Here is a 46,184-nt window from a genome sequence, read left to right on the forward strand (position 1 = left end):
CATCGAGAGTGTTGAATACGCTCGGTGCTAACTTGCGAAAGCAAGCATGGTGTCTGCATGAAGTGCTACGGCCGCAACTTGGCCACAAGCCGAATGGTACAAATGGGCGAGGCTGTGGGCGTTATCGCTGCCCAAGCCATTGGCGAGCCGGGTACGCAGCTTACACTTCGTACGTTCCACGCGGGTGGTGTGGCTGGTAACGCAGCCGCCAACGCCTCTATCGTGGCAAAGAACGACTCGCGTATCGAGTTCGACGAGTTGCGCACCGTGCCTTTCGTAGAAGATGGCGAAGACGGCGAACGCAACTGCGAGATGGTGGTTAGCCGTTTGGCCGAAATCCGTTTCGTCGACCCCAACACCTCCATCGTCCTCTCTACGCTTAACGTTCCTTACGGTGCGTCGCTCTACAACAAGCACGGCGACGTGGTTAAGAAAGGTACGCTCATTGCCAGATGGGACCCCTTCAATGCCGTTATCGTTTCCGAATATGCAGGTACGTTGAAGTTCCACGATGTGGTGGAAGGCGTTACCTTCCGTGCAGAAACTGATGAGACCACAGGACTTACCGAAAAGATTATCACCGATGCCAAAGACCGTTCGAAGGTGCCCACTTGCGACATCGTGGCGGCTAATGGCGAAGTGTTGGGCACGTACAACTTCCCCGTGGGTGGCCACGTGGTGGTTGAAGATGGTGCGAAGATAAAGACGGGTACAACCCTCGTTAAGATTCCCCGTGCCGTGGGTGGTGCAGGCGACATCACGGGTGGTCTGCCCCGTGTTACCGAACTCTTCGAGGCACGCAACCCCTCCAACCCTGCCGTTGTGTCCGAAATCGATGGCGAGGTTACTATGGGTAAGGTAAAGCGTGGTAATCGCGAAATCGTTGTCACTTCGAAAACGGGCGACCAAAAGAAGTATCTCGTCAGCCTTTCTAAGCAAATCTTGGTGCAAGAGCACGATGCCGTTCGCGCTGGCACGCCGCTTTCCGACGGTGTGATAACGCCCAACGACATTCTGGCCATCAAGGGTCCCACGGCTGTGCAAGAGTATATCGTCAACGAGGTGCAAGACGTTTACCGCCTGCAAGGTGTGAAAATCAACGACAAGCACTTCGAGATTATCGTGCGCCAGATGATGCGCAAGGTGCAAATCAACGACCCGGGCGATACCACTTTCCTCGAACAAGAGTTGGTAGACAAGCTCGACTTCTCGGAAGAGAACGACCGCATTTGGGGCAAGAAGGTGGTAACCGATGCCGGCGACAGCGAAACCATGCGCGCAGGTCAAATCGTTACGGCTCGCCGTCTGCGCGACGAGAACTCTTCGCTCAAGCGTCGCGACCTCCGTCCCGTGCAAGTTCGCGATGCCGTGCCTGCCACTTCAACGCAGATATTGCAAGGTATCACCCGTGCGGCTCTTCAAACGAAGAGTTTCATGAGTGCCGCATCGTTCCAGGAAACCACCAAGGTGCTGAACGAAGCCGCCATCCGTGGAAAGGTAGACCGCCTCGAAGGAATGAAAGAAAACGTTATCTGCGGACACCTCGTACCTGCCGGAACGGGTCTTCGTCAGTGGGAACGCATCATCGTCGGCTCGAAAGAAGAGTACGACCGCATGCAGGCCAACCGCAAGAACGTTATCGACTATTCTGATAAAGAAACGGCAACGCAAGAGTAAGCGCGCGTATATCGCCGCCCCATCTCCGCCTTTCAAGGCGAGAATATGATTAAAGGCCATCGGCAGCAATGCCGATGGCCTTTTTCAATATGTACATCAACCAGTATAGGCTTACTTATCGTGTTGGTTTACTAGGAATACGGCCTCAGCATCTTAATCGGAGGGCCAGTTGCCAAAACCCGAAACGAAATGCGGAAGGCCGCATCCCAACCTAATGGAATACGGCCTTACTCCTAACAAGCAGCGTGTTATCCTAACAATCAGCATACCTATTTTCTTTCAAATGAGTAAAAGTATCTGCAAAAAACCACCGAAGTACAGGTCTGCCATACACAACCCCGTTGGGTTGTGGCTAATGGCCTACTGCCTTCTTTTTCATTAACAACATTATCTTATCCTTATTTTGTCAGTTCTTTCGGGGTTCCAAACGGCATGTCCGGCCAACGTGTTCAGTAGGCAAACAGCCATTTGGCAAGCCCCTTTGTTTGTGTTCAGCCCGCAAGGGCCTTATGCTTGGTTACTTGTTTACGCAGAAACGCAAGCCCACATTGAGGTTGAAGTTTGTGGGACGCTCCTTATATATAGAGGAGAGTTCGCTGCCGTTGTCGAAATAGTGGCTTATGCCGGGCTCTGCAAAAACGCTAAGCCGGTCGTCTATCTTGTATTCGGCGCCGATGGCAGCGTTTACCGAGAACTGGGCGCGGTTCTCCTTAACGGATTCCGTTTGAACATCGTCGGGCATGTCCTCGTTTTGCGTAACCGTTTTGCGCTTGCCTTTCAGCAGTTTCTCGCCCGTAACGCCAGCCGCCGCATACACGTTGAAACGGCGATTGCCCACAATGCGATAGTTCACGTTCAGCGGTACGCCCAGATAATGCAGCGTTTGTTGCGTTTCGTTCACAACGTTGCCCATCTTACGCGTTATGTCCGACCGGTGGCGCGCATAGGTTAGGCCTGCATCTATGCTCCAACGGTTGTTCAGCGCATAGCGCACGGCCGCACCCACCCTAAGCGGTTGCCTGTGGTGAGCCTTTGTTTCCACTGCTGGCGATGTGTCCTCAAGCCGCACATACTCCCCGTTGCGTATCTCCTCATCGAAAGGTGCGCCATAGGTGTGCGCCGTAGCCAACATGGGGCGTTGCATCTGGCTGTTGTTTGCGCCCATAGCCCCGCCAGAAACGTATGCCTTGGCCATCCATGCGCCGCCGGCCCTTGTGGGCTTTGCCGTGTTTCGTGGAAGTTTGGCAGGCAAGCTCTCGGTTCTATTGGGCTGTGTCCTCGTGGTTTGTTGCCCCTGTGGGGCCTTGTCAGTACTGTTTTTGGAGGTGTAGTCTGTTATTGACTGTTGGGTGTCGGTCGTGGTTTCGATGTTGGCTTGCGGTTGGCCTGCCTTTTGTTGGTTGTTTGCAGGCACCGCAGCGTATAGGTTTGTTTCTTGGTTTACGATGTTCCTATTGTCGCTTGCGTAGTAGTATTGCGTGTTGTCGCTGCCGGCGGTGTTGGCAGTGCGTGTTCCTTTTTCTGCGTTGATGTTGTGTGCAACGGCGTTTGTGCCATTGTCTGCGGGTTTCGTGGTATTGTGTTGGGGTGCATAATGGCGTTCAAGGTTGGCCACTTGTTGCGCGTTTTGCCCATCGTTGAGCAGCAACAGCGTAGCGGCCACACCGCATAAGAATATCACCATTGCGGCGGCAGCCATGGCGCGACGCCCCCATGCGGCAACCTTGGCCGACTTTTCTGCCGCGGCGGCGCGGCGTTCCACCTCGTCCCACGACAACAGTGGAGCTGCTTGGCGGTGTCCGTCAAGTTTCTCTCGCATGTTCGTTCTCCATTGTTCGTTCATTGTGCAAGGTTGGTTTTGTTATATTGTTCTATCTTTTTGGCCAGCATGTTCTTTGCGCGATGCAGTTGCGAGGCCGAACTATCTCTCTTTATTCCTAGTAGTTGGGCTATTTCTTGGTGGCTCTTGTTTTCGAAAACGTAGAGGTTGAACACCGTTCGATAGCCCGTTGGCAGTTCTCTCACCATTTGGTGGATAACTTCGGGCGGTATATGGTCTATGGGTGGGTCGTCTTTTTCCGGTTCGTCGGGCAGGTCTATGTCGAGCGACACGATGGCCGCCGTGCGTTTTCGCTTGATGAACGACAGCGATTGGTTAACCACGATGCGCGTTGCCCAGGCTTGCAGCGAGCCAGGTCCGCGATAGTCGAACTGGCCGATGCCGGTGAGCATCTTCACCATGCTGTCTTGCAGCACGTCTTTTAGGTCGTCGTCGTTGTCGACATACCTGGCGCACACGCTGGTAAGATAGTCAGCGTAAAGGGTGTAGAAGTCTTGCATGGCGGATTTGTCGCCGCCATGCAATCGCTTAACGATTATCTTTTCTTTGTCTCCGATGAAAAACCGCACGTCCCTAGTTTACGCTTGTAATCTGTACTGGGGCGGTAAGAACGGCCATCTTTCCTCTGGGCGTGCCGTTGTTCTTACGTGTTGCGTACTTAAATTTCGCCATTTTCTTTCCCGAGAACGACTCCCATTCCACCGTTAGCCACACATATTTCTTCCCCGTGTCGGGCAGTCCGGCCAAGCGGAACGCAATAAGCCCGTCGCCCATTCGCCCGAAAAGGTCGTTGTATGCGTTGTGATAGAGCGTCACTTTATAAGGATTGTCCTTCGTAGGCGTTGCCACCAGGTTCAGCATGTGCTTAGCGCCTTTGCTCCATCTTGTTCTGAACCTCAGCGTAAGGTATCCGTCTTCGGCAATGCTCACCCAGTCGTTCACAATTTCCAGCGGGTCGTTGCCGTAGGTTTTCACGTTGTTGTCGCCCATGTTCTTGGCCACCGGTTTGGTGCGGATGCTGTCCAGCCAGTTAATGTTCACGTAAGTTCTTTCGTCCACGCGCCCATCTTCTTTTTTAGCCGCAGGACCTGCCACTACGTTATAGTTCACCAAGGCCCGCACTTCCTTCGACCCATAGGGCGAAGTCTTCAGATTGTGGGGTATTAGTTGTGTCGAATCGTCCAGCTGCAACGTGAACGAATTGTCCAGTGCCTTTGGTTTCACCGTCACCAAAGCCGTTGGATACGATTGCATATCCTCTTCCTTGTCGTTTTGGCAAGCAACGAATGTGAATACGGCGACAACGGCACCCACACCAGCAAGCCATGAATGTAACTGCTTCATAATCCGTCTGTTTTTTGTTTGATGTTTGCCTTTTAAACTGCAATTATATGAAAACTTGCGTGATGTTGGCTTATTTTTATCTAAAAGAATGTTAACTGCCGAGGCGTGGACTGAAACTGTTGGGCAGTGCAATGGGTGGCGCATAGGCCTGTGCCTTGTGCATAAGTGGGTTGCGGAGCTTTGTAAACGCCCCCGGCAGCGGCATCTCCATGCGGCTGTTGGCACATAAAACAACTGGCTACGCACAACCGAAATACCTTTGTTGCGGGCGTTTCTAACCTGCCATTTCCTTTGCTTGGCACATGTTTCATGTTGTATTGGCGCATCGCATGGCTGTTTTGGTGTTTTTCAGAAATATTTTGTTTACCTTTGAAGGTAAGTTCCTGCGATGTCCTTCAAAGGCGATTGTGCCACGATGGGATGTTTGCAGAACACGCTAAAACATCAATTCCATAAGTTAGCTATGGCAACAATCAATCCGTTCGGCCACCCGATGTACATCATGTTAAAGCCGGCAGGGTCGCTTTGCAACCTTCGTTGCGAGTATTGTTATTATCTCGAAAAGCAACAGCTATATGCCAATTGCCCCACCCACATCATCTCCGACCAGATGCTGGAGAAGTTCGTCCGCGAGTACATGGAGGCGCAAACCACGCCCGAAGTGCTCTTTACATGGCATGGCGGCGAAACATTGATGCGCCCCATATCCTTTTATAAGCGCGCATTGCAGTTGCAACGTGCCTACGCTCGCGGTAGGCAGGTGGACAATTGCATACAAACCAACGGCACGTTGCTTAACGACGAGTGGTGCAAATTCTTTAAGGAAAACAACTTCTTAGTGGGCGTTTCCATCGACGGACCGCAAGAGTTTCACGACGAATATCGCAAGACGGCATCGGGCAAACCCTCGTTTCATAAGGTTATGCAGGGCATAAGGCTACTTAATAAGCATGGGGTGGAGTGGAACGCACTGGCTGTGGTGAACGATTTTAATGCCGATTATCCACTGGATTTTTACCATTTCTTTAAGGAGATAAAGTGCCGTTACATCCAGTTTACACCCATTGTGGAGCGTATTGTTACGCGCAACGACGGGTTGAGGCTCGCCCCGGGCATGTACGAAGGCGGCAAGTTGGCCCCCTTTTCGGTAACGCCCGAACAGTGGGGCAACTTTCTGTGCACCATCTTCGACGAGTGGGTGCGCAACGATGTGGGGCAATATTACGTACAAATGTTCGATGCCACGCTGGCCAACTGGGTGGGTGTGGCTCCTGGTTTATGTACGATGGCTGCCGAATGTGGGCATGCGGGCGTGATGGAGTTTAACGGCGACGTGTATGCTTGCGACCATTTTGTGTACCCAGAGTATAAGCTCGGCAACCTGAAAGATAAGACCATCTACGAGATGATGACCTCGCCACGGCAGAAAGAGTTTGCCAAATTGAAGAATGCACTTTTGCCGCGGCAGTGTAAAGAGTGCCGTTTCCGCTTTGCCTGTCATGGCGAATGTCCCAAAAATCGTTTTGTTCGCGACCGCTATAACCAACCTGGCCTTAACTACCTTTGCAAGGGTTATTACCAATTTTTTGAGCATGCCGCCCCTTATTTCGAGTTTATGAAACGCGAATTGCAGGCGCAACGCCCACCGGCAAACATCATGGAAAGACTAAAAAGAGCCGACAGGTCGGACTAGTCCGGCTGGTCTGACTGGTCTGACTAGTCCGACTGGTCTGACCAGTCCGACAGGCCTGTCAGCTCTTTCCAACTTTTCTGTCAAACTGTTCGTTTTTAGGACGTTACAGTTTCTTAACACGCAAAAACAGTTCACATCCTTGCTCTTCTCGGCAGAAATACTTACCTTTGTCGCATCAGCTAAATAGAAGGATAGCCGAAAGAAATTTGAAGGATAATGAACAGATTAGAGAAACATACTAACCCACTACGTCTTTTCTTATTTGTAGGTAAAGATGAAGGCGCGATGCAGAGAAACGAAATGCTTTTCTGTAAAGGAAGGATGGGCGACAAAAAGAATCATTTATTATCTTTCGGCCAAATGCAGCCCACCCCGTGTGCAAGGGGAACCAACGTTTTCGTTAAGCCAAATAAACAATGTAGAGCTTGCTCGAACATTGTCATGGCGAGAAAACGCACTCTTAGAGGAACGAAAAACAACATATTTCTTTTTGGACGTGCGCGCGACCAGCCGCCCCCTCTCGTGAGGCCAAAGCAGAGCCTGGCTTTCATGCCCTTCTTGGCATGGTAGCCGGCCAATGCCATGTTGCGGACAGCAAAATGGGAACAAAGTACAACATGGGGCACTCCAAACACGAACACTCTCGTTAAACCAAATGCGCAATGCCGAACCTACTTGGGCATTGATATGACAAGATACCGTTATTCTCGGAGAACGAGAAGCGAAAAATAACGTTTTCGTTAAGCCAAATGAACAATGCCGAGCTTGCTCGAACATTGTCATGGCGAGAAAACGCACTTTTCGAGAAACGAAAAATAACGGTTATTACCATCAACCTATACCTTATATGTAGATATACCTGTAGAGGTACAGCAGGATATTGATTTCACAATAGAAGAAAGAGATTTACAAAATGATTAATATATAAGCTTATGAAAAGATTTTTAGACCACATAGGGACGCCGCTACGGCACCTACTGTCTGGCAGTTCCCTTATGCAGTGCTCCGTTCGAGGCGTTTGCCTATTGTTTTTGTTGATTGTTGGAAACCTGGCGGCCCATGCTTATGTTGAGGGCGAATACTTCATCCAAGGCCACATCACCTACCGTGTGATAGATGCCAGTACGTCAAGTCCCAAACTGGCCGTGTACAATGTAAGGGGCGTATCGGGCAAGGTAACCATCCCCGCAACGGTGTTCGACGGCGTAGACACCCATTTCACTGTAACCCAGATTGGCGGTGCTGGTGATAATGACCCCTTTAGATGGGATTCGGGCATTACAGAAGTAGTATTGCCCAACACCATTACTACACTTGCATGCTATTGTTTTGCCAATTCGGGCATAACCTCGTTAAGGCTTCCCGCCAGCGTAACTACTATACACTATAGAGCAAACGTTTTGCTGGGTAGGTGCATCAAGCTAAAGGAGATTCTTGTAGATGCAGGCAACCCCGCGTTTATTTCAGACGACGGCGTGCTTTATACCAAAAACCACGAAGAGTTGATATGCGTGCCTTTTAATAAGGATTTCTCTTCAAAAGGCAATTGCTTTACCATTAACAGCAACACAAAAAAGGTGCATGTAGATGCAATTCAGGAAACACCTACATTGAAAAAGTTGGTTGTCCCCGCATCGGTTGTCGACTTATATATGGGCAGGTGGCCTACATTTGCATACAGTCCTAGACAATTGGAAGAGATTGTGGTTGATGCAGGTAATCAAACATATTGCAGCATAGACGGAGTGGTGTACAGCAAAGATAAAACAAAACTGATATATTATCCTGCTGGCAAAACAAATGCTACATTCAAAGTACCCGATGAGGTTAAAACTATACCATACGGGTTTTCCATTTCTTGGAACAAATACCTTACATCGATAGACTTCAATAATGTTGATTCTGTGGGAGAATATGCCTCATCTACTTGCTATAATTTGAAAGAAATCAGAATCCCCAAGACACTTACTCGTATTGGTGAGGCCGCTTTCAGCTCGTTTATTAAACTTGAAAAATATGTGGTAGACCCCGACAATCCCAACTATTGTTCGGATGCAGACGGCGTGTTATTTAGTAAAGACAAAACGAAATTGTTGTTTTACCCGCCGGCACGGCAAGGGGAATATACCATTCCGAGCACCGTTACCTATATAGGGAAAATGGCTCTTATGTATTCGAAAATCACAAACATTACGATTCCCGCAAGAGTTACCACTATTGGTACTGAGGCTTTCAGGAATACAAAACTAACTACCGTGACGTTTGAAGAACCGTCGAAACTCGAAAACTTATATGTTAGAGCGTTTCTGTGGTGTCATGAACTAAAAACCGTAACGCTACCAAAGTCGGTTAAAATTTTAGGTGATGCTTTTGCCGGATGTGACAAATTGGAAACCGTAAATGTCCCCGACGGTTCTGAACTTAAAGCAATATGGGGAGGGGCTTTCGTTGGTTGTGATAATCTCACCAACTTCAACTTCCTGGGTAGCTGCAAACTGGAAGCTATTGGAACGCGTGTCTTTGCCGATAAGCAAAAGCTGAAAGAATTTAACTTCCCGGCTTCTGTCGCTCGCATCCATGACAACGCTTTCGGCAACACGCCCGCTATGGAAAAGGTTACCTTTGCCAACAACAGTGCAATAGTTTCTTTCGGAAAAGGCGCTTTTGCCAACAGCGGCATCAAAAGCATCAAAATACCCACAGGCGTGAAGTCTATCGACAAAGACGCATTTAGAAGATGCAACGTGCTGGAACGCGTTATCGTGCCGGCGGGCTGTACCAACATTCACCCCGAAGCGTTTAAGTTCGACTCAAAGCTGGCGGACATCGACGTCGATCCCGCCAATCCGAAATATTCAAGCGTGCAGGGCATACTGCTGAGCAAGGACAAGAGCGAGCTGCTTATCTTCCCTCCGGGCAAAGCACGCACCGACTTTACGCTGCTGCCACCCTCAATCACCAAGATTGGCGACTTCGCCTTCTACGAGGGCAATGCAAACTTCACCAACATCGTTATCCCAGCTAAGGTGAACACCATCGGCAAACGCGCCTTCGGGTTGAACCCCGCATTGAAAACGATGACGCTGCTCTGCGACGAGATGATACCTTCGTCCAAGATAGACCAAGGAACCAACACCATGGCCTTCGACGACGGCACGGTGGCCACCGACAACGCCAAGCAACACATCACGGTGTATGTGCGTAAAAACCTGTTGGCACAGTATAAGGCCGACCCCTTCTGGAAACAATTTACGCTTAAGCCTTCGTTCACCGTCAAGGCCGAGGGAACTACGGCCGCTACCGACGAATACATACCTACCTCTACAACAACGGTAGACTTCCTTTCTACCACGGCCGACGTGAAGACGTTTGTGTTGCCCAAGACCATTACCTACAACGACGGCGCAACAACCACTACCTATAAGGTGGGGCTTATCGGCGACTATGCCTTTGAGAACGCCAACGCCAACATGAAAGAAGTGGTTGTGAATGCGGATGTAGACTACATCGGCGCCATGGCCTTCGTAACAAAGACCAAACGTGTGGCCAAAAACACGATACAGCCAGTAAGCACAACCATCAGCCAGGTGGTATTTACGGGCAACACGCCTGCCACCAAGCTTTCGCGCAACTATTTCTCGTTGGGTGCACCTTTCAGCGAGTTCTTCCGTGGCGCAGCCGGTACGGGTGCATGCACACAGAAGATATATGTGAAGAAATCGAAACTGGACGGATACAAGACGGCGTGGGTCGATTATGCCTCGGCACTAGACTACCGCATTAAGGGCGACGGCACGTCTGCCTTCTCCATCACGAACGAATTCGGTACATTCAGTCGAGAGTTCGACGTAGACTTCGGCGACGTAGACAATGGCGGCAACCGCATGTTCTGGGATGGGGCTAAAAACTGCCCGAAGGTCATCGCCTTCACCTCTGGCGAGAAGGTAGGCAAGAGCGTTATCCACATGAAGAGCATCAATCTTGGTGAAGGCGCTGCCACAGACGGACTGTATGTGCCCGCCAACACGGGCGTAGTGCTCAGGGCTATAGGCGGCTCATTGCCAGCCGACTTCTATTACCGCATTGGCGAAGACGACAAGTGGAGCTATTCGGGAACGAACATCCTGAAACCGGTGACGGTGAACGCAAAGGACATTACGCCTAACGAGGGCGGCAACACCAACTTCTACGTAAGCAAAGGCAAGGCCTTCCGCGTAACGCAAGCACAGCAGTTCAAGGATGAAGGCAAACTTACCATAGGCGTGCACAAGGCATACATCAACATCAATGTGCCTGCCGGTGCGAAACTCACACTGCTATTCGACAACGACGAAACAACGGGCATAGAGGAAGTGGGCGCAGACGACAATCCGACTTCAACTTCCGACGACTCTTATTACGACCTTAGCGGTCGCAGAATTAGTAACCCTGTCAAGGGCGTGTATATCCACAAAGGCAAAAAAGTGATAGTAAAATGAAAAGTAAGAGAACATACGAAAAGCCGTTGGCTGAAATAGTTGCATTCAATGCATATCCTATCATGTACGAGGCATCTCTGCCTCAGGGAGGAGACAATGAGATTGGTGGCGATGCCGACGCCAAGGCCGATGATTTTGAAGAAGAACCCTACTGGGACGTGAAGGATTACAACCCTTGGGAAAACTAACCCTACGTTAGCCACGCCTCATTGCATTTTACAGCGGGGGGCGTGGCACTCCTTACCTGTTTTTGTGGCACGTTGTTAAGCTGTCGCAAATTATATAACTCTGTTATGGCGCAAGCTTTGTCGAAAGACAATACTTGCGCCTTTTCTGTGGAACGTTTTCGTTAAGCCAAATGAACAATGCCGAGCTTGTTCGGACATTGTCATGGCGAGAAAACGCACTTTTCGAGGAACGAGAAAAGAAGGTTTTCGTTAAGCCAAATGAACAATGCCGAGCTTGCTCGGACATTGTCATGGCGAGAAAACGCACTTTTCGAGAAACGAAAAAGAACGTTTTCGTTAAGCCAAATGAACAATGTCGAGCTTGCTCGAACATTGTCATGGCGAGAAAACGCACTTTTCGAGGAACGAGAAAAGAACGTTTTTAAATTACAGTTCAGGATAAACAACTCATGTTAGCTTGCCGTACTGATGAGGCACGTTGCGCCAAAGCATGCTGCACCGTACCCTCTTTTTTGGACCCCGCTATTCCAAACTTTCTGCCTTTAAGTTGGTTATCTTACTCTTAAACGCACCTGCTTGCTGCAAGGGGAACACCAACGTACTGATATAATACATGTCGCCGCGCTTGCCAAAATTCATCTTTCGCACGGGCAAATCGCTCACAAGGCGGTCGTTGATGTAAAGAGAAGTTTTCTCTTTGTCGCCAACAACGGCCAAGCGAACCTTTTCGCCAGGGAATAATTGGTAGTCGAATGTGTTGAGGTAGCCGTCGCGCGAGAAACCAATCTTGCCTGCAATGGGGTCGGAAAGGTAAAAATGCGTGTCGCCAAACGAGAAAAGAATGGTGCCGCGAGGCTCTTGTTGCGCCTCGATATCGAAGCTAACACGATAGTTCCAGCCTATTTGCGGTGTCTTCTGCACGGCATTGGGGGCAACGGACGGCTGTTGCAACACCATGCCCGCAGGGTAATAGCCCGCGTAGTTCATGCCGGGAGCCTCGCTTAACGCGCGTGCGTTGCCGGCAAACACATCGTAGGCGAATGTGGGTTTGGCGCCCGTCCACATCTTGGTGGCCATCGTTTGCAGTGCAGGCAGCACGCGATAATGCACATCCTTGTCGCTGATGCCATTGCCCACGATGTCGTTCCACACGGCAAACGCGCCACCCTCTATTTGTTTATGGCGTTCGGCAAACTTCATGCCGTTGATGTTGGCCGGTGTCCATTCGTTGTAAAGTTTCTTTGTGTTGAGGTAATCGAAGTAATAGCCGGCCTTCGGCACGATGTACACCTGTCCGTCGGGGATGCTCACAAGGTTGTAGCCAAGTTCCATCATCTCGTCGGGCTTGGAATAATCGTTAGACCACGAGAACATCAACACATCCTTCACCTTGATGGGTGTTGTGCCTTTGGCGTGCGTCTGTTGACCCCACACCACAGCCTTACGGTTGAACTTCTCAACCAAACGGATATAATGGTCGGTGAAAGCGCGGAATTTCTCCACCACATTTTGGTCTTTGTTCGAGTATTCGTCGGTTCCCACATGCACGTATTTACCGCGGAACACGGGGTTTTTGCCTTCAAGGTATTCGGTAAAGAGCGAGTCGCAGAAGGCTTGTGTATTGGGATTGAGCAAGTCTAAGTGGTCGGGTGGGTAATCCTTGCTCACCAAATCGGGGCGAAAGCGTGTCAATGCCAAACAATGTGCGGGCACATCAATCTCGGGAAGTATTTCAACGCCCACGCTGTCTGCCAGTTGTTGCAGGGCGATAAAGTCTTTTTTGGTGTAGTGTCCGTCGCGCGCTGTCAGTCCGGGAAACCGGTTGCTCTCCATGCGGAAGGCAGCAGGCGTACGGCTCCAATCGCCGTTGTAGAACCAATGGAAGGCATTGTCGTTAAGGTGAATGTGGAAAACATTCATCTTGTAGTAGGCCATCATGCGCACATATTGGCGGAGCATGGGCATGGAGAAGAACTTTCGGCCGCAGTCGAGCATAAAGCCGCGGAACGGATAATCGGGCGCATCGTTGATAAAGCCGCAGGACAAAGCGCGCGTTTGCGATTGCTCGGCTAGTTGCAGCAGGGTTCTCGTGCCCCAATAAAGTCCTTTTCGGTTGGCGGCGGCGATGGTAGCCTGAGCGTTTATCGACATGGTGTAGCCCTCTTCGCCCAACGTCTTGGGGGCTTTAAGGCTCAACATGATGTCGCCTTTCTGCGCCTTACCTTGGGCAAGGGTCAGTGCCGTGCCGAACATCTGCCGATAATCGTCGGCCAGTTGCTGTGCAATTCGTCTTTCTTCTGCCCCATTGCACACGATACGTCCCGAAAGAACGAGCGTTCCTTCTGCCCCCTTCCACTCCTTAACCTCTGGAATGGTGAACGGCTTTTTGTTGATGGCGAATGTGGATAAGGCCGTATTTGCCGCTAGGAGTAATAGTAGTAAAAGTTTCTTTTTCATTATTTCTTTATGCTTTGTCAAAAGGCAATGCGGCTACTTGTTGCCCTTATGCTGTGGCCAAGTAGATGCTTGCTGAATATTCTGTTGTGGCAAAGATACAGCTTTTTCTCGTATCCCCCTCTGTTTTGTGGCGAATTTAAACCTTAGGCAGGTAAAATGCAGGGGCAGGCGAAGAATAGATGCTATAAGCCTGAATTGGTTCTCAATTCCAGGTAGTTGTTTGATAAAATTAACTTCGCCTGCTACCCCATTCTAGACAGGACATAGTTCTTACTTACTTGACTTTTGTAAACTTTTAGACTTTACTGGCTATCAGTGTTTAAATTTCTCTGCGTAGCGTTTCCCATTCGCATTGATATATAACACATAACGTCCTCGTGGGAGCATACCATACCCTATCTCTTGTACATGTGTTTTGCCTGGTACGTCCTTTCGTTCTGAAGTTTTGTAAACAATGCCAGCATTATCCGAGAGGATAAGCCGAACGTGGGTTTCTCGCTCCAAATTGTAAGTCAGGCGTATCGTTTTGCGTTCACTGTCTACCGAAACCTTATAGTCAAGATCCTTATCGTTATCTGCGAGTGCGTTGCCATTGACCTCTTGTTGGGTTACAGCCTTACGGATAAGCGTATTTGGATTGTCATCGGACAGACATTCCTGTTCGCGAGGCGAATAATAAAATGCTGTGGTAAACAAAGGTGCTTGGCTCTGCGTGCCACCCGTAACGTAAGCTTCTAGTATAGGATAACGCCACCCCGCCACATACCAGCGATAAACGTTTTCGACAAGCACGCCCTTGTTGTTGGCCAGATGCCAGCGGATGCTGTCGGGTGTAAAGTGTGGCAGGCTATCGCCGGGCATTCTCGCTGGACTATTGAGCGTGCAGACCTGTCGTTGAGTATGCAGGCGCAACACGTTGCGTAGTGTGTCGCCTTCTGGCAATACCATTGTTCGGCACAGCTTTGCCCACGTTTTATAATCACCCAGTTTCCTCACGTTCCACCGTTCGCCATATAGTCCACAGCCATGATACAGTCCCGAAAGGCTGTCGCCAGCGTGCATGGGGAACTTTAACCACAGCTCGGGTAGGTCGTAATCTATCTTTGCCAAATGGTTTTCAAACCCCATAATAAGCAAGCTGTCGCCCTTTTGTTCAAAGAAATAGCGTGTGCCATGCTCCAATCGGCTAACCATGCCATTGTTTGGCCCCTTTCCATAGCGGCAGGTATAGCGATCGTTGGCCGCCTGCGTTTGCGACAAGTCGCATATACTATCGTTAAGCAGGTCAGCCACATTGCCCACCAGCAGCTGCCTTCCCGTCATCCTGTCGCCCACGCGGTAGGCGTTGCGTATTTTCTCTACCGCATTAAACCCTTGGGCATGCGCCATTATCCCGTAGGAACATTGAATGAATGCTGCCAAGACGATGTGCAGAAATCGTTGTCTATTCATAAGTGTAGTTCTAAATTTCATTATTTCTATTATTTAGGAAATATTACCTGGGCTTACCTATAGCACCCCTCAATATTGGTAATAGCATCAAGCGTCAGAATGGTTCTAGTTCGATATAGTCCTTCCCTTCGCTGTAAATTACATACTTGGCATAAGCTCTTACCCCCACCTCTATATATCCAGGCCGAACATCGAACCTGGTAGCCGGTTGTCTCGGTTGGTAAAATCGTTTGTCTTCAAACCTGATTTTTTTATACTTCTTTTGTCTAGGATGTAGTGTGGCAAAATCCCATGGGTCGACATAATATATTTTACCGGGATCAGACAGTTCCAGCACAAAATTAAGTTCTGTCGATTCGTATATGGGAACGCGTATAACATCAACGTCTGATTTCTTGAGCGCAGTCGCACCACTGTCTCTAATTGTTAGGTACGCATCTCCCGTAAACCAAGGTTTATAAATTAGCAGTACCTTATTTGTCTTCGGTATTTTATATCTCTTTGTTCTTTGCCAAACACATGAGGTAGTGAGGCAAACGATTACAAGTAGATAGAACAATATTTTCTTCATCTTCTTTATGTTTTTAAGGTGAACGAGCACCAAATTTATATATTTTACTTATCAACTTTTTCTTCATCTTCTTTATGTTTTTAAGGTGAACGAGCACCAAATTTGTATATTTTACTTATCAACTAACCTTTAGACTAAAATGCAGATTTTGTCCAATCATACTTTAAGCAAGCTTGGCGTTGTTCATGGCTCAACGAAGATGTCCTTTTTCTCATGCACACGTACTTTCTTCTTAATCGGTATTTCCTGCTCGTTTAGTTTCAGCAACAAATAGTCGAGCATTGAACCTTTATAGCCAGAATTCTTAGCCATCTCGTAGCGCAACGGCAGTTCACCTGGGAAAAATGCAATGATTGTTCTTGGTCCACTTTCACGAAAACTTTCAATTGCAAGCTTCAGCTGTTCTTCATACGTACGGTCAATGTCTTGTAGAGTATAGCAAATAGGCATCCGTACCACATTTTGTTGAAAGTAGCTTTTAAGTTTACTTACCGCTTCCTCGTGTTGTGGTTGGGGCATTTCCCCACCAGCCTTTTTAACACTTAGTACATATCCTAAGCTGTCTATATTTAGCCATAAAGTCAAGCGTTGATCGTGTTCTAACATTTCTCGTACAGTATTTAGTCCCAAAACTGTCAACACCACTCGCCCGAATATCCTACAACTGCGAAAACCACAATCATTATCAATCGCTACCTGCCCAAGACAGGGTAGATAGAATGAAAGGAGAAATACAATAATTTTTGTTCTCATATTATCGATGTCTTATTTATAGGTGTCTAATATTATCTTTTGCAGTGCATAAGGCATAACCTTTGTATGCAAGCGATAATTTATTCCACCAATTTCTTTTTCTATATTATGCTTCGCATATTTCTCGGCACTAACCATATAATCATCAAGAAAGGCATTAGCCATGACAGCCTCTCTAGATATAGGGGTTATCCTCTGTACCATACATGGTTTCATTATCCGGTCCTGGAACTCAGACATCCCATAATACTTCGCCCTAATCTGGCGCATAGTTTAAAAGGAGCTCATAGCTTTGTATTTTCTTTATGTTGTATTCTTTATCATAAAACAGCTTTATCCGAGGAAAATCGCATTCACCCGACACAAAAATAAAAGAGGAACGAAGTGAATCTTTTTCTTGCTTTACCGCAAGAGCTACTTCCGCACCCACGAGAGAGTTCTTATATATGGTGTCGAGCGTTAATCGGTTAGACAAAACCAGCCGTTCGCGGCCAAGCAAAAGCGAATAGAAATCGTTGCCTTTACGATACATAACAAACACCCTGTTTCGTGTTTGTTCACCATTGTTTTCTATAAGCTTCAACGTATCTCCTTGCCTTTTCAATGTGTATGATTTAATGCCAGGAGAAAAGTGGAATTTCAGCTCATCACCTTTTTCCATGTATCTCATAAAAGAAACAAGCACAACAACAATCGTAGTGATAGCCATCAATATCTTTATTAAACCCTTCCTTTCCATATTTCTCGGTTGTTAAACTTTCAAATTACTCGTTGTATGGCATTTACCTGTGCCGTAATCGTTTCTACACATACTGGCTTGAACGCATAGCTGCAATGGTAAAACTCTTCAGAAACAAAACTTTAAATTCAACGCTCACATTCATAATCAACAAAAGCCTCTTCTCGCTGTATAGCGGTAAGATTATAGTCCTTGTCATAATACATTCTAAGCAAAAGCCATTTTGTGGGTATGTCTTGATAGAACGAACAGGCAAAAAGCGAGTCGTTCATACGCTCTATACACACGCGATACTGCTGATACTTCATCGAGTTTGCATATAAGGAATCGGTTAATTGATGGGTAGACATCATCAGCATCTCCACGCCAAGCCACTCCATATAGTATTCATCACCTTTAAGATACAGTTTCCACACACGCCCATTTCCCCCTTTGGCATCCGTTTCTACAACATTCAACGTGTCTCCGTTGGTCTTAAGCGCATAGGAGGTTACGGGTAACTGTGGGTAATACTCCCTGCTACCATCCGTTTCTTTACAAGCAACAACAAGTAAAATCACCACTTGTCCAAGGCATGGAAGACAGGCCCAAAGGAGAAATGCGATAACTTTTGCTTTCATATCATTGATGTCACATTTGTCGTTGTTTAATATTCTTTTTGCAGATCATAGGGTTTAACCTCTATTTCAAGGTGTGAGCAACGATTTCGTTGGCCACTAGGCGGGTTTTTCCGTGTAGGCCTTCTTCTATTTCCCTTGTGTCTGTACATCAGTTGGCTCTAAGGCAAAATGATATGAAATATTCGGGCATTTAAATGACACCAGATCCCCCTTTTGTTGTTCCTTATTCACTCGCACTATAAACTTCTCATACGTATTCTTCCGCATAAACTCAATGTGATCAAAATGCGTGAACAACGTCAAGGTGTCACCCTTGATACTCCACTTCAATGTATCTATAGGCCCAGTTTCTTTCCAAGATAAAGCTATGCTTGAATCCTTAAAAGCTATTGTCCTACATCCACCGTTTCCGCACATAATTTGTGTACTTATCAGCCTTTTCTCAGACTTCTTCACTGGTCTTTTGTCTACATTCATAATTAAGGTATACTGGTAAGTCCATGTATAATCCCTCATAAGCTGGTACTTGCTAGAAACACCAGGCAAAAGCATGGCCACTAGCATTAGATATACACTATTCAACATGTTTCTCGTTCCTTTTTCTTAATGGTTTTCCCAATTCTTTCCGTATCTTATTCTCATTATCAATTGCATTCCCCGTATCAGTTCCTGCATCTGTTTTTGGGGCAGCATGCCCCGCAAACTCATATATACTATTCTTTTCTGTTGATAGGTTAATCATATCTACCCATAGGCGTATTGCGTTACGTTGCCGTTGGCAAACTGTATGCGCTGGGGGTTGTTGTGCAGGTCACAGCCGTTGTGGGTGATGTGGCGCGTTATCATTCTAATCGTCCTTTTTCCCACCTTTACTTACTTTCTTCTTAATCGGTATCTTCTGCTGGCTTATTCTCAGCAACAAATAGTCGAACTTAGAACCCTTAAAGCCTTTCCTTTTATCAGCTTCATAAGGAAAAAACAAGCCTCCTGGGAAATTTGCACCGAATAGCCTCTCTTTCTTTTCGCTAAATATCTTACGTGCCAACTTTAATTGGTCCTCACTCGATAGTCCTATGTCTTGAAGGACATAGCAAAGGGGGAACTGTACCATATTAGTTTGGAAGTACTCTCTGAGCTTATCCGTCATTTCCTTTACTTGGGTTTCGGGAAAGTTGCCTCTACCATTACGCACACCTAGCACATACCCATTACGCACACCTAGCACATACCCAGCAGTATCAACGTTCAGCACAAGGAGAAAACGTTGACCATTATCCACCATTTTATGGACGAAGCTTGTATCAAAAACTTCGAGTATTACTTTTGCGAATATCCTGTTACTCCTATCAAAACAATCATCATCCATAGTGATTTGTGCCGAACAGAATAGAGGCAGTAAGAAAAACATTGCTAAAATTTTTGTCTTCATATTGTATTGTGTTATTTATTATATGTGTCTAATACTATTTTCTGTAAAGAATAAGGACTGACTGTAGTGTGTAGATGATAGTTTACTCCTCCGACCTTGTTTATGATGTTATAGTTAGCAAAATACTCTGCACTAGAGATATAATCATCGAGAAAAGGCTTGGACATAACGGCTTTCGGAGTTAGATATTGAAAAGCACTGCCATAATTACCAGCTAAAATACGATCTACAAAACCATTCGTATTGTCAAAAGCAGCAGATCCTGCCATATCTTGTCCAATAAAGTATGCGACGATCTTTGCTTCAAACTCTCTATTAAATTCTCCTTTGTCATACCCTTTCCTATTGTCATGTTGGTATGCATGAAAGAGTTCTTCTGCCAACACGACGTTCGTGATGTTGCCCATTTTCTCCTTATCGAAAACAACACTGCCTCCACCGTTATCACCCATCACGAAATGTCCATCAATATCACCTGCTTGCTTTACAACAGACGGCACCCTGTCGAAGCTTATAAAATATGTTTCTTTAGAGTTCTCTAATGATGAGTACATCGTGTTAAACAACGGACTAGCCTCACGCAACGGATTTATCTGGCCTAGATAACTTTGGTATTCACCCTTTGTCATCTTGGAGAAGTCAAACTTACATCCATCAGGATCTACAAAAACCACTGGATTGTTTGCGCAATACGCATAGGGTGAGATTTCATAATATTTCTCGGCCAATGGGTCAATGCTAGTCCATCGTCCTAGTGCTGCATCATATTGGCGTGCGCCATAGTCGTAGAGATTTAGGCCGTGGATGCGGTCTAGCTCTTTGCCGTTATACTTATAGCGTTGGGCTGCACCTTGAGTGCTTACCGACATTAAGGCACCAAAGGGGTAGTAGTGGTTCATTTGTTCGCCAAAGCCGTCGTCGCGAACAACAAGGCGGTTGTTGCCCAGATAGTCTTTAACATAATAATGAAAGGTGGGGGCAGATGTGGCAGTGCTGTCGGCGAAGGTTATGTAGCCACCATCAATCGGCACGTAGGCCAGCTTACCATTCTCGTAAACCGCGCTGCCGCAATAGTCGATGCTGTTGCGTGCCATATATGGTTGTTGGGTTTGTGAAGAAACGTTGCCGTGCATCACCTGTGTAATGGGCATGCTCTCGGAATACGAGGCTATGGCATAGCTGGTGCGCAGCTTGTTTCCGTCGGCATCGTAGAGGTAAGCAATGCTGCTGCCATCGTCGAAACGTACTTCTTGTGGTAAGTTTTGCGTGTTGTAGCTTATTTTGCGGATGTGTTTGTTTAAGTCGGCAGTCATGTTGCCATTGGCGTCGTAAGTGTACTCCTCTGGTTGGTCTGCTCCATCCGCAAAGTATAGAGCATTTGGGAAAGCGGGGTCGGTGCAGGGGTCGGTGGCTTTGTGCAGTTGGTTGCCATCGTATTCCATTGAAATGCAGTCTATAGGTTCATAAGTATCGTAGTCGCAAAGGCCATTGCGCTGCAACTTGAGCAGGTTTCCTTGCAAATCATACTCATAGTTGGTGTTGTAGTTGTGGTCTGGGCTATCACTATCTTTATATTTAACCCTTTTCAGACGCGAAAGACCATCATAACAATAACTGAAACTACGCGTAATATTACAGATACCCCAAAGGTAACCCCTCTGGGGTTTGCCCACAGAAGAAGAGTAGGCGCAGATGTTGCCATTATAACAAGGTGTAACGCTCTCCATAAAGACCTGTGTGGCGTCTTCGTAACAGATATGCTCTTCAAGTAAAGGGGAATAACGGCTAGTGGGCCAAGACCTTATGTTGTAGTTAATTACTTGTCCCAACTCTGGTATATCTCCTGTTGTTTCAGAGTTAACTCTTCCCAACTCATCATAATCTATTTCGCGCAGCGTTTTCTTTTCAGCATTGTTCAGGCTATAAGTAACCTTTGCCAGTCGGTCGGCATGATCGTACTCGTATTCGTAGCGTTGCGTTAGTGTAGGCATATTTGCTGTACTGTGAACCATAAGTTTGCTTACGGGTTTGTCGGTGAAGCTGTATTCATAACTCGTATCATCATATCCACCCCGCATGTTGGTGCGTATCTGACGGGTAAGTCTACCCTTGCGGTCGTATAGATTCACCTCGCGCAAAAGGCTGTCGCAACCATATACTGCCACTTCGCGTCCTGTTAGCAGGCCTTGGGCACGCTGTGCACTAACTTTAAAACATGGACTGTTGAACCCCTGTTGATCGAGAAAGCTATAATCGTCGTAAAACTTTCTAATTGTTACGAGGCTGTCGTTGCCCACGGCGCGCTCCACCATATAGGTGTTACGTCCCAAAGCATCGTATCGATAGAACGTTTTATGTCCTGTTCGACGTTGGTTTCCTGTTTGCGACATCACCATCCGGTCGGCAGCATCGTAGGCGTAGTCTGTTTTCTCGCAGCCAGGCAATTGCTTTTCGATGCAGCGGTTGGTCTCGTCGTATAGATAACGAAAGGCAAACTTGTCGATGCTGGGCAGCTTTTGGAACATGGGTTGCAGCACGTAGCGAATGTTGCCACGTAGATCGTGTACAAAATAGACGTCGCTATACGTGTTCCCATCCACTCTACGCACCAGCAACTGTCGCCCTTCAGCATCGGCGAAAACATACTTTTCATTTCGGTCTTCATCGGTAAGTTTCTGTACGAGCAATTGGTTGCTGGGAAAGAAACCCTCTTCTTTCAATGTACCAGTGGCTTCATCTACAGCATACTTTTTGCAAGCTAGTACACCACTGCTTTTGTTAGTATGGAGAGATGATACTGAGGGATGTTCTACCCACGCCCGCCCTGGCCCTATGCTTTTTGTCCTTCTGCCCTTCTGCCATGGCTCGTATGCGCGTAGTTCAAATGGAGCAGTGTCCCAATAATAGCCATCTTTGTTGCCCATATCGGCAGTTTCCACATAGTCTGCCGTGGTGGGTATGGGCAGCCAAATCTTGCTTTTTCTTCCCATAACATCATATTCTATCCTGTCGGCCAAATTGTTTTTGTTTGGCGTAACATGAAGCTGCACATTCTGCACAGGTCGGCCAAGGCCGTCAACGTACTGTATGTTGTCTAACCATCCGTCGATGCTTTTTTTTACACGCACGCTTGTCTTGATATAGCTCCGCGTATTGTCTTGCGCAAAGCACTTTGTAGAAGGGATTGCAAGAAATACTGCAAGGCATAGCGACGTTGCTTGCCAATTAAATATATAATGCCTAATCGTTTTCATTTTGCCTCCTGATTTTTGTAATGGTATTCGTAACTTCTCAGTGTATTCCAATCCGTATCATGTTCGCTGACCAATCGTCCAAAGGCATCGTATTTGTAAGAATAGGTATAGCCTCGTTGGTCAGTTCGACTTGTTATTTGCCCTGTTCCATCATAATTGAATGACATCACTTCCGCATCCTCTGGGTATATCCGTATGTCGTCAATTGGGTCGTTGTTCTCATTTATAATGTACTCTCCACCTGTAAATGGGGCGCACTTATACTGCCAGCTCCCATTGTGGTACACTTGATAATCGATAAAATACCGTTTTTTCGGATCGATGTCCAAACGTGCACGATACAGACCACGATAACCCCAATAGCTATGAAAACCACCAGGGAAAGTATTCTTCCCTCTTCCATGCTCAAACCCTTCATAGAAAACATTATTATAGCCTACAATGCGTGGTGGAAGTGAAGTTATAACCGTATAATAACAATTTACTTTTGCATACACAGAATATCCACTTTCGTCAGCTTTCCCTTCTTTACCCACATACTCTACCACTACATGCAACGTGTGTTTACCTGCAGATATTCGCCCCAGCTTTGCATAATATCTATCACGGTTTTGGGGATCGCGCCTAAAGTCGATAAGCAGATTCACAGTATGCTGATCTACGCCAACATACATAAAGAAGTCCTTTTTATCACTCTCGGGGAAAAACATTTCTACTTCCACCTCTGTTTCTTGTTCTGTAGTAAATGTTATTTCTTTTTTAGCGTATGGTTTGCACTCAACAGCTAGTCCCTTACATACGCGGTTTACACGCTTTTCATATATTGTGTCCCTGTTGTTCTGAGCATTCTTAAAAATTGCCACAGGTTGTTTGAACCCCTTTTGCCAAAAGAACACCACGCGCCTACCTCCTTTACCGATGGCTTCACGGTAGTTGTTGCTAGCATCATAGTTGTTGAATTGTATTTCGGCCTCACCATACCGTTGTGGAACGGTTTCGCCATCGAAACGTACAGGTTCGGTTTTGGAGTAAGGCAATTTGAACATTCCGTGGTAAACTTTATCAAGCACGGGCCAGCTATTCTTAATATTAAGCTTGAACGTATTTAACGTGGCATCTACGAGTGAACTGTTTCTAAACGTGAACTGTTCGATGGGTACGCCCACCATGTGGCGGTTCACCATGGCATCATAAGTTGGCGTAGCCTTCATGTCTTCTGCGTATGTTATAAAATGCCGTAGCTTATCATTCGTTGGTAGAGTGGTAATGGTTTCTTGTAAAATTCCACGAGCATTATAATTGTATCGAAACTGTTTAACCAGGCTGTCGCCATTCTCAAAAAACACTTCACGACGTGTGGCTGGCAACATTGAGTAGGTGTATATCTTATAGCATACGCCCTCGCCATAAGAACCAGCCTCGCCCCCACAGATATTGTAACAATTGGCATTCATAGCACGCACATAATTCTCGATTATCTTATTTTTCACATAGCTTATGTCTTCATCTTGACGCAGCTTACCCGTGTTGTCAAAACTTTGTTTACGCAACAACAGTCCTCGCTCTTGCCCTTTGTTGGCATACTGCTCGTTATTTTCCATCCCTTGCTGCATGTTGCATTCGAAACGTTCGTCCAAATGTCCATTATCAAAATTGGTATAGTGGTACTTTTGGTAAGAGCCATCAGCATTTGTTTCAATCACATCCGTGTAACCTACGCTTGTACCCTGACTATTGGCACAAGCAGGAAGAACAGAACTAGAAGTGAATATGGACACTCGCTTAGAGCTTTTATTGCCAAAAGGTTTAATCGTGTTGTTACGGTAGAAATACTTAAACTGTCCACCGCATACACCACTAGACCGTCCATCCTTTGACTTACTGAAATAATAGCGATGTACTAAGGTCTCGTCTTCCGCTCTATCAGTGGGTGAGGAGTATATTTCCTTTATGCGGACACCACCTGCATACTTATCTACATTTTCTGTAAAACAACCTTCCCAACGGTTTAGCTTTAAGTTTTTAGAATATTGGTGTGGTTCGAACACCAGGCGCGTATAACCACCAGTAGGATAGGTTATTTTTGTGAGCAATCCCAATGAGGCACAGTTAGGATTAGCTTCCTTTTTTGCATAATAGCCGTCTAAATCCATTATGCTAGCTTCGCGTGCATTGTAATATCCCCAATGATCTGTCTCATTAGAGAGGTATGGGGGCAACATGTCGGGACGGTTATATTCAAAACTATACTTTTTAGCGGTCCTTGCATGTTGCATGTCTTCTTCTCTTATAGATTTTAGGATGAGTCGCTGATTAGGATTTTCATCATAGTCGAGTACAAGATGCATGTTTGGGTATCCGTTCTTACGTTCAACGGTGATGTCTGAAAGTTTGTACCATCTCAGTTTGGAAAGACATCCATCTAAATCTTCCTTTTGGTCTGGGTTCAAATCATACATCAACAGGTTGAATGCGGGCCACAATTCCATGGAAGTAAAGTAATCATGGTATTTAGACGACTGAACCCGCAGGTCGTTAGACAAGGTACGGTTAAATTCCAAGTCCTCATTTTCTCCATTAATAGATTCCAAATAAACTGGCGACAGAAGTTCTCCGCTTATGGTCATATCTTGCGAAGAAGCAAAAGAGGAATTGCATGAAGACCACTTGGGGTTTTTCCCTTCTTGGTCTAAAACTCTCATGTACGAGGAGTAAAGCTGGTCTATATAAGCACCCCGCTCGTAATTTAGTCTTACATTTTGACCATTCGCCAATACAATACCCGTTAGATGCCAGGCATTGGCAAACCAAATGTCTAGACCCTGCTTAAAGAACTTCTTCGAATATTCAATGGCAGAGGACGTATATCCAAATTCAAAACGATTCCCTTTTTCGTCAATAAGCGTAAAACCTGCGAACGTTGGCGTTTGGTTACGACGCATTTCGTTTGGAGGCCAATGTAAATCTTTTGGGATATCCACAAAGTTGCCATTAAACTCTACCTTTATTGGTTTGCTACATTGCACCTTCCATTCTCCTTTTTCAGAGAGCCAAAACTTACCTGAGTACTCCAAGAATTGAAAGGAAAATTCATCTGGCGCTCTATCCCAGTACGTAGTATAAGTAGTTCTTGCTCTCTCTTTCAAATAATCGGCATTGTTCCAACTGTCGTTATCTAGTATACTATGCTGGAAATAATATCCCCGATGGGTATAGTCAAAGAAAATGCCTGGCGCAGAGTACTCGTCTGGACCTTCGTTGATTGTTCGGTAGATAACACCACCCGCATTAAGCGTCCAACCAAGCCCTACCCAACTGGGGTGTTGATCGGGTTTGACACTACCTGAATGATAAGATAGGGTTATGGGAAACTTTAAACCTTCCAGATTGAGTTCATAAAGAGGAATACTAATGTTGGGAGTGCCTGTAAATGGTGTAATGGGTATTTCCTCATAAACGCCAAGGTTTGCCACATTAGGGGTCTGAACATTTGTTATTCGATCGTAATAGGTTTGGCTCATTAAAGTTGAAACCCCTATTACAAAAAGCAAAAGGAGCGACAATGCGAGCCGCTTTATGGCTGTTGATGTCAGGTTCATAATGATCGATTTTAATGATTAGATATTTTCGCAAATATAGCTTATTTTCTTTAAACTTACAAGCAAAAACGAAAAAAATAATGAAATAGACTTGACTTTTAATATTTCTGCAAATGGAGAGGATTTGATTGCCTTTTTGAAACAAAACCAAGATAAACACTCCTCTCACACAGGAGAAATCAAACAAAGATGCGAATAAATTAATTCAGCCCTATCTGTCGGTTGCAAAACATGGACGTAGCCTTGTCTTTTTGGACTTCCTATAAATTGAGAGGTGTTGATTATCTTAGAGTTGTAAAACCAAGATAAACATCTCACTCGTGTGCGAAATACCGAACAAAGATACGGAAAATTTGAAACTTCTGCTCTGTTTGTCCGTCGCAAAACGTGGTTACGTCTCAAAAAAGTGTTCATGCTTGCGCCTTCATCCATTGTTTCTTTGACGCTTTCTTTACGCAGTTGGCCCGTTGTCTTGTTTACAACGATACGTTCGCCCGGCTTTACTGCAAGGCCCTTTTGTTGCGAAATGAGGTTGTCTATGCTTAGTTCGCCCTCGTAAAGGCTAATCGTTGCGTGTTGGTCTTCCTGATAATTGCTCACTTTGAAAGCCGTTCCGAGGTCGTGCAAAACAACGTCTTTGGTAACGATAGACAATGGCATCCGCTCGTTGTGCTTTACGCAGAAGAACCCCTCTCCATGCAAATATATCTTTCTATCCGATATGCCGAACCCCTGCGAGTACCTGATTGTTGAACCCGAATTGAGCTTTACCTTGCTGCCGTCGGGAAGAACAAGGCTGAGTTGCGAACCATCTGGGGCGTTAGTCTCTATCATGGCAAACTGCCGGTTTACCTTTTGCATGCCTAAGAAGTAGGCAACGATGGGCAACACGGCAATGAGAAAAACCGCAGCAACCCTTACCAGCAGCTTTATTGGCAGGCGTTGTGCCTGTTTTTCGCCAGTGTTGCCAGTGTGTACATGCGCATGAAAGCGTTGCAGAGCCTGCTCCACGTCGAACTCTTCGTGTGCCTTTGCGGCAGCGCGGTCGAAAAGCAGTTCGCGCAAGTTGCGTACATACAGCCTGTTTTCCTCGCTTTGCCTAACGAAATTGTTCAGTTCGCAAAGCCCCTCCGCAGTGATGTCGCCTTGCACAAAGTGGCGTATCAGGTTGTCGATATGCTCGTTTTCTGTTTTCATACTCGGTTCCCCTTTATCATGATAGAGCCTTTTGGGGTGGTGGTAGGGTAGTGAAAAGCGCAAGAAAATGTGGCTGTTGGGCATTCTTCTTTCTAGAATGCCCGTTCCGCAAGTTGCTGTCTTGTAAATAATGCTCAGATAAAGAATGGTTGTGTAAGATGAATTCCAGTGTGTGGCATAAGCCTTCATAGGACGTTGTTCATGTGTCTGGCGTTTTTCCTGTTGGTGAGTCGTTCCCCATCCTGCACGTTTTGAAGTATGTTTTCTGGGCAAGGGCACGCCCAAGTGCATTTGTGGTGTGCGTTGAATTGTCCTTCAAGAACTTGTTTTTCGGCGCATAATGACGTTTTGCTTGTGGTGGATAAGGGTGGAGTTCAAATTTTATTGTATCTTTGTCTTGTGCTTAGCGCGTGGGTGTGCGTGCTATCCTAGGCTTAGGGACACGAAAATAACACCCACTAAAATATGGTAAGGTAGCGAGGGTCAAGCCGACCGCTATCTTAGAAGTGCAGCATGCGTTGCTCTTTTGCATCGATTTCACTTTTCAAGAGATAATAGGAATGCTCCAAAAGTCTATGATTACCTAGTCTGTCTGAAATGAAATCTGTGTTGCAAGATAGTTTAAAAGGCTTAACATGTCGTTCGTAAAATGTTTAAAGTATGGATAAGAAAGTGTTTCAAGAACTTTTGGCAGAAGAAGTGAAATCATATAAGGCGTTACTTGAGACCCCAAACAATGATTGGATAGTAAAGGGCTTTATAGATGTGAATAAGAATATTTATGGAATAACCAATGATACGAAGGTGGTATCGAAGGTTATAGAAATTATACTCATCCCAAAACTGGCTTCCTTTGCCGAGCGCAACGGGCTTGTTTTGGAATTTCCCTCGGCACAAAACTTCTATCCAGACTTGACATTTAAAGATAAGGAAGGCAATTTGTTTGCCGTAGACTTTAAATCCAGCTACTACCGTGACGACAAAAAGGTGAACGGCCTTACGCTTGGCTCTTATTGGGGCTATTTCCGTGACCGCCAAGTAAAAAGGAACACGGATTATCCGTATGATGATTATAAATGCCATCTTGTACTTGGGGTGCTTTATAAACAGGGTGTCGAGGATGGTAAGGACATGGAGGTATATAGTATTGACACGCTGGCGGACATAAAGTCGGTTATAGAACACTTCATATTCTTTGTCCAACCAAAGTGGAAGATAGCAAGCGACCAACCAGGAAGTGGAAACACGAGGAACATCGGAGGTGTTGTTGATGTAGACAAACTCGTGAATGGGGAGGGAACGTTCGCCAAGTATGGAGAAGAGGTTTTCAATGATTATTGGATGAACTACTATAATGCGGCCGATGCCCAAAAGGCTGGCATGGGGAAACAGCATTACCACAATCTTAAAACTTATATAGAGTATCTGGAAAAAATGAGTAAAAGACTTATAGAATTGAAAAAGTAGAGATGCCTGTTATCGTTCCCCCTATAAAATCGCAAGGTATCAAGACTAAATTGGTCCCGTGGATTAATGACCTGATATTGACTTCGGGCGTTAGCCTTACTGCACGCTGGATAGAACCTTTCTTTGGAACTGGCGTGGTGGGTTTCAACTGCCCCATAATGGGTACGCACATTGTTGGCGATACCAATCCGCACATCATCAATTTCTACCAGAAGGTACAGAACGGAGAGGTTACGCCTTATACTATGCGTGCATATCTTGAACGTGAAGGTGCCCTTTTGGAGGTGGCGGATGAGGATGGTTATGCCCACTATCGTCTTGTGCGCGACAGGTTCAACAAGGAGCACAGCCCGTATGATTTTATATTCTTGTCTCGTGCAGGATTTAATGGGATGATGCGTTTCAACAAGCAAGGTTGTTGGAACATACCCTTTTGCAAGAAACCCGAGCGATTTGCACCTGCATATATAACCAAAATATGTAATCAGATTGAAAACATTGCTCGTATAATTGGAGGGAAAAAATGGGTTTTCAATAACGTACACTTTCTTGAAACAATAGCACAGGCAGGGGAAAACGACCTTATTTATTGCGACCCACCTTATTACGGGCGGTATGTTGACTATTATAATGGTTGGACGGAAAAGGATGAAGAGGAACTTTTCCATGCCTTGCGCCAAACACGAGCAAGGTTTATCCTTTCCACTTGGCATCACAACGATTTTCGCCAAAATGAGATGGTGAGTCGTTTCTGGCAGCAATTCAATGTCGTTACAAAAGAACACTTCTACCATAATGGCGGGAAAACCGAGAACAGACACGCTATGGTCGAGGCTATGGTTTTCAATTTCGATTTGCAAGATAAAGTAGAGGTTGCTGTTCCTCATAGACAATTTGAGCTGTTTGCAGGCATGCCCTAAAACACACACACTTGCGGCTTTCTCATTTTCTTAGCCCATTCTTCATTGTTTGTTGTCTTTTTCTGGTACTTTCTGTTTGTTCTATTAGTGGAATATGACGTCCCTTACCACCAGACAACCACGAAAAGCAGCACGCCAACCACATCTGCGGGCAATCTAGACGATAGTGTTTTGATGGCGTTTTTGATGTGGTACTTCACCGTATTGACAGAAATGCCCAGCTCTTGTGCAATTTCCGAGTACTTCTTGCCCTCATAACGGCTCAGTTCGAACACCTGTCGGCATTCTGTCGGCAACTCGTCTACGGCTTTCTTGGCCGTGTTTTTCATTTCCTCTTCAAGCAACCAGCCCAATGGCTGTTCGGGGTCGGATAGGTATTCGTGTAGGCAGAGCAGGGTGTTGTCTATGCTGTCTGTAACCCTGCCCTTGCGGAAGGCCAACGAGCGGCAGGCCTTTTCGCTGTTGTTTCTTATCGAACGGAAGAGATAGGCTTGCAGCGACTCAACTTGAAGTTGGCCGTGGTTGTCCCAAAGATAAAAGAAGAGGTCGTCGACAATCTCTTCGGCCAACTCATGGCTGTGGGTGATTGTCTTTGCAAGCTTGCATAAAACGGCGTAGTATGTTTTGTACAGGCTTTCGAAGGCGGCAAGGTCTCCATCCTTTAAACGGGAGAGAATGTCACTTTCTACCATATCTCAAACAATGGTTAAGCGGTTTTGTGGTAATATCTTTCTCAGCAAAGTTAGTTATTTTTTCGTTATTGCCATGCTATTCGCATTTATTTTCATCGAAGTTGCTTAACTTTTGTTGCCAAACAAAATTGGATGTGGAAAGCCGTAGGTGCATCGTAAGCAAACGCCTAACAACAATTTTCCAAAAGCAAGTGTGTTCGGCTATCATTTTCGTATAGATTGCGGGGCGTTGATTGTCTTTGTGCTGTAAAACCAAGATAGCCGCTCCGCTGATGTGCGAAATACCGAACAAAGATACGGAAAATCTGAAATTTCTGCCCTGTTTGTCCGTCGCAAAACGTGGTTACGCCTCAAAAAGGTGGCATGGGGGAAACCATTTGATGCGCTCTATATAGGCTGAAACCCATCTGCCAATGCCCGATTACTTCCGCGTTTGCCTGATGCAGCCTCCGTTGGTTGTGAGCTGCATGCGCGGCAACCGCTTGCGCTGGCGGTTGTAAAGACACGAGCTTTCCGTCGCCGTTGCCCTTTTCGCGCGTACACGGCATAATCTGCTTTGTCTTGTTTTCGGTAAGAATTTTAACATTATAAGAGCCCTTTTTGATCACCAAACGCCCACCTTGCCGCAAAAAATCGATTCTCGCGAAGGTTGTTGTTGATGCAAAAAGAGGTTAGTCCATGAATACAGCAAAATGAATTTTTATTTAAAGGAACCGTCATTTGCACCATATTTTGGGCCATTTTTAGCAGAATATGGTGCTATTTGCTGCAAAATGGCGTGCAATATGCGGCAAAACGCAGTGCGTTTTGGTGCAAAATGGCGTGCGTTTTGGTGCTAAACGCAAGGTAAAATGGTGCAAAACGCAAGGCAAAATGGTGCTAAATGCAATGCGAAAAGCATAAATATACGCTGTAATGGTATAAATAATACCTCTCCTATCCATGAAACACATGGCTAAAAAGGGCAAAATGCTCGTTAAAAAGTGGGTTTTTAGGGGTAAAATGCGGGTAATTGGGTGTGGATAATAATGAGTTGGCAACCAATCTAGAAAGCTAAAATGGTGCAAAATGCAGGCTTTGTTCTTAAAAATGGACATAGAGAAAGGCGTGGAAGGCTAGAAATGGTAGTGATTTGCCTACTTTTTAACCTGTATTTTCGCTAGAATGAAGTGAAATTTAGAGCCGTTTTGTAAAATAAAGACAATGGATTTAAGTTTTTGAGTAGCACAGGAGTTTAGTTAACAAGTTGACAAGGAATTTAGTTGACGGGTTGACAAGTTAACGAGTTGACAAGGTATTTAGTTGACGAGTTGGCAAGTAGTACGAGTTAACAAGTTGACTAGTAAACTGGTGGCTAAGTAAACAAGCTAGCTGTTTAACCAAGAGACGAATGGAGGGCGTGGCATGTTGGCAAGCATTGGGCTTAGTTAACCAGTGGGTTGGTGTTTCTGTTTACACGGTTGTTCTTTATCCCATACTTAACCAGGCATGCCCTTTCATCAGCAGGCATCGTCACTTTTTCACCAGACTGCACTGCCGTTTGCCATCCCCAGGCTTTTAAAATAAATCCAAATCAAAGTTTTGCTGAATTACGGATAAAGTGTTATATTTGTGCCCGAAAACCTAAATCAAAAAAAGTATGTCTAATTTTATGGAAGAAGAACAGATGCGCAGAAAGCACCCGCCTTTTGTTGCGGGCAGCATGGCATTTTCTTTAGTTCTCGGGTTAATGGCCTTTGCCTCGCCCTCGGTTTCGGCAAAGGCTGATGCGAATACGTTTGCAAGTATTCAACAACAAAAACAAAGTATCACCGGTATGGTGACAGATGCCAATGGCGACCCCATCATCGGTGCCTCTGTACAGGCTGGTGGAGCAGCCTTGGCTGTGACAGGTGCCGATGGTCGTTTCTCTGTTTCGGTGGCTCCGGGCACGGAGTTGCAGATTAGTTATGTTGGCTTTGCCACGAAAGCAGTGATGGTGAGAAACGGAGTAAGCAACTACGACGTGACGTTGAGCGACGACAGTCGCGCCCTCAACGAGGTGGTTGTGGTGGGCTATGGCACACAGAAAAAGGCAAACCTCTCTGGTTCTGTTGCCCAACTCGATGGCAAGACACTTGGGAACCGCCCCATAGCGAACGTCTCTTCGGGTTTGCAGGGGTTACTTCCAGGTGTCACGGTTACTGGGGCAAGCGGTGCTCCAGGTCTTGACGGCGGTTTGATACTGGTGCGTGGTGTCGGCACGCTCAACTCTGCTTCGCCTTACATCCTTATCGACGGGGTGGAGGCCGGAACGCTGAACTCGCTGGACCCACAGGACATCGCAAGCATCTCTGTGCTGAAAGATGCCTCCTCGGCAGCCATCTATGGGTCGAAAGCTTCTAACGGCGTAATTTTGGTAACCACAAAACGCGGGCAGAACGGTGCGCCGAAGGTGAACTATTCGGGCTTTTTTGGCATTCAGAACGCCACGGCCCTGATGGAACGGATGAACTCTGCCGATGCCGCTTACTATTACAACAAGGCTCTGGAGCGCAGCGGCAAAGCTCCGCGTTTCACAGAAGAGGCCATTCAGAAGTTCCGCGACGGCTCAGACCCATACAACTATCCCAATACCGACTGGTATAAGCTGGCATTTAAGACGGCTTGGCAAAACCGCCACAACGTGAACGTAACGGGCGGTAACGAGTTTGTGAAGTATTTGGCTTCTGCGGGATACCTCAAACAGAGCAGCATTCTGCCCAATGCCGGGCGCGAGCAATTTAATGCTAGGGCAAACCTCGATATGGTGTTGTCTAAACGCATTACGGCACATCTTAACTTGGCTTATATCCAAAACAACTACCGCGATGCCAGCAGTGCATACGCAGGTGGCAGCAGCGACCAGATTATCCGCCAGCTGAACATCATTGCGCCGTGGATAGCTTATAAGAAAGAAGACGGCAGCTATGGCACCGTTTCGGACGGCAACCCGATGGCCTGGCTCGAGTCGGGGATGACCGTAAACCGCAACAACCGCAACTTTACGGGTATGATTGGCATAGACTATCAGGTGTTTAAGGATTTAAAGCTGACACTTCAGGGGGCTTACGTAGATGCTTCGCGGCGTTACTCTTACTTCCAGAAGTTTATCCAGTACAACGCCAACAAGGCTACCGACCCCAGCAAGTTGGAAATAGGCCATTACGATTGGCACCGAACCACGTTCGACGCCTTTTTGAACTACGACAAGTCGGTTGCCAAACACAATTTCAAGGCTATGCTTGGATGGCACACCGAGCGTTACAAGTACTTGCCCGACTGGATGTATCGTAAGAACTTCCCCAACAACGACCTTACCGACATGAATGCCGGCGATGCCTCGACACAAAAGAATTCGGGGTACACGCGCGAGTTGACGATGGTGTCTTATTTCGGTCGTTTGAACTACGATTATGCCGGGCGTTACCTCTTTGAGGCCAACTTCCGTTCAGATGCTTCCTCGCGCTTTGCCAAGGAACATCGCTGGGGTTTCTTCCCATCTTTCTCTGCTGCGTGGCGTATCTCCGAAGAACCGTTTATGGAACGTTCGAAATCGTGGCTCGACGACCTGAAATTGCGCGCCTCGTGGGGACAACTAGGCAACCAAGATGCTTTATCGGGCAAACAAGACGGCACATCAGATTACTATCCCTGGATGAACACCTATAAGCTTGACGGCAGTTATCCCTTCGGCGGACAGCTAATGCAGGGCTATTACCAGGGAGACTACCACCTGTCTACCATATCGTGGGAGCGTTCAACCACATGGGGCGTCGGTATCGACTTCACACTCTTCGGCGGGTTGACGGGTTCGATAGACTACTACAACCGAAAAACAACGGATATCATCATGGACGTGTCTGCTCCGGCAGAGTTTGCACTCGGAAAATATAAGGACAACATCGGTGCGTTGCGCAATGAGGGTGTAGAAATTTCGCTGGCCTATGCCAAACAGCTGAACAAAGACTGGGCAATCAATGTCGGTGCTAACTTTGCCTACAACAAGAACAAGATACTAGACTTGGGAGAAGGAACAGAATATATTGAAAAGGGAAACCGCCGAACAGCCCTGGGTCAGCAATACAACAGCTATTACATGTATAAGGCAACGGGCAAGTTCTTCAATTCGCAGGAAGAGGCCGATGCCTTTACGGCAAAATACGGCAATCCGTTTGGAAGAAAGTTCATGGCCGGCGACATTATCTACGAAGACACCAATGGCGACGGCAAGCTAGACTCGAACGACCGCATCTATACTAAGCATACCGACGTCCCAGCCATCACTTACAGCATCAATCTCGGTGCTACATGGAAGGGATTCGACCTGTCGATGACGTGGCAAGGCGTTGGCAGCGTGTCGCATATCTTCAATCGTGAGGTGCTGGGCGAGTTCTCTGGCGATGCAAGTCACCCATCAACCATGTGGAAAGACTCGTGGACGGAGAGCAATCACAACGCAAAGATGCCCCGCGTGTTCGAGACGGGCAACAGTCCGAGCGACATGACCCGTGCCATGTCTACCTTCTGGTTGTGGAACACCGCTTACCTGCGCTTGAAGACCTTGCAACTAGGCTACTCTCTTCCTGAGAACGTGCTCAAAGCCATTGGTGTTGAGCGGGTGCGCATTTACTATGCAGGCGAGAATCTGTTGACATTCCACAGTCTGCCGTTCAACATCGACCCCGAGATAACCAGTGAGCGCGGTTCGTCTTACCCCTTGTTGCGTTCTCACGCCATCGGTATCAACATCACATTCTAAACAGTAAAAGCCCACTACACATTATGAAAGCAATAAAAACATACATATTGGCAGGTGCGGCAGCGTTGGCACTGTCGTCTTGCGATGATTTCCTCAACACATTACCGAAAGATGCCATGTCGCCACCTACGACATGGAAGACAAGTGACGATGCAGAGAAGTTTCTCGTTGGCTGCTACGATGGTTGGGAAGGAGGTGCTGCCTTGCTATATTGGGATGCTGGCTCCGATTTCGGCTACAACAACTTCCCATGGGAAGGCTTTACCAACATCGGTAACGGCTCGTTGTCGCCGTCTTCTCCGGGGTGGTCATTCTACGACTACACCATTATTGGCCGATGCAACACCTTTCTCGAAAATGTAGACAAGTGTGCATTTAGCAACGAAGCCGTTAAGAAGAACCTTGTGGCGCAGGTGAAGGCCATTCGCGCTTACAACTACTTCCGTATGGGTTTCCTTTATGGGGGCGTACCTATCGTTAGGCCCTTTACCAGTGCAAAGGAAGCGCAGGTTCCACGCAATACCGAACAGGAAGTGAAAGACCTTGTGTTTAAAGACTTGGAGGAGGCCATTGCCGACATTAGCGACAAGCCCGCATCGCGTGGATTTATCGCAAAGGGAGCAGCATTGGCCATGAAGATGCGCGCCGCCCTGTATTGGGCCGACTACCAGAAAGCGAAGGATGCAGCACAGGCCATCATCGACTTGGGGCAGTATGAGCTCGACAAAGACTACACCAACCTCTTTAAGTTGGATGGGAGAGACTCGAAAGAGATTATTCTTGCCGTGCAATACAAAACGGGTACGCACTCGTTGGGCACCATCGGCCAATTGTATAACAATGGCGACGGGGGGTGGTCGTCGGTTGTTCCTACGCAGAAATGTGTAGACAACTACGAAATGAGCAACGGAATGGCCATCGATGAAGCGGGTTCGGGCTATGATGCAACCCATCCCTTCCACGCACGCGACCCTCGTATGGCGATGACGATACTCTTTCCCGGTGCCAACTGGAACAAAAAGGTGTACAATACACTGGACGAGGACTGGAACGGTGGGAAAAACCCGAACTATCCTTCGAATGCTGCCAACTCTTCTAAAACAGCGCTCACGTGGCGAAAATATCTGGATCCGATGAATCAGTACGCCGACGTTTGGGACACCGAGTGTTGCCCGATAGTGTTCCGCTATGCGGATGTGCTATTGACGTGGGCTGAGGCCGAAAACGAACTGAACGGTCCCTCGGCAGATGTTTATTCCAAGATAAACATGGTGCGTAAGCGTGTAGGGATGCCCGATGTGGACCAGTCTAAGTACAACAGCAAGGAGAAACTGCGCGAGTTAATCCGCCGTGAACGCGGTTCGGAGTTCGCCGGTGAGGGTCTTCGCCGTGCAGACATCTTGCGTTGGACCACCACCAATGGCAAGATGGTGGCCGAGACGGTGTTGAACGGCACACTGACACGCATAACAGGAACCGTGGATACTACTGTGGTTGACCCAACCAGGCGCGCCATTGTAAATGGAACCAGTGCGGTGGAGGAGCGTACTTTCCACACCTACAACAGGTATCTGCCCATTCCACAGAAGAATATTTCCGACAATCCCAAGCTAGAACAAAACCCAGGCTACGCCAAGTAGCGGGTATCTGCCCTGCAAATGGGCTTTACACAGTTTTCCTTCTTTTTGCCCGGGCATCATGATAAGTGGTGCCTGGGCGTTTCTTCTGTTGTGGTTCAGCACGCTTTTTGCATCATTCAGCTTTTCGATTGCAGAAGAAAGGTTCTTTTCGTTCCTCGAAAAGTGCGTTTTCTCGCCATGACAATGTCCGAACAAGCTCGACATTGTTCATTTGGCTTATCGAAAACGTTCTTTTCTCGTTCCTCGAAAAGTGCGTTTTCTCGCCATGACAATGTCCGAACAAGCTCGACGTTGTTCATTTGGCTTAACGAAAACGTTCGTCTGTGGTTCTAGCTGTGAATGATTGGGGTTAAGCATGGTTCCCACCAGTCAAATCGTGCTGAATAAGCAGCTAACACAAAACCCTGGTTACAATAAACTATTTGGATTAGGCAATTAAAAACGATGAAAACAGCATCATCTATCCTGCTTACGCAGGCCGCATGGTTGGCCCTAACCCCTGCTTTGGCCGCAAAAAACACCAAACCCAACATCATTTACATCATGTGCGATGATATGGGGTACGGCGATTTGGGCTGTTATGGCCAGCAGCACATCCTAACGCCCAACATCGACCGCATGGCCGCAGAGGGCATGCGCTTTACGCAGGCCTATGCGGGGGCACCCGTTAGCGCGCCGTCGAGGGCATGTTTCATGACGGGGCAGCATTCGGGCCACACCGAAGTGCGCGGAAACAAGGAGTATTGGGCCGAGAGCGAGCCCGTGTTTTACGGCCAAAACCGAGATTTCAGCATCGTGGGGCAACATCCCTACGATGCCAATCACGTAATCATTCCCGAAATTATGAAGGCCAACGGCTACCAAACGGGCATGTTTGGCAAGTGGGCTGGCGGCTACGAGGGGTCGGCATCAACGCCCGACAAGCGCGGCGTTGACGAGTTCTTTGGTTATATCTGCCAGTTCCAAGCCCACCTCTACTACCCCAATTTCCTCAATTCGTACAGCAGGTCGCGAGGAGATAAGGGTGTGCAGCGCGTGGTTTTGGACGACAACATCGCGCATCCGATGTTTGGCGACAACTATTTTAAGCGTCCCTCTTACTCGGCCGACCTCATTCACCGCCGTGCTTTGCAGTGGCTTGAAACCCAATCGGCCGACAAACCCTTCTTTGGCGTGTTCACTTACACCCTTCCTCATGCCGAGTTGGCACAGCCCAACGACTCGCTTGTGGCTTTCTATAAAAAGAAGTTCTTTGTAGACAAGACGTGGGGTGGGCAAGAGGCATCGCGATACAACGCCGTAGAACACACCCATGCACAGTTTGCTGCCATGATAACAAGGCTCGACTTGTATGTGGGTGAGATATTGAAGGTGTTAAAGCAAAAGGGGCTAGACGACAACACGCTGGTGATTTTTACGAGCGACAACGGACCGCACGAGGAAGGCGGTGCCGACCCTTCGTTCTTCAATCGCGACGGAAAGTTGCGCGGCATTAAGCGTCAGTGTTACGAAGGGGGCATCAGAATTCCTTTCATTGCGCGCTGGAAAGGGAGTGTCGAGGCCGGCAAAGTGAGCGACTTGCCCTTCGCCTTCTACGACCTTATGCCCACTTTCTGCGAACTGGCAGGCGTAAAGAACTATGTGCAACGCTATCGAAACAAGCGCCTAACCACCGACTTTTTCGATGGTCTCTCCATCCTTCCCACGCTCTTGGGCAACGATAAGGCACAGCAACGCCACCCCCACCTTTATTGGGAGTTTGCCGAAACCAACCAAATTGCCGTGCGCATGGACGATTGGAAACTGATTGTTATTAAGGGCACGCCACACCTTTACAACCTCGCAACCGACTTACACGAGGACAATGACGTTGCCGCCCAACATCCCGATGTGGTGAAGAAGATGGTGAACATCGTTTATAAGGAACATGTAGACAGTCCGCTGTTCCCCATCACCTTGCCGAAGGCGGCTCAATGATGATGGATTAAGGCCTTACGGATGGCCTTCGAACGCAACATAAGGGGATGTGCCTGCTGTGGCACATCCCCTTTATTTGCAAACTTACCTAGTTTAAAATGGAAACTATCTGAGAAAGGTGAAAAGGTGAAAGGGTGAAAAGATGGCCAACGCCACCCATACATTTGGCTTAACTCCTTAACTCCTAAAGTTGAAAAATGGATGCGCCTAATAACATGTTGGCTATCTAACCCAGAAAAAATATCCATTGATTTGTTTTATGTCCCTTATGTTCTTATGTCAAATATAGGCCCCAGCTTGTGTAGAAGCACGATATAAGAACATATTAACTCGTCAGTTTGTCAACTTGTCAACTCAATCTTTTTGTCTTCTTTTCAGTGCAAATTTTAACATTATGAGTGCCATTTTATTCACCAATCGCCCAACCAGTCGCAAATATTCGATTCTCGCGCGAGTTTGTTTTGGTGCAGAATGGCGCAGGGTTTATAGTGGTGGTCATCCCATTTGAAGTAGTATGAATATGCAAACATCACCCAATTGCGTGCGATTTGCACCAAAATACGATGAAAATAATTCTTAAAATGTATCTAATTGAAAATAAAGAAGTTACCTTGCTATGCAAACTAAACAGGTAACGATTTGGAAACGAGCGAAGTACTTTCTATCGCATATTTCTACATCAACAAAGAACGCTTGTTATTCTATTTGCAAAGATAATCATTTGCTTTGAATAACAAGCGTTTTTGATAAGATTTTCACTCTTTTGCGTCATCTGTTGTTTGGAAAGATTGAAAAATGAGGAGAATGGTTATATTCCTCTTCCTCGTTTCTTCTTTTTCTTGGCTTGGTTTCTGAGTTTTCGTTGCCATACCGTCTCAGCATAATCATCGCCATGTGTCTGTGGATTGATAAGTCCACCTGCTCCCGAAATTATTTCTTCAGCAGCATTCAAGACAGTGCTTGCTACATTTCCTACGGCTTGTGCAATAGGTGAAGTTTCGTTTGCTTTTGTAGGCGGTGTGTACGAACGGCTGGGAGGAACAAGTTGATAGGCTGTATCCGGTTGGGGTTTGCTCTTTTCCTGCTTGTGCGTCATTATTTGAGCTTTTGTCATTATCTCCTTTGTTTCGGCTTTATTGCCTGCTTCAAAGTTCTTTTGCAAAGAACGGTAGCCGAACTCCCTGCCGATTTCGGAAGCCTTGAAGCTTTGTCCATTGAAGGAGAACTTCAAACCATATACTTTGCCCTGCTTGTTCTTCATGCGCTCTATGGCGATGTCGTTCTTATTTAGGTCGTAAAGAAACATTGAATGCCCTGTGATGCCTGTTCCTTTATACTTTTCAAGCAAGGTGTAGCAAATCTTTTGTACCTGCTGCTTCGTTTGCTCTCTCGTAGGATTGGATTTTGCTTTCTGATGCATCCTTTCAGCCTTTACTTCCTTTGCAATGGTCAAGCCTTTCGAGCGACTTATTTCCTCCGCCACTCTTGCTGCCCTGTTGCTTACAAAAGTGGTGTCATAGACCTCCCCATACAGGCTGATGCGGTTGGCAATGATATGGATATGCCTGTTATCGGTGTCCTTGTGCGTTACTGCTACCCATTGGTGGTTGTTAAGTCCCATTTGTTTGGCAAACAGATGGGCTATCCGCATGAGTTCAGATACGGGTAGTTTCTTCTCATCCTGAAGTGCTATACCGATTTCAATGCGGAGGAACTTGTTTCTGCAACGACTGTTATAATCGCTGACCACTTTCATTTCCTCATAGATTGCTTTCGGTTCTCTGCTGCAAAGATTGTGGAAGGTAAGCCGATTACCGAGCTTTCCCTCTCTGAAAATATAATCCAAAGCCGTGCTGCCATGCGCTATCGCCTTACATTTTCCTATCATCTCTCGACATATTTAAGACCTTATATATTTCGTCGTCCACACGAAAATGCGGGTCGTAAAATCGCTTAAATGCTTCTTTGGCACATAGGGAAAGGTTCTGTGTGATATGTACCCATCTCTCATCCTTGACTTTAATAAGGTTGGAAATCTGCCCATAGAACCTGCCCGTATGCTGGAGAATGGCAATGGCTTCTCTCTCATTGTCCGTCATCTTAGGAATGGCAACCACTTCTCCATTAAGGAGTATTTCACGGCAGTAGTCTGAGAACTTCCGTCTTGTGCTTTCCGCCTTTGACTTGATACGCTGCTTTTCCTCTAAGGTGCATCTTACCTTGATGAACTCCGTCTTGTTTATCCTCGCTTCTTCTTTACCTCGTTGCTGCCATTTGGCAGTTCTGCTATCATATCTGTTCATATAAAAGTCCTCTTTTCTTTGTTTTCAATCTTGCTTAATTTCCGAACGCTGACCGATGAGAACGGAGTGATTACGGTCTAATCTCCCCGATAACCGAACGAGGGGAGCAAGCGCAGTTTGTGGGTACAAACTGACGTCTTGCAATGTCAGCTAACGAAACGTTTACGCATAAAGCGTTTTGTCGTCCAAAAATGAATGCTATGCATTCAGAAGATTAACTGTGTTCGTGGCATTCCCACCGTTCAATGTGTTCAGTAAAAATCTATTGTTGGTACTACCCTAAAACGGTCGAGGATTTTGAGTGAAAGGGACATCCTTTTACTCGATAGTCCTTGACCGTTTTTCTGTTGTTTACAGCTTCCTCCATTTTTCTATATCCTCACCGTATTCCTCCAAATGGATACGCACAAGGTTTTCGATGAAGCTCGAGACATTGGCTCCTTTATCTCCCAATCTACGGACAATGAAGTCCGCATGTTCCTGTGTTTCCCTGCTCAGATAGACCGCCTTTCTCTCACTTAGCTTTGTTGGAACAAGGAACGCCTGCTTATAGGCTTCGAGAGTCTCCTTTCTCATCTTGGCACTGATGCGTCGTTGAACGGTTGCGCTCTCTGTATGCTGTGCAGGCTCGGATGGCGTGGCATGCTCTATGGCATGTCCTGTTTCTTGTTGTTTTTGCTCTTGAATAGTTTTCATTCCCTTTTCCCGGAATTCAGAGACAGATTGTTCACTTGAATTTTCAGCTTGGCTCATACCAAAAGTTTTTCCTATGAAACGATCTATTTCTTCCATGTTTCTTCTTTCCTTTTTCATCACTCTATCTTATTTTAAGTTTGACTTGTTTTATTTTGTTGCTTATATTTGGAGTTTTCTCCAACTCTTCCCGTTGCTCACGGACACGTCTGACGTGAAAATCGTTGAGATCTTTGAAGTCTCCATAATACACAGCCATATCTTCTACCTTAAAACCTGTGTTTACAAATTCCTGCACAGCTTTTCGCCCTGCATCGTCATTGTCAAGAAAAGCACGAACGGAGGTTATATTTCTTTCATTCAGGTAGTGGATACTTCTTGCTACATTACTCACGGAATTCATCACGAGACATTGGTTGGAGACCTCCCCTTTCATTGAAAGAAAAGAGAGAAAGTCCATAAAGCCCTCGAACAGGCAGACGGGTTGTGCCTTGTCCTCAAATATCGGAGTGATGTTCTTCGGGGCAATCGTTCCCTTGAACGTATTGTTGTCCCGAAGTTCATAACCACCCGAAGAATTGGCAAAGCCGATGGCTTCATATCTCTTTCCCCTTACCTCGTAGCTGATACATTTGAGAAAGGGTGTTGCCTTTTTCAAATTGATGCAACGTTCCTTGATAAGGTATTCCTGCAAATGCGGCGGCAAGGTGTCTGATATGCTTATCAGTCTCCTTGTTTCGCTTGCTTGTCTTGTAGTTGTCTGGTTGAGACCAATACGGGGTTCAGTCTTTGAATAGCTGTGCGCTGTATACTCTGAAGCGTTCTGCCCCAAACGGCAGATTGCTTCCGAGAATGTGCAGCCCTCCAAGCGTATACAAAGGTCGATGATGCTTCCACCCCTGCCTTCGGCATAGTCTATCCAAAGGTTCTTTTCCGTGTCCACTTTGAAACTCGGACGCGTTTCCTCCCTGAGCGGTGAACGGTACATGGCATAGGCTGGTGTCCTGCGGACAGGCCTGATACCTTTCTTTTCGAGATACTCCACAATGGAATATCGCTTGATAAGTGATAAATCTTTTTCTTTCATTGTTTTGACACTTTAATGGGTTGAATGATAATTATTTATGTTTGTCTGTTTTATGGTTTTACCGTTTCCAAAGTTTTTCCCCTCCAAACTTTTTCATCTTTCTTCTTACTACATACTATTTTGTGATAAGTAATTGATAATCAACAACGATTAGTAGTATAGGACGATACTACACATTCTACTACATTTGGCTACTACAAGTTTGAAGGAGCGGGCAAGGCAAGATTTTTCTGATCTTGTAGACATAGATGGGGCTTCCACCGTTTCTTCGTTTGCTCACCTTTATGTATCCTGCTTTCTTCAAGGCTTCGCCCATACGCTTGGCAACAAGTGGCTGGTGGGTATAAATACCCAAATAGGTGAGTATCTCCGTAGTGGTCATTAACAAATAGTTTTCGTCCTCCGTTGGCTTCTCAAAACAACGCAACAAGAGTTCCATCTCTGCTGTCTGTACTTGGAAGTCCTCGCTCTCCCGATACAGTTCGGCTATCTCGTCATCGTCAAACCAATAGCGAAAACCTGATTTGAGCAAGGCTTTGGCTTCTGCATAGACACTATCCATTGAGATGGCCTTTGCTCTTTTTATGTCAATGGACAAGACCTCAAAGGGCAAAAAACGTCTGCTGCCTGTCGGGTCTGTAAGAAAGTCGTTGCCATTCACCGATGCCACGAAGCTCGCCAAGTGGGGATGTTCCTCCACATATTTGTCATAGGGCATGCGGTATTTAACCATCGGACAGGTAATGAGGTTTTTCAGTTCATTCTCGTCCCGTTTGTTGAGGGCTTTGAGCTGGTCGTCAATGTTTACGATAAGATTCTGCCCGATATAGGTAAGTGTGTCCTTCTCCTGCGGATATATCTTTCCCGTATAACTGTAACCGTGCAGTGCCGGCGGACAGAGCAAATCAAGAAATGTTGTCTTGAACTTGCCCTGCTCGCCTGTCAGTACAAGGCAGGTGTGGTTACGGCATTCACGGTTATCCATTGCGTTGGCGACCACTGCCACAAGCCATTTGGTGAGATACGGCAGCCACTTTTGGGAGTTACGGACAACCACGCAGCTTGCCAAATCGGGAATAGCTTTCAATAAAAAGGAAGAAGGCACAACACTACCATTGCAACTACCACCACAGCTACTATCATCGCCTATATCTATCAGTGGCAATCCTTTGAAATACTCCTGTATGGGATTGATGCGCGGAGAAAAACTGCTCTCGATGATGGAATACAGGTTCTCGGAGGAAGTTGATATGCTTTCCTCGCAATCAAGTTCCCTACGGAGCGTGTTGATTTCATAACGACCAACCTTTGCAAAATGATTATTACCCTTACTGCAATATTCGGTTCTGCCCAGTACAGTATTGTATCTGAACTCGTAGTGTGTGGAGAGGTAGGTTTCTATCTCTGCGTTCTTGGAGGAACTCCTCATTCGATGAGGATTTCTCCTGTTGCCTGTATTGCCTGCATCTGCGTTCTTTTTCATTATTCCCTTGAATTAGTTTCCAAGAGTGAAGTTAGGGTGAGAATGCGTAACTTCCAAGCATTCAGAGCCTTCTTGCATAATGTTGCGCTCGCCCGCTTTAAAATTCTTAGGAGAACAGGCTGTCAAGAAGGGCATTTATAGCCTCATTAAGCAAAAAATAGATGACAGGAAAGAAAGGTTAACAGAAATACGGATTGTCGTTGTTTGCTTTCAGATGCGGTCTTTTGCTTTGATTACCTTATTAACCTCATTTGTGCAGTGGCAAGAACATCAATCTGTCTCTTTTGTCCTTGTTATAGCGCCACAAGCTGCCACGTGAATGAAAAGTGATGGAATAAGAAATGCCCAATATTAATTTTGCATAAGACAAGCTGCGCTCGGCAAAGGAAAAGTGAACTTTCCTCAACACTCGCTTGGATTGTCTTTGCAACAAAAGAAGAAGACGGGGCAGGAAAACGCAAATGTGAACCGATGAAACGGATTGCTCTTTTCCCGATACTTCCCTGCTGTTCCCCACGGCTTTGAGAGGCGCACGTACGCCATTATCTTTGCCGATGGAAACTGGAAAGACCTGAGACAACAAACAATAACAATATAAAATTATGAACTATTACATCATTACAGAAACCAATTGGACAAAGCTTCGAGATGAAATTTTGAGCCTTGCGGAATGCTGCCACAAGGCATTCGGAGAAAAAAGCAAGCACACGGACTGGCTGCACAACGGCGATGTGTGCCGGCTGCTGAACATCAGCAAGCGCACCTTGCAGCATTATCGTGATACGGGTGTGCTGCCATTTACGCAAATCGGACACAAGTGCTATTACAAGTGCGAGGATGTGGAAACACTGCTTCTTACGAAATCGAACAAACCTAAAAACAGACAGATATGATGGAAACAGCAAGAGACTTGAACATGGAGACGGACGAGATGCAACTGGTCGTCTCGGCCTTGAGAGGTGTAAGCAAACGAATAGTGGAAGTGGCACAGACACACAAGCCACTCTTTGCAGGCGAGCTTTTCCTCACAGGAAAGGAAGTGTGCGAGCGGCTGTATATCAGTCCCCGTACCTTGCAGGACTACCGAGACAGGAAGATTATCCCCTACACGCAGTTTGCAGGGAAGATACTCTACAAGGCTTCGGACTTGGAAAGGATGTTGGAGGAGAATTACTATTTTAAGTCCATTTGAGTTTAGTATTATAATTCGATTAAAAATACTTATTAATAAGTATTGCCAGTATAGAATTCTTCCCATACCTTTGTATCCAAAATTGAATTAATGATAAAAATATCACACAGCCGCATAAAGGCGACAATAAAAGGAGCGTACTGTTTTTTAAACAGTACGCTTTTTTTTATGAACAAAATTGAACGATGTCCGTTAATAAAATAGTAATGAAAATATTAAAAGAAGATATAAGAAACAGAATTGTCACAGCTGCCCGCAATGAATTTATTAAAAATGGTTTTAGAAAAACTTCGATGCGAACAATTTCTGCAAAATCAGGAGTTGTCTTAGGTAATATATACAATTATTTTAAGACAAAAATCTATCCCCAAGGTTCAAGAAAAGGCGAAATAGCGTGAATGATTTGTGAGTCAGTCAGTTCTGTTTTTTGACCCTTTCGACGCAAAACCTCGAAAAGACGGGGTTATACCAACTTCGGACAGAGCAGCGTTACCAAAACATTACCACCTCCTTTGCAAGTGAGGATTGGGAAAAGCGGTAACGAACAGTGCAAAATCCGACCTGAATTTCGGGGATTACCTCCTGCAAAGGTACTTCGATGAAAGGAAACAGGCAAATAAATTGCGGACTGTTTCTTTACCATTGAACGACAATATTTT

Annotated in this window: 30 protein-coding genes and 3 pseudogenes; 12 read left to right on the forward strand and 21 right to left on the reverse strand. The window is 46.4% G+C overall.

Annotation, left to right across the window (positions count from 1 at the left end; translation table 11 throughout):
• Positions 1 to 1,677: pseudogene (locus tag BN93_RS13045) on the forward strand (DNA-directed RNA polymerase subunit beta'); the annotation flags it as partial.
• A 517-nt stretch (positions 1,678 to 2,194) separates the two neighbouring features.
• On the opposite strand, the gene BN93_RS13050 reads toward BN93_RS13045, so the two are convergent.
• The 3 genes from BN93_RS13050 to BN93_RS13060 are packed head-to-tail and all read right to left on the reverse strand — an operon-like array spanning position 2,195 to position 4,861.
• Positions 2,195 to 3,520 (reverse strand): porin family protein, encoded by a 1,326-nt coding sequence (locus BN93_RS13050; protein WP_019188755.1) that lies wholly within the window; start codon positions 3,518 to 3,520, stop codon positions 2,195 to 2,197.
• A complete protein-coding gene (locus BN93_RS13055) occupies positions 3,517 to 4,086 on the reverse strand; it encodes an RNA polymerase sigma factor (protein ID WP_019188756.1) in 570 nt (189 codons plus the stop codon). Before BN93_RS13055 ends, BN93_RS13050 begins: the two co-directional genes overlap by 4 nt.
• Positions 4,087 to 4,090: 4 nt before the next feature.
• Positions 4,091 to 4,861: a NigD1/NigD2 family lipoprotein gene (locus BN93_RS13060; protein WP_019188757.1), complete on the reverse strand. Its 771-nt coding sequence runs from the start codon at positions 4,859 to 4,861 to the stop codon at positions 4,091 to 4,093.
• 463 nt (positions 4,862 to 5,324) lie between these two features.
• On the opposite strand from BN93_RS13060, the gene BN93_RS13065 reads away from it, so the two are divergent.
• The 3 genes from BN93_RS13065 (at position 5,325) to BN93_RS13080 (ending at position 11,220) form a co-directional block, all read left to right on the forward strand.
• Positions 5,325 to 6,554 (forward strand): anaerobic sulfatase-maturation protein, encoded by a 1,230-nt coding sequence (locus BN93_RS13065; protein ID WP_044260804.1) that lies wholly within the window; start codon positions 5,325 to 5,327, stop codon positions 6,552 to 6,554.
• Between the two features lie 932 nt (positions 6,555 to 7,486).
• The gene (locus BN93_RS13075) at positions 7,487 to 11,032 is read left to right on the forward strand and encodes a leucine-rich repeat domain-containing protein (RefSeq protein ID WP_044260807.1); all 3,546 of its coding nucleotides are present in this window, start codon (positions 7,487 to 7,489) and stop codon (positions 11,030 to 11,032) included.
• Positions 11,029 to 11,220 carry a hypothetical protein gene (locus BN93_RS13080; RefSeq protein ID WP_019188762.1) on the forward strand — a complete coding sequence of 64 codons (192 nt, stop codon included), beginning with the start codon at positions 11,029 to 11,031 and terminating at the stop codon, positions 11,218 to 11,220. Before BN93_RS13075 ends, BN93_RS13080 begins: the two co-directional genes overlap by 4 nt.
• 522 nt (positions 11,221 to 11,742) lie before the next feature.
• Here the strand turns inward: BN93_RS13080 and BN93_RS13090 are convergent.
• From BN93_RS13090 to BN93_RS13145, 12 genes are all read right to left on the reverse strand, one after another.
• The gene (locus BN93_RS13090) at positions 11,743 to 13,677 is read right to left on the reverse strand and encodes a family 20 glycosylhydrolase (protein WP_019188764.1); all 1,935 of its coding nucleotides are present in this window, start codon (positions 13,675 to 13,677) and stop codon (positions 11,743 to 11,745) included.
• Between the two features lie 312 nt (positions 13,678 to 13,989).
• Entirely contained in the window at positions 13,990 to 15,129 is a 1,140-nt protein-coding gene (locus tag BN93_RS13095; protein WP_157462864.1) for a hypothetical protein, read from the reverse strand.
• 94 nt (positions 15,130 to 15,223) lie between these two features.
• Positions 15,224 to 15,700 carry a hypothetical protein gene (locus BN93_RS13100; protein ID WP_044260810.1) on the reverse strand — a complete coding sequence of 159 codons (477 nt, stop codon included), beginning with the start codon at positions 15,698 to 15,700 and terminating at the stop codon, positions 15,224 to 15,226.
• 183 nt (positions 15,701 to 15,883) lie between these two features.
• A complete protein-coding gene (locus BN93_RS13105) occupies positions 15,884 to 16,453 on the reverse strand; it encodes a hypothetical protein (RefSeq protein ID WP_157462866.1) in 570 nt (189 codons plus the stop codon).
• Between the two features lie 12 nt (positions 16,454 to 16,465).
• Positions 16,466 to 16,657, reverse strand: coding sequence for a hypothetical protein (locus BN93_RS13110; RefSeq protein WP_157462868.1), 192 nt, complete (start codon positions 16,655 to 16,657; stop codon positions 16,466 to 16,468).
• A gap of 52 nt (positions 16,658 to 16,709) precedes the next feature.
• On the reverse strand, positions 16,710 to 17,192 hold the full coding sequence (locus BN93_RS13115) for a hypothetical protein (RefSeq protein WP_019188769.1): 483 nt from the start codon (positions 17,190 to 17,192) through the stop codon (positions 16,710 to 16,712).
• Between the two features lie 128 nt (positions 17,193 to 17,320).
• Entirely contained in the window at positions 17,321 to 17,812 is a 492-nt protein-coding gene (locus BN93_RS13120; RefSeq protein WP_009231202.1) for a hypothetical protein, read from the reverse strand.
• A gap of 574 nt (positions 17,813 to 18,386) precedes the next feature.
• A complete protein-coding gene (locus BN93_RS18745) occupies positions 18,387 to 18,554 on the reverse strand; it encodes a hypothetical protein (protein ID WP_157579621.1) in 168 nt (55 codons plus the stop codon).
• Positions 18,555 to 18,659: 105 nt separating this feature from the next.
• Positions 18,660 to 19,241, reverse strand: a complete 582-nt coding sequence (locus BN93_RS13130; RefSeq protein ID WP_157462871.1) for a hypothetical protein — start codon at positions 19,239 to 19,241, stop codon at positions 18,660 to 18,662.
• An 11-nt stretch (positions 19,242 to 19,252) separates the two neighbouring features.
• Entirely contained in the window at positions 19,253 to 22,495 is a 3,243-nt protein-coding gene (locus tag BN93_RS16305) for an RHS repeat-associated core domain-containing protein (protein WP_019188773.1), read from the reverse strand.
• Entirely contained in the window at positions 22,492 to 26,094 is a 3,603-nt protein-coding gene (locus tag BN93_RS13140) for an RHS repeat domain-containing protein (protein ID WP_084768811.1), read from the reverse strand. The genes BN93_RS16305 and BN93_RS13140 overlap by 4 nt, the downstream gene beginning before the upstream one ends.
• 165 nt (positions 26,095 to 26,259) lie before the next feature.
• Positions 26,260 to 27,291, reverse strand: a complete 1,032-nt coding sequence (locus BN93_RS13145; RefSeq protein WP_044260848.1) for a FecR family protein — start codon at positions 27,289 to 27,291, stop codon at positions 26,260 to 26,262.
• 660 nt (positions 27,292 to 27,951) lie between these two features.
• On the opposite strand from BN93_RS13145, the gene BN93_RS13150 reads away from it, so the two are divergent.
• Together BN93_RS13150 and BN93_RS13155 are read left to right on the forward strand one after the other, a co-directional pair.
• Entirely contained in the window at positions 27,952 to 28,758 is an 807-nt protein-coding gene (locus BN93_RS13150) for a type II restriction endonuclease (protein ID WP_019188776.1), read from the forward strand.
• Positions 28,759 to 28,760: 2 nt separating this feature from the next.
• Complete coding sequence (locus BN93_RS13155) at positions 28,761 to 29,678, forward strand: DNA adenine methylase (RefSeq protein ID WP_019188777.1); 918 nt, start codon at positions 28,761 to 28,763, stop codon at positions 29,676 to 29,678.
• Between the two features lie 104 nt (positions 29,679 to 29,782).
• Here the strand turns inward: BN93_RS13155 and BN93_RS13160 are convergent, their stop codons facing one another.
• On the reverse strand, positions 29,783 to 30,370 hold the full coding sequence (locus BN93_RS13160) for an RNA polymerase sigma-70 factor (RefSeq protein WP_019188778.1): 588 nt from the start codon (positions 30,368 to 30,370) through the stop codon (positions 29,783 to 29,785).
• A 1,639-nt stretch (positions 30,371 to 32,009) separates the two neighbouring features.
• Between BN93_RS13160 and BN93_RS13175 the strand changes: the two genes are divergently transcribed.
• From BN93_RS13175 to BN93_RS13190, 3 genes are all read left to right on the forward strand, one after another.
• Positions 32,010 to 35,150: a SusC/RagA family TonB-linked outer membrane protein gene (locus tag BN93_RS13175; protein WP_019188782.1), complete on the forward strand. Its 3,141-nt coding sequence runs from the start codon at positions 32,010 to 32,012 to the stop codon at positions 35,148 to 35,150.
• A 23-nt stretch (positions 35,151 to 35,173) separates the two neighbouring features.
• Entirely contained in the window at positions 35,174 to 36,790 is a 1,617-nt protein-coding gene (locus BN93_RS13180) for a RagB/SusD family nutrient uptake outer membrane protein (RefSeq protein ID WP_019188783.1), read from the forward strand.
• 444 nt (positions 36,791 to 37,234) lie between these two features.
• Complete coding sequence (locus BN93_RS13190) at positions 37,235 to 38,767, forward strand: arylsulfatase (protein ID WP_019188785.1); 1,533 nt, start codon at positions 37,235 to 37,237, stop codon at positions 38,765 to 38,767.
• An 808-nt stretch (positions 38,768 to 39,575) separates the two neighbouring features.
• Here the strand turns inward: BN93_RS13190 and BN93_RS13195 are convergent.
• The 5 genes and pseudogenes from BN93_RS13195 to BN93_RS13215 form a co-directional block, all read right to left on the reverse strand.
• Positions 39,576 to 40,655, reverse strand: a complete 1,080-nt coding sequence (locus BN93_RS13195; protein WP_019188787.1) for a relaxase/mobilization nuclease domain-containing protein — start codon at positions 40,653 to 40,655, stop codon at positions 39,576 to 39,578.
• Positions 40,639 to 41,070 (reverse strand): plasmid mobilization protein, encoded by a 432-nt coding sequence (locus BN93_RS13200; RefSeq protein ID WP_019188788.1) that lies wholly within the window; start codon positions 41,068 to 41,070, stop codon positions 40,639 to 40,641. The genes BN93_RS13195 and BN93_RS13200 overlap by 17 nt, the downstream gene beginning before the upstream one ends.
• A gap of 351 nt (positions 41,071 to 41,421) precedes the next feature.
• Positions 41,422 to 41,883, reverse strand: coding sequence for a DUF3408 domain-containing protein (locus BN93_RS13205; protein WP_019188789.1), 462 nt, complete (start codon positions 41,881 to 41,883; stop codon positions 41,422 to 41,424).
• Between the two features lie 4 nt (positions 41,884 to 41,887).
• Positions 41,888 to 42,850, reverse strand: a complete 963-nt coding sequence (locus BN93_RS13210; protein ID WP_019188790.1) for a toprim domain-containing protein — start codon at positions 42,848 to 42,850, stop codon at positions 41,888 to 41,890.
• 181 nt (positions 42,851 to 43,031) lie between these two features.
• Positions 43,032 to 44,468, reverse strand: a pseudogene (locus BN93_RS13215) (VapE domain-containing protein).
• A gap of 467 nt (positions 44,469 to 44,935) precedes the next feature.
• On the opposite strand from BN93_RS13215, the gene BN93_RS13225 reads away from it, so the two are divergent.
• The 3 genes and pseudogenes from BN93_RS13225 to BN93_RS13235 all read left to right on the forward strand — a co-directional run.
• Positions 44,936 to 45,226, forward strand: a complete 291-nt coding sequence (locus tag BN93_RS13225; protein ID WP_019188793.1) for a helix-turn-helix domain-containing protein — start codon at positions 44,936 to 44,938, stop codon at positions 45,224 to 45,226.
• Positions 45,223 to 45,525, forward strand: coding sequence for a helix-turn-helix domain-containing protein (locus BN93_RS13230; RefSeq protein WP_019188794.1), 303 nt, complete (start codon positions 45,223 to 45,225; stop codon positions 45,523 to 45,525). Before BN93_RS13225 ends, BN93_RS13230 begins: the two co-directional genes overlap by 4 nt.
• A 185-nt stretch (positions 45,526 to 45,710) precedes the next feature.
• Positions 45,711 to 45,884: pseudogene (locus tag BN93_RS13235) on the forward strand (TetR/AcrR family transcriptional regulator); the annotation flags it as partial.
• Positions 45,885 to 46,184: the final 300 nt, after the last annotated feature.

Source organism: Prevotella conceptionensis 9403948, from assembly GCF_000312305.1.
GTDB lineage: Bacteria > Bacteroidota > Bacteroidia > Bacteroidales > Bacteroidaceae > Prevotella > Prevotella conceptionensis.

Bases quoted from the DNA above. Each gene is read 5' to 3' on its own strand.
- BN93_RS13050 (WP_019188755.1), bottom strand. From the start codon at position 3,520: ATGAACGAACAATGGAGAACGAACATGCGAGAGAAACTTGACGGACAC.
- BN93_RS13060 (WP_019188757.1), bottom strand. From the start codon at position 4,861: ATGAAGCAGTTACATTCATGGCTTGCTGGTGTGGGTGCCGTTGTCGCC.
- BN93_RS13065 (WP_044260804.1), top strand. From the start codon at position 5,325: ATGGCAACAATCAATCCGTTCGGCCACCCGATGTACATCATGTTAAAG.
- BN93_RS13075 (WP_044260807.1), top strand. From the start codon at position 7,487: ATGAAAAGATTTTTAGACCACATAGGGACGCCGCTACGGCACCTACTG.
- BN93_RS13080 (WP_019188762.1), top strand. From the start codon at position 11,029: ATGAAAAGTAAGAGAACATACGAAAAGCCGTTGGCTGAAATAGTTGCA.
- BN93_RS13090 (WP_019188764.1), bottom strand. From the start codon at position 13,677: ATGAAAAAGAAACTTTTACTACTATTACTCCTAGCGGCAAATACGGCC.
- BN93_RS13095 (WP_157462864.1), bottom strand. From the start codon at position 15,129: ATGAATAGACAACGATTTCTGCACATCGTCTTGGCAGCATTCATTCAA.
- BN93_RS13100 (WP_044260810.1), bottom strand. From the start codon at position 15,700: ATGAAGAAAATATTGTTCTATCTACTTGTAATCGTTTGCCTCACTACC.
- BN93_RS13105 (WP_157462866.1), bottom strand. From the start codon at position 16,453: ATGAGAACAAAAATTATTGTATTTCTCCTTTCATTCTATCTACCCTGT.
- BN93_RS13110 (WP_157462868.1), bottom strand. From the start codon at position 16,657: ATGGTACAGAGGATAACCCCTATATCTAGAGAGGCTGTCATGGCTAAT.
- BN93_RS13115 (WP_019188769.1), bottom strand. From the start codon at position 17,192: ATGGAAAGGAAGGGTTTAATAAAGATATTGATGGCTATCACTACGATT.
- BN93_RS13120 (WP_009231202.1), bottom strand. From the start codon at position 17,812: ATGAAAGCAAAAGTTATCGCATTTCTCCTTTGGGCCTGTCTTCCATGC.
- BN93_RS18745 (WP_157579621.1), bottom strand. From the start codon at position 18,554: ATGATTAACCTATCAACAGAAAAGAATAGTATATATGAGTTTGCGGGG.
- BN93_RS13130 (WP_157462871.1), bottom strand. From the start codon at position 19,241: ATGAAGACAAAAATTTTAGCAATGTTTTTCTTACTGCCTCTATTCTGT.
- BN93_RS16305 (WP_019188773.1), bottom strand. From the start codon at position 22,495: ATGAAAACGATTAGGCATTATATATTTAATTGGCAAGCAACGTCGCTA.
- BN93_RS13140 (WP_084768811.1), bottom strand. From the start codon at position 26,094: ATGAACCTGACATCAACAGCCATAAAGCGGCTCGCATTGTCGCTCCTT.
- BN93_RS13145 (WP_044260848.1), bottom strand. From the start codon at position 27,291: ATGAAAACAGAAAACGAGCATATCGACAACCTGATACGCCACTTTGTG.
- BN93_RS13150 (WP_019188776.1), top strand. From the start codon at position 27,952: ATGGATAAGAAAGTGTTTCAAGAACTTTTGGCAGAAGAAGTGAAATCA.
- BN93_RS13155 (WP_019188777.1), top strand. From the start codon at position 28,761: ATGCCTGTTATCGTTCCCCCTATAAAATCGCAAGGTATCAAGACTAAA.
- BN93_RS13160 (WP_019188778.1), bottom strand. From the start codon at position 30,370: ATGGTAGAAAGTGACATTCTCTCCCGTTTAAAGGATGGAGACCTTGCC.
- BN93_RS13175 (WP_019188782.1), top strand. From the start codon at position 32,010: ATGTCTAATTTTATGGAAGAAGAACAGATGCGCAGAAAGCACCCGCCT.
- BN93_RS13180 (WP_019188783.1), top strand. From the start codon at position 35,174: ATGAAAGCAATAAAAACATACATATTGGCAGGTGCGGCAGCGTTGGCA.
- BN93_RS13190 (WP_019188785.1), top strand. From the start codon at position 37,235: ATGAAAACAGCATCATCTATCCTGCTTACGCAGGCCGCATGGTTGGCC.
- BN93_RS13195 (WP_019188787.1), bottom strand. From the start codon at position 40,655: ATGATAGGAAAATGTAAGGCGATAGCGCATGGCAGCACGGCTTTGGAT.
- BN93_RS13200 (WP_019188788.1), bottom strand. From the start codon at position 41,070: ATGAACAGATATGATAGCAGAACTGCCAAATGGCAGCAACGAGGTAAA.
- BN93_RS13205 (WP_019188789.1), bottom strand. From the start codon at position 41,883: ATGAAAAAGGAAAGAAGAAACATGGAAGAAATAGATCGTTTCATAGGA.
- BN93_RS13210 (WP_019188790.1), bottom strand. From the start codon at position 42,850: ATGAAAGAAAAAGATTTATCACTTATCAAGCGATATTCCATTGTGGAG.
- BN93_RS13225 (WP_019188793.1), top strand. From the start codon at position 44,936: ATGAACTATTACATCATTACAGAAACCAATTGGACAAAGCTTCGAGAT.
- BN93_RS13230 (WP_019188794.1), top strand. From the start codon at position 45,223: ATGATGGAAACAGCAAGAGACTTGAACATGGAGACGGACGAGATGCAA.